Source organism: Peribacillus sp. FSL M8-0224, from assembly GCF_038003055.1.
Classification (GTDB): Bacteria; Bacillota; Bacilli; order Bacillales; family DSM-1321; genus Peribacillus; species Peribacillus frigoritolerans.
Genome location: NZ_JBBOOJ010000001.1, coordinates 4,556,050 through 4,613,720, shown reverse-complemented (window position 1 = coordinate 4,613,720; position 57,671 = coordinate 4,556,050). Strand labels below are relative to the sequence as shown.

The following is a 57,671-nucleotide window of genomic DNA, read 5'->3' as shown; positions in this document are numbered from 1 at the left end:
CAAGATATAGGAAATGATGCAGGGGAAGTTATTCGAAAAATAAGTAGCAATAAGACTCCTGATAACCATGGAGAATCTAATGTTTTAGAAAAGGGAACAAAAATCTTCGAATCTAAAATACAATTTGAGGATGAAAATTATAAGGAATTAGTCATTCAAATAAATAATAAAGAGTATATAAAAGCGTACCCAATGTTAGGAATTTAATACAAGGAAAAAATGTTCTCTTTTTTTTAAAGTGGACATTTTTTCCTTGCTCATCTTTTTACAAATATTTCTAAAGAGCTACATTTAATAGCCTTCTTCCGCTATTGTTGTATCTCATTAAATGCTAATCTATTCACAACTATTCCAATTTGTCCTATCTTCTGAAGTACAGCAAATATTTCTCAGCTGAAGAATGAGAAAGCCCCTCCTGCTGCAAGCCTGTAGATATACAGTCAGGGGGGTGCTGATGTATTGGTGTTTGTTCCACAAGTGAGTTGAAAAGAATAAGGGTCAATCGTTTTAAATAACGCTATCTAATGTTAGAATACATTACATTAGAATATTTTGAATATTGACAAAAATAGGGTCGATATCTATAATAATCAATAATAATATCCATGAATAAACGTTTATTGGGGTTTTGCCTATGGAACGGACAATGACCGTCCGGGATTTATGTGCGTTGCATACTCAGTTAGTGGACAGTGATATTCAAATTCTTGAAAACCTATCAACGAATTTACCGTTGATAGCCGATTTGAATAAAGCGAATGTGTTTATTGATTGTCCGGTGCGTGAAGGGAAGCATGCCATTGTCGTTGCAGAGGCATGCGGACATTCCGTGAAATCGGTTTACGATCATCCGGTTGTCGGGAAATTTGCTTATGAGGCATTCGAACCGGCCGTATTTTATGTATTGCGCACCGGAAAGGACATGTTCGTGAATCGGGCATTGACTCAAGAGGGAGCGATGGTCCAGCAAAGTGTCGTTCCAATCAAGGGGGAATGCAATCGGGTCATCGCCGTTTTGATCATGGAAAAGGTGATTCATGAAGAACCTGTATCTTTCAATCAGTTTGATAGGCAAGATCAACAAAATTCCTTAGTTCCTGAATTTATCGAAGAGTCCATTTTCCTGATTAATAACCAAAACCGACTTGTTTATACGAATCCTGCTGCCATTAATTTAGTATCGGAAATATGTTTGACGGAATGTGTTTTAGGTGAATCGATATTCGATTACTTTCCTGGCTTTGCGGATGTTCTTGCTTCAAAAGAGGACATTTTGATGAAGGAAATGAACATTGGTAAAAAGATTATCCAACTAAAGAAGTTCCATTTGGGCAACAAGAATTCCAATGAAACGTTCATCATCATCCGGGACCTGACTGAACTGCGGGATAAAGAGAGGGAGCTGATCAGCAAGTCAGTAGCGATTCGTGAAATTCATCATAGGGTGAAGAATAATTTGCAGACAGTGGCCAGTTTGCTTCGGCTGCAAATGAGGTTAGGAGCCCCTGAAGAAAGCAAGCCCCATTTATTGGTCAGTTTGAACCGGGTTTTAAGCATATCGTCGGTTTATGAAATCATTTTGGCAAGCAGTCAGGTCGATCATGTGGATTTGCTGGAGCTTATTAGAAAAATAGGCGATATGATCGTTCATACGGAGGGGCAAGCCCGACAATGCCTAAGAATTGAATATAGTGGTGAGCTTCATTCGATTGATTCCGACATTGGCATTTCGGTCGCGCTGGTGGTGAATGAGCTCATTCATAATTGTGTGAAACATGCTTTCAAGGAAGGGACGGAAGGGAACATAACCGTATGCTTGCAAAAGGATGGTCCTGAATTGGAACTTCAAGTAAGAGATGATGGCATCGGATATTCACCTGCAGTGAAACCTTCTTTGGGGCTGGATATCATCCGCATGACGGTGGAAAATGATTTGGATGGGGAATTTTCGATTCAGCGGATTAAAGAAGGTACCCTGGCTTCTGTAAGATTTCCATACAAGAGGTAGGTGGGAGAAGTGGTCAAGAGGATTTTGGTCGTGGAGGATGAATCGATTGTTCTGCTTGATATAACGATCATGCTCAAGGATGCAGGATTCGATGTGGTTGGACATGCCCGTAATGGGGAGAAGGCGATTGAATTGGCACATGCACTGCAGCCGGATCTCGTTTTGATGGATATCAAAATGCCGAAAATGAATGGGCTTAAGGCTAGCGATGTGATATCCAATACCTTTCAGATTCCTGTCCTGCTTTTAACTGCATTCAGCCAGCGTGAATATATCGACGAGGCGAAGCGAGCGAACATCGTCGGATATCTTGTAAAGCCAATTACGGAGGCCAATCTGATTCCGGCAGTGGAGATAGCTTTGCTGCAAGCAGCCAATACAAAGAAGTATCAGGAACGAAATGCTCAATTGGATGAAACGCTCACAAATCGCAAAGTCATTGAAAAGGCAAAAGGAATCATCATGAAAAGGAAGAATGTTACCGAAGAAATCGCTTACAATAAGCTGAGAAGGCTTAGTATGGATAAGCAGCTTTCCATGGAGACGGTGGCACGTCGAATCATTGCAAATGATCAAAAACAAGTAAATAGATGAAGCAATGGCGCTTTGATGGACCAAATTGGTTGTAGGCAGGCATTTCTGCCGAAAAACCTAAGTTTGGGCTATAAGAGGCGTCTTTTTTTATACCCTTTTTTTAAGTCGATAGGCCAAATCAAATCGGAATTCAGGGGGAATATGTATGGAGATGGTAGGTAAATTCGTTATTTATATCATTATGGTGTGTGCCGTTGTCGGTGCTATTGCATCGATTAAAGACAGTGAGCAGGGCTTGGGGAAACAATTCATGGAAGGTTTGCATACCGTTGGCCATATATTTATCCCGGCAGCTGGAATCATGGCCTCGATCCCTTATTTATCTTGGTTCATCAATACAGTATGCGGCCCGGTTTTCGCTGCGATCGGTGCAGATCCAGCCCTCGCCGCAACAACGATTTTGGCGACGGATATGGGGGGGTACCAATTAGCGGCCGAGCTGAAGGAATCCTATGAAGGCTGGATCATGGCGATGATTGTCGGCTTTATGTCCGGGGCAACGATTGTATTCTCGATTCCAATGGGGCTTGCGATGCTGGAGAAGCGTGATCATAAATACATGGCACTTGGTGTCATGTCAGGAATCCTGACGATTCCGATTGGCGCTTTTATCTCAAGCGTGCTGGTGGTGGCGACGAATTCGAAAATCCGCGAAGTGATTTCCACGAATGCGGATTCTACATACGAATTCGCGTTGAGCTATTTGAAAATTGCCCTGAACCTTTCCCCGCTTCTTATTTTTGTGGTCTTGCTCGCGTTAGGTCTTTATTTCCTGCCGGATTTGATGATCAAAGGTTTCATGTGGTTTGGAAAAATATTGGATGCTGCGATTAAACTTGTACTCGTGTTTTCGATCGTGGAAATTTTCACAGGATTGTTTTCCAAAGTATTTGGTGCTTGGGGTTTCCATCCGATCATGGCCGATAAGGCAGACCAATTCCGTGCCCTGGAAACGGCGGGGTATATCGGGATAATGCTGGCAGGTGCATTTCCAATGATTTACCTGATTCAAAAATATGCAGGCAAGCCATTGGAAGCGATGGGCGGGGAAATCGGGTTGAGCAAAGCCGGGAGTGCAGGAATATTAGCCACGGTAGCCAATATATTAGCAATGTTCAAGCTTGTTAAAGAGATGCCGCCGAAGGATAAGGTCATAAACATTTCCTTCGCTGTGTGTGCAGCCTTCCTATTGGGTGATCATTTATCATTCACAGCCAACTTTCAGCCTTCCTTAATATTACCGATCATTGTCGGTAAGCTATCTGCCGGAGCGATTGGAATCGGTCTTGCTTACTGGCTGTCCGTTCCGAAAGCTTTGGAATTAGAAGAAAAGGATCGTGCAGCAGGAGTTATCGGCATAAATGAATATAAAACGAAAAACGAGGAAGAAAACAGCAATGAAATCCAAGTGGTGTAAAACTGGGGTGTGATTTTAATGAATGAACAGGTGGAACGAATCATCAGTGCAGGAATTGATATTGGCACCAGTACGACGAAACTTGTTATCAGCGAGCTTTCGCTTATGAATGTGGCGGGTGGCGGACAGGTGCCAAAAATCGAAATTACCGATAAGGAAATTCTGTATCGAAGTCCCATTTTCAGGACCCCGCTTGTATCCGAGACGGTAATTGACATACCTGCTGTTCAAAGAATGGTGGAAAGTGAATACCAAAAAGCAGGAATCACGATCAAAAGCATACAAACAGGGGCTGTCATAATCACTGGGGAAACGGCAACCAAACAAAATGCAGAAGAAATGGTGTACCGGTTATCTAAAGCGGCGGGGGAATTCCTTGTAGCGGCAGCCGGTCCGGATTTGGAGGGGATCATTGCCGCCAAGGGGTCCGGCGCCTATCAACATTCCATCAAGACAAGAAAGACTGTAGCGAACATAGACATTGGCGGGGGGACCGCAAATATTGCCGTATACCGTTCAGGCATGCTTTGCGGAACCTGCACACTGCATATAGGAGGCCGTTTGGTGGAGTGGGAAGGAGCGAGGGTAAGGGTTGCTCCTTCAATAGGAAAATGGCTGAAATCAAAAGGGCACTCTCCTTTGAATGGTGAAGGGGCAATCATCGCAAATGAAATGGCGAAGGTGCTTTCGAGGTTTTTGGCTGGCTCCTTCACAAAAGAAGATGAACTTCTATTAGTTGGGAAGGAGCCATCTTGGACAGAACGAATAGACGTGTTGATGTTCTCGGGCGGTGTCAGTGATTGCATCTATCATGAAGAACGGGAGGACGGAAGCTTCCGGGATATCGGCATGATGCTTGCCGCCTCTATCAAGGAAAGTGAAGAATTGGCCGCATGGGAGTGGGAACATCCCGTTGAAACGGTTCGGGCGACTGTACTTGGAGCAGGCGCACATACAACTGAAATCAGCGGAGCAACCATCGAAGTGAATGATTCTCATCTGCCAGTCCGTAATATTCCAGTCTATCGGGTCGATTTTCATGGCGTGCTTGATGATGTAGCCGCGAAAATGGCACAAGCTGTTCAGGATGCAATCACAATATACGACGCTTTGCAGGAGGGGCTGAATATTGCCTTTTATTTAACGAATTTACCCTATCAATCATTTCGGGACATTCACCGGCTCGCAGTCGCTTTTACCGAGGCACTGAAGCAAAAACCGAATCGGCAGCAGCCTCTGATCATTGTCATGGATAGTGATTATGGAAAGGCACTTGGTCAAACCATTCTAGCGAATCAACCGGATTTGCCGGTCATCTGTATTGATCAGACAGAAGTGGAACATGGTGATTATTTAGATATAGGAAGGCTGCTGCGGACAGGGGTCGTTCCGGTTGTAGTAAAAACGCTAACCTTCCACAGTTAGGAAAAGGAGGATCATACGATGAAATTATCCACTCAATTTTTTGGGGAAATCCATCAATTCAAATCGTTGAAAGAAGTCCTGGCCAAAGCGAATGAAGAGAAATCAGGAGATAGGCTTGCGGGAATTGCAGCAGATTCCGTTCAAGAACGGATTGCGGCGAAAGCGGTGCTTAGCGAACTGACTTTGGCGGACATCAGGAACTATCCCCTGCTCTCCCCGGAAGAGGATGAGGTGTCGCGGATCATAGACGGTCTAATCAATGGAACCATCTATCAATCTGTGAAGAATTGGAGCGTTGCCGAACTGCGTGAATATATCTTGAGTGACGAAACGACAGGCGAGGACTTAAAGCGATTAAGCAGGGGATTGAATAGTGAAATGATTGCAGCGGCAGCCAAGTTGATGTCGAACCTCGACCTTATCCATGCAGCCAATAAAATCGAAGTGCTCACCAAGAATAATAGTACGATCGGATACAAAGGAACGCTTGCTTCGCGCCTTCAGCCTAACCACCCGACAGACAATGTCGATGGCATGCTGGCCTCTTTAAAAGAAGGCCTCTCCTATGGAATCGGGGATGCACTCATTGGAATCAACCCTGTCGATGATTCGGTCGAAAGCGTAAAGCGGCTGCTTCATGCAACACAGGATGTCATCCAGAAATGGAACATCCCGACCCAAAATTGTGTGCTTGCGCATGTGACCACGCAAATGAAGGCCGTTCAGCAGGGGGCGCCTGCTGATATGATCTTTCAAAGCATAGCCGGAACGGAAACGGCCAATCGCTCTTTTGGAATTAACGTACAATTGCTCGAAGAAGCTAATGAGATCGCAAAGGCCTATGGCACCGGCACAGGCCCGCAGCATCTTTATTTTGAAACGGGGCAAGGCTCCGAGTTATCGGCCGAAGCGCATTTCGGTATCGATCAGGTGACGCTTGAAGCCAGAAACTATGGATTTGCCCGTTATTTTGACCCGTACATTGTCAATACGGTCGTCGGATTCATTGGACCTGAATATCTATATAACAGCAAGCAGGTCATCCGGGCCGGGTTAGAAGATCATTTCATGGGGAAAATGCATGGACTGCCGATGGGGGTTGATATTTGCTATACGAATCATATGAAGGCGGATCAAAATGATATCGAGGACTTGGGTGTACTTTTAACGGCGGCTGGTGTGAATTTCATCATCGCAACTCCGATGGGGGATGACTGCATGTTAAACTATCAGTCTTTGAGTTATCACGATATAGCGACTTTGAGACAAACGATGGATAAGCGGCCTGCCCCATTATATGAAGCTTGGCTGGAGAAGATGGGGATTATGGAGAACGGAAAATTAACGAAGCATGCCGGTGATCCAACTATATTTAACCATTAGGAGTGGATGATATGGGAATGAATAATAAGGAAGATTTGGATGCCATGATAGCGAAAACCCCTGCGCGGATAGGGGTAGGCAGGTCAGGGACCCGGCCGAAAACAGATTCTTGGCTGAAATTCCGTTTTGACCATGCCGCGGCCGTCGATGCTGTATATGGTGAAGTCAGTGATATTCTTTTGAAGCGCTTGGATTTATTCAAGGTGAAAACGAAGGCCGATGATAAGGAAGTCTATTTACGGCGTCCGGATTATGGCAGGAAGCTTTCGGATGAAGCAAAGCGGGTCATAGAAGCCAAATGCATAAAGGCCCCAACGGTTCAAATCATCATTTCCGATGGCTTAAGTGCCAAGGCGATCGAAGAAAATGTCGAGGACGTCTATTTATCTTTCAAACAATCTTTGGCAGTGGCAGGTCTGGATACGGGTATACCTTTTTATATTGAAAAGGGCCGGGTTGCCGTGATGGATGATATCGGTGAAATCCTTGGACCTGAGGTCATTGTCCTGTTGATCGGTGAACGGCCCGGTCTTGTCAGTGCTGAATCATTGAGCGCTTACATTTGCTATAAACCACGTTTGGGCACCATTGAAGCGGAGAGGATGGTCATTTCCAACATCCATAAAGGAGGGATCCCCCCTGTTGAAGCTGGAGCGCATCTAGGCACGGTCATTCAAAAGATCCTCAAATACCAAGCGAGCGGCATGTCCCTCGTGAAGAAGGAACATGCAGAAGAAAAACGTGAAAAACTCGGTTGAACCCCTAGTGTCTAAAAAAGGAAGTTCGGAGGGTCTCATTCCTGACGATCATTAAGACTAGGTCGTTGATTTCCGAAATCGACTGGAATACTTTTAAAATAAAAAAACTGCAGGCACTCGCTTTATTTGCCTGCAGTCTGGGGGGAGCGGATCGCTCCCCTATTTACTTGTCCCTAAATTCCATAAACCAAACGGGTTGTAGAAGGGATTGTCTTCTTCATATCTAAAGTCCTGAAGGCCCGTCAATATAAAGTCGGGTGCATCTTGCCGAATGCTAAAGGTTTCGCCATTCTTAAAGAGAGGCCGTTCACCTACATGGTAATAATTGAATGTGTTAAGCAGGGCAGCCGCCTCTTTCGGACTCATTGTGTTAAGTGTCACGGCATCCGGAAGACCAAAGGCTTTCATTCCGAAAGAACAATAATAGTCTTCCTCTCCTATGATCGTGACAAAATGGGCATATACCGAGAGAATATCCGGGCTATGATGAAGATGCTGCCAATCTTCCTTTGAATGGGCAATTCCAGCCGTTTCTATTTTCACTGCCATTCCGCCTGCCTTGAGGATCGCTGCCCCGGCATCGATCAAATCGATAACAGTTCCGGTATCGGATACATCGGCTATTATATAAACGGTAAAGGTATGGCCATTGATTTCCTCTAATGCATTCTCTGAAAAGGCGTCTTTACTGGCGTAAGAAAAGCTCTCTTTTAAAGTGGGTTCATAATCATGGATCTCCGCCTGAAACGTAATGTTCTTATCACTGTTATGAAAAACATTCCCGGCTAACAGATACCCTTCGCTTTGGGAAGCGACCGTTTGAATCAATTCTGTCCGGTCCTTCCATTTACCGGGTATCCCGATGATGATTTGGTTGTCCTTCATGGATCATCTCTCCTTTCCGATCACTTCATACTATACCACTACTGATGTTTTCCATAGCATTTCATGAAAAATGGCGCAAAGTACCGATAAATGCCAGTGAGGGATGTGCAGGACTTTTTCAAAATTATACAATTGATGTATAATATAATCTAGTAAACGTATAGCCTATCTTCAAAGGAATTCCCCTTGTGGGTTTTCTCATAGGGCCGTATCTTAATTATCTATTCGTATATATCAATGATGAAAGAGAGTGGAATATAATGGGTCGTAAGTGGAATAACATTAAAGAAAAAAAAGCGTCAAAAGATGCTAATACTAGTCGGATTTATGCTAAGTTCGGACGGGAAATATATGTAGTGGCAAAACAAGGCGAACCAGATCCAGAATCCAATCAGGCATTAAGGGTCGTACTTGAGCGTGCGAAAACGTACAATGTTCCAAGAGCGATCATTGACCGTGCGATTGAAAAAGCCAAAGGCGGTTCGGAAGAAAACTATGACGAACTTCGTTATGAAGGATTCGGTCCCAATGGTTCAATGGTCATCGTGGATGCATTGACAAACAACGTGAACCGGACGGCATCCGATGTACGTGCCGCATTCGGGAAAAATGGCGGGAATATGGGTGTCAGCGGATCTGTTGCTTATATGTTCGATGCAACGGCTGTCATCGGGATTGAAGGTAAAACGGCTGATGATGTTCTTGAACTGTTAATGGAAGCGGATGTTGATGTACGTGACATCATTGAAGAAGAAGAAAGTGTCATCGTTTATGCCGAGCCTGAACAATTCCATGCTGTACAACAAGCATTCAAAGATGCAGGAATCAGCGATTTTACAGTGGCAGAGCTGACGATGCTTGCACAAAATGACTTAACCCTTCCGGAAGATGCACAAGCACAATTCGAAAAAATGATTGATGCATTGGAAGATCTGGAAGATGTTCAACAAGTTTACCATAATGTAGATCTTGGTGAATGATGAAATGAGCAGGCCTTTGCTATATGATCAAAGGTCTGCTTATTTCATTTGAAAGGAAAGAGCCTGTTCCGAATCACGAAACAGGCTCTTTCCTTTTGATTATTCACTTATGGTGATTCCGGAAAGTTCACGGTCTTTCTTTACCTTTTCCAATTCGGAAATAGTAACAAGTTGATAACCTTGGTCATGCAGTTGTTTAATGATTTTTCCTGCAGCCAGGGCGCTAGTTTGATAGATATCATGCATTAATATGACTCTGCCATCTTTGGCTTTGCTCATCACTTTGTTTACGATTTTCTTTTCATTGCGTTCTTTCCAATCCTCTGGATCGACATCCCAAAGGGAGACTTTCATATCCTCCATGAATTCCCGAACATTATGGTTAATCGCTCCATATGGGGGACGGACGAGATTTGGCTCAGTACCTGTAGCTTTTTTTACAGCGTCTTGGGTCTTTTCGATTTGATCTTCGATTTTGTTCTTGCTTAAGCGCGTCAGCTGCGGATGATCCCATGAATGGTTGCCGATCTCATTTCCTTCCTGCAGCATTTTTTGCAGAACTTCCGGATAATGCTGTACGCGGCTTCCAAGTACGAAAAACGTCGCGTGACCATCAAATTTTTTCAGGTCTTCCAGAATGGACATGGTATGACTTGGATGCGGCCCGTCATCGAACGTCAAGGCAATGACCTTTTTAGAAGGGTCGATCCATTCATTTTGCACGGGCAGTTTGGCGACGATATGTTTCGGCTGCCATTCCTTTACACGATCCTCATTCAAATCTTGACTTTGATATGAAGCTAGCAAACTATCTTTAAAAAGATCCTTCTTGATGGCTATTGTATGGGTCTTGGTTGAATCATCAGTCTTAACGTAGAAAACGAGCGTATTTTTAAAGACTGAAAAAGAATTGAAGTTGGCTGCCTTCAGTTTGTTTTCCTTTTTAATGAGACTGTTTGAAATGCCTTCTTCTTCCTTCTGCGTTAACTCTTCAAAAACAATATCGGATAAAACGGATAAATAATCAGTATCCGTGGCAAAGATGTCTTCTATAGAGAGCTTTTGCTGAGATGGAATATCATAAGTGAAGATCTGGGTTCCAGACTGCTTCTTTCCTTCCACTTGCTCATATTTATCGAAGGAAATCGTAATGGTCTGTTTGCTGAAATGGAGGATCGTATAGGTGAGGTTAAGCTCGGAAGCTTTTCCGTCGGATGCTTTCCATTTCTTTTCATAATCCTTAATTTCTTTCTTTATGTAGGCTTCTAGCTGCTTGTCGATATTTTCTAAATGCAGAACAGGCCTGCTTGCTGAATACCCGCCTTTCGTATTATCTTTCACATACGTTTGAATATCGGCTTCTGGGTAATTTTTATCAGTTGTATAGGCCGAAACGGTTCTCTTCTTATCAAAAGCAAGGATTTTAATGGCTAACCCCAGCGTTCCTACAGCAGCTGTTAGACATAATAGAAAAATAAAGACTTTTTTATAATTTAATTTCCTCATGATGCACTCCACCTCGATAATCATTCTACTATATAGACGCGCCAAAAGCCTTAAAAGTTTGTAAAAAATTTCATTTTTTTATATTTATATTTTTCCTTGCTTATTTTCAAACTTTTATGGCTGCACCAACGTCTATTCTTTGTACCTAGGATACGTAATTTAAATGTAAGGAGCTCTAACATGTAATGAAAAACCCAGATATGAATCAATTAATCGCGGCCCGGATAACCGAAAGGCAAGAGAATTTGTACAGACTTGCTTTTTACTATGTCAAAAACCAAGAGGATGCCCTGGATATCGTGCAGGAATCAATCAGGAAAGCGCTAGCCTCCAGCAGCAAAATTAAAGACGCTGCTTCTATAGATAGTTGGTTATATAAGATCATCGTCCGAACGGCACTGGATGTTTTGCGCAAGAAGAAGAAATTGACCGTCGCCGATGATGAAACAATAGAATACTTGCGCCGCGGTGAGGAGGATCACTATCCTGACCTGGATTTGCAAAAGGCCCTGGAAGGACTTTCAGTCAAGTACAAAACGGTAGTCGTCCTCCGTTTCTTTGAGGACCTGAAGCTGGACGAAATAGCGGAAGTTCTGGAAGAGAACGTAAGCACGATTAAAACGAGATTATATAAAGCGCTGCAACTATTGCGGATCAACATGACTGAACGGGAGGAAACGAAAAGATGGAAAAAAAATTAAAAGATCTGCGGGAAGAATATCTTAAAATACCGATACCAAAGGAATTGAATGATGTCGTTCAAGCAGCCTTGAATCAAAAGCCAAGGAAGAAGCCGAGGGTTGGCAGGAATATCCTCGTGTCAGCGGCTGCAGCGCTCCTGATCGTGACAGCTTCCGTAAACATCAGTCCGGCAGCGGCGAAAGCCATGAGTGATATACCGATAGTCGAGAAGGTCATCAAAGTGATTACCTTCGTCGAATGGAAAGAAGAAGCGAATAATTCTTCTGCAGTAATCAAAACGCCTGCTATATCCGGTCTCGAGAATAAACAGCTCGAAGATAGCTTGAATGATAAATACTTATCGGAAAGCAAGCAGCTTTATAAGGAATTCACGGACTCCATGTCAAAACTGAAGGAAGGGGAAAAGGGCAATATCTCGGTGGAAAGCGGATATGTGATATTGACGGATAATGAAACGATATTATCCGTACAGCGTTATACGGATACGATTCAGGCGTCCAGTTCTACAGAAAGTCAATTCGATACAGTCGACAAGAAAAACGAAGTGCTGTTAACGCTAAATAGCTTATTTAAAGATGATCGCTATCTTCAGGTGATCAGCGAGAACATCAAGGAACAGATGAAGCGGCAGATGGCTGAAGATCCGGAAAAGATATATTGGGTGGAAGATGATGATTTTACTGCTTTTAAAGGCATCGATGAAAACCAAAACTTTTATATAAACGAAGATGGCAAGCTAGTCATCGCCTTTAACAGCTATGAAGCTGCGCCGGGGTATATGGGGGCCGTCGAGTTCATCATCCCGACGAAGGTGCTGTCAGACCTTCTTGTTGGCGATCAATATATCCATTAAAACGGCCCTATTGTAATTCTTATGACGGGCGGAAGGTTTTTAAAACGGCACAATATCCATTAAAAAAGACGAACAACGTTACTGACTTACAGTAACCTTGGTTCGTCTCTTTTTTGTTCGAATTTCATCTGGTCCAGTTCCAGCCTCATTTTTTCCGTCTCCATAAGGAAGTTTTCATGTTTAAGTTTTTTAAGCTCCAGTTCAACTTGCAGCATCTTATGTTTGGTTTTTGACTGTTTTTCGAAATGGCTTGTCAGTATGGCGATTATAGGGATGGAAAAAATCATCACCACGGTTATGATTCCGAACATTATGGTGCCTCCTCTTTTTTTATATCTATTATACGGTGAATAGAACGGTTGTGGTGGGGTTATTTCAAAATTTTCCATTCACTATACTCATTAATAAGTGCATGGCAACCAAAGTGATATTAAACGTAATACCATGGGGAAAGTTAGGGCAATATATCATTGATGACCGCTTTCTATTAGATTATATGGACTGTTTTTTAGTGCGAAATCCGGACTTTTGCTTGCATGGTGGAAAGTTACTTCTATTTATATTGAAATTAATTATTTAAATATACTAAATATTTGTTTACAATAGTGAAAATTAAAGTTATTATACAATAATAAAAGGAGGGCTAGGTATGGCAACGATAAATAAACAGAAAATTGTGGATAGTGTACCTCAAAAAGGTTTTTTTGGAAACCCTAAAGGATTATTCACCCTTTTCTTTACTGAGTTCTGGGAGCGTTTCTCCTATTATGGCATGAAGGCCATTCTTGTTTACTATATGTATTACGAAGTTTCTAAAGGGGGACTAGGCCTTGATGAAACGACGGCCCTTGCCCTTGTATCCATCTATGGATCTTTAGTATATATGTCAGGTATAATTGGCGGATGGCTCGCCGATAGGATTTTCGGGACTTCAAAAGCCGTATTTTACGGTGGTATCTTGATTATGCTCGGGCATATTGTCCTTGCTGTACCAGGCAGTCTTTCCATGTTCTTTGTTTCCATGGTACTCATTGTTCTGGGTACTGGTTTATTAAAACCGAATGTTTCCAGCATTGTTGGGGAAATTTACGCAGAAAATGATGAACGCCGGGATTCCGGTTTCAGTATATTCTATATGGGTATCAACATGGGTGCATTCCTTTCGCCGTTTGTTGTCGGTACAGTCGGAATGGACTACAGCTTCCATCTTGGATTTGGACTTGCAGCAATTGGTATGTTGATTGGACTCATCGTCTTTGTTACAACAAAGAAAAAGAACCTGGGCTTGGCTGGAACTCTTCCTGCTAACCCATTATCACAGAATGAAAAGAAAAAAGTATTCACTAAATTGGGGATAGCCGCACTTATCATAGCTGCCATCATCGGCATCGCTGCTTCTGCAGGCATCTTAACGATTGAAACCTTCATTAATCTTGTAGGTATCCTAGGAATCGTAATTCCGACCCTTTATTTCATTTTCATGTATCGCAGCCCGAAAACGACTTCTGTTGAACGTTCACGCTTGATTGCCTATATTCCTTTGTTTATAGCAGCTGTCATGTTCTGGGCGATTCAAGAGCAAGGTGCTACAATATTGGCAAGCTATGCAGACAAACGGACACAGTTGAACTTTGCAGGATTGGAAATAAACCCGGCATGGTTCCAATCTTTGAACCCTTTGTTCATCATTACCCTTGCACCAGTATTCGCATGGTTATGGATTAAATTAGGAAAGCGTCAGCCGACCATTCCTCAAAAATTCTCAATAGGTCTACTGTTCGCCGGTTTATCATTCCTGGTTATCCTGCTTCCTGTTTATTTCGGTGGATCAGACGCATTAGTCAATCCACTATGGCTTGTACTAAGCTATTTCCTTGTAGTACTTGGAGAGCTTTGCTTATCGCCAGTAGGACTTTCTGCCACTACTAAATTGGCTCCAGCCGCATTCTCGGCACAAACGATGAGCCTATGGTTCCTGGCAAGTGCAGCAGCACAAGCACTGAACGCACAAATCGTCAGATTCTACACACCTCAAACCGAAATGGCTTATTTTGGAGTGATCGGTGTTGCTTCAATCGTCCTTGGACTGGCTCTGATGGCCTTATCACCAAAGATTCAAGGTTACATGAAAGGCATTCGCTAACGCATTAAAAAAGATGACCTCCGAATTAACGGGGTCATCTTTTTTTCATTTTTCGTGCCCTCGAAAATTCTCGAATGGGTGCTATATCGATTTTTTATTTGAGGTCGTGATTCAAACCTTTAACTTTAGGATCCACAGTGAACACTAAGACAAAAAATAAAATAATCTTGGGAATGGGCTCGATATCGAAGATAGAAAAATACAATATCCTAAAATGAAATATATCGAAAATAGAATACCTAAGTACAATTTATTTTTGAACCCTCCTAATATCTTGCTATGGAACGAGCTGAGTATCCATTCCAATTCCGCTTAACGCAATGGTCTTGCTTAGCTTTTTTTTCAGCTGCAGCGGCATTATTCCATTTAGAAGTTGAAATACCTAGTCCTATTGCGAAACACCCATACCTGTACCTATATATTTATTAAACCAACCAACAGCAAGAGTTAATCCATTAACTTTGAGAAATGAAGACATTTGAGCAGCTGCTTGAACATTTGGTACAATCATACTGAAAAATAAAGAAATACCCAAAAGAATAATTAATGCAGGGTTTACGAACATCTTATACCTTTTTGATTTTTTTGCCATTATCATTACCTCCTCACTATATATCTAGTGATTCCATAATAAACTAATTTTCAACTTGATAGATTCCAAAAGAGAGAAGTGGAATTTCAGAAATGATACGGTTACCATAAAGAACTAAGCTAATATGAAAAAAAGAGCATCCTTTATAGGATTGCTCTTTTTTCCGGTTGTAAGAACCTTTTCCTTTTTTGTTTTTGATAATACGGGTGGAGGGGTCAAACGCCCAACGCATTCGGCTATTTGCCATTTCACCAATGGTTTTCTTATTGGTTTTATTCGTTTTAGTCATTGAATATATTCCTGTTTTCATAGATTATCCGAACTAAATGGACTAGCTTTGCACACCTTTGTTCTTGCTTGCAATAATTGAAGCCGCAATTGCAAAGGGAAGTAAAAAGAAAGCCAATATTCCATATCCAGCTCCTTCAAATCCTCTGATGTTCACAAAACCGATGTAAAACAAAATAATTGAAGTTATAAAGGTTAATATGCCTGGTAAAAGCCTAACAAATAAAGATAAATGTAATTTCCTAAACCACCACGCTAAAAATATTACTAGCATTCCAGGGACGCAAGCAACCAGGAGGGGAACTACCAACATCATTTTGTAACCTCCTCTAATTCATTATGTAAATAATACCATAATAAGTAAAAAGTCGAACGTAAAGGTGAGGTAAACTAAATTCTTAATATTGTTGGATAGGGGTTCTATCTAAATTCTAAAACCAAGTTGATTGGAACAGGTGTACGAGACCCCTGCGGGAAAAGCGCGCCTAAGGGAAACCCCGCAGGCGCATACCGCCGAGGAGGCTTCCCGACCGCCCGCGGAAAGCGAGTGCATGGAGTGGAAATCAACGTTCATTGTACAAGCCCTAATAAAACTGTAGAACAAAAGGGGTTTACCTAAAATTACAAAACAAAGTTGATTGGAGTGAAAGGTGCGAGACTCCCGCGGAAAGCAAGTGCCTGAAGCGGAAATCAACATCCAAATCGTACAAGCGATTAGAAAAGCTGGGGCAAAATGGGGGTCCACCTCTGTCCTTTATTTCACTTAATTTCTTTCTAGGATTCAACATCCGCCTCTTCATGAATAGCCAAAGATGTGTGATATCTTCGGTATAATTCATATGTTAATGAAGCTAATAAAGGAAAGGACCGGATGAGCGCTGCTCTTCCGGTTCTTTGTGTATCAGTTTGCTGCTGGGATCAATCCTTTATGAATGGAGACTTCCTGAATGGCACGGTAGACGGTTTCGACCATGAAATCGAGTTCCTTTTCTGACATGGAAAGGATCGGCATCATCGTGATGACTGGACCGAGTTCCCGGATGATCAGGCCATTTTCCCGTGCTGTATGGATGATTCCGGAAACGACATTCTCTTGGAGGGTGAACGTTTCTTTTGTTTGGCGGTCTTTAACGATTTCCACTCCAATCATGAAGCCGCGCTGGCGGATATCGCCGACTATCGGAAGTTCGTATAGCGATTGCAGTCTTTGTGATAGGTATTTTGATTTTTTCTGGATGTCTTTAATGAGATTGCGGTTTTCCATTAGTTCGATATTCTTCAGGGCCAGGGCACAGGCAAGCTGATTTCCTGTATAGGTGTGACCGTGATAGAAGGTTTTATGTTCTTCCCGTTCCCCCAGGAAGGATTGAAAGATATGCTCGTTCATGATGGTGGCGGCGAGTGGCATATATCCCCCAGTGATTCCTTTACCCATACACATGATATCGGGTACGACGTCTTCCTGTTCGCAGGCAAACATCGTACCGGTGCGACCGAATCCTACGGCCACCTCGTCACAAATTAAGAGGATATTGAACTTTTTGCATAATTGTTCGACCTCTTTCAAAAAGCCATGGGGATGGGTTATGATGCCTGCTGCTCCCTGCACGAGCGGCTCGATGATCAATCCTGCAATTTCGTCTGATTGTTCTTGCAGTAATTTCTCCAGTTCCTTCAAGCAATGGTTTTTCACGGCTTCTGGATCTCCATACTCAGTCATGTGATAGGCATATGGTGAAGGGGCGGAAATCCGTTGAAATAAGAGGGGCTTAAAGATTCTATGGAATAGATCCATACCGCCCACACTCACAGCTCCGACAGTATCGCCGTGGTATGCTTCGTCAAGTGAGACGAATTTGTTTTTATTCTGATGCTTGACGGGGTCGATATTCTGCCAATATTGATAAGCGACTTTAAGGGCGATTTCCACAGCGGCAGATCCTGTGTCAGAGTAGAAGACTTTCGATAAAGGACCAGGAGTGATCTCTGCCAGTTTTTTCGCCAGTAAGATCGATGGTACATTCGCAGATCCCAACAGCGTGGAGTGCGCGACTTTATTCACTTGTTCAATAAGGGCGCCGTTTAATTCCGGCTCGTTATGCCCGTGCACGTTCACCCATAATGAAGCATAGCCATCTAGGTAGCGTTTGCCATCCACATCAATCAGGTAGCTGCCTTCGCCGCGTTCGATGATCAGTGGTTTACTTTCCCGATACGTTTTCATTTGTGTGAACGGATGCCATACATATTCCTTATCCCATTGTTCTAAATCCTGACTGTTCATGCTTCGAACACCTCTTTCAGTTGTTGGGTATATTCTTGATCACCAAGCAAATCAAGGATGCAGATCCTCAAGTCTTTTCTAACATCGGCCAGTGTCGGGATGCAGGCGAGGCCATTCAGCCCAGTCAGCTTTTCAATGGTTTCGATATTATCTTGATGAATCCGTTCTTCTGGCCGGTAATGATTATACAAAATGGTTTTCACGTTTATATCATGGACTTGGGCATAAGAATGGGTCGTCACAACATCATGAATCGCCCCTAAACCGCTTGTGGATACGAAGAGGACAGGCATCCCGCAATCCCTTATGAAATCTGCCGTCATATAGAAACCTTTCGTTCGTTCAATAAGCGGCACAGCCAATCCGCCAGCGCCCTCGACTAATACGATGTCATACATTTCCTCAAGTTCGTGAACCCTTTCCACGACTTTCTTCTCATCGATAAGACTGCCGGTTAATTTAATCGCCAAATGTGGGGAGGTTTCGGGTTCCAGTGTGTAGAACCCTGATTCCTTTACACCGAGTTCCTGCTCAAACCAAGATATATCCGGGTATGTATGATTTTCCTCATTGATTCCAGTTTGAAATGGTTTGAATATCGTGACGCTTTTTCCCAATGTTTGAAGAGACAGATAGAGTGCACTCGTGACGATGGTCTTTCCAATATCCGTGCCAGTTCCGGTTATAAAGTAGGCTTGGCCCATGGATGATTCAGCTCCTTTACGTTTATATATCTTGCAATGCGTGGACGTACTTGCTGAATGATGACAGCACATAGAATGCATAGCATTAAATCACCGGGTACAGGTAACAAGAAGCCGTATAGTATCGTTTGGCTGATGGAAAGCGGCGTTTCCACAATCCACTTCATCGAACCATACAGCCAGATGCAGCCGAAAAGGTAAACGGTCAGCAAAGTGGCGGCATTAGCATAGAATATGGAACGAATTGTGGAGAGGGAAAACCGGTTGATCAGCCATCCATTTACATAGGCTCCCAGTATATATCCGAGCAAATAGCCGAAAGTGGGTTTGAATATATAGCCGAATCCCCCGCCTTCAGCAAACACGGGCACCCCGATAAGTCCGATCAAGACGTAGCATAACTGACTGAGCATTCCAAGCCGGGGCCCCAACAATGCGCCTGCCAAATAGACTGCCAGAATTTGCAGCGTGAATGGTATGTAAGGGATAGGTATCTTAATAAAGGCGCCAATGGCAGTTAACGCGGTAAAAAGGGCCACATAAGAAATCGTCCTTGCTTTCAAGTTTTTAACCCCCTTTTTTGAAAGTGCTGGCAGAATGCCCACTATTAGTTTGCCTGATTCCTATTTTATATGTCAACTTATTTGTTATTTGGTTAACATATAAAATGCCAGTTTTCTTAGGATTTAAAGGACTACTAGGAAAATATTGAAAAAAGGCCATTGAATAATATTTTGTTTGTATGTTATTATTCTAACAATATGTTAACTTAATATATTTTAGGTTAACAAATATTATCACTCCATTGATACTGCTAAATGTTAATTGCCCATTGAGGCTGATGGTGCACATGCGACGCAGCAGGTTGCAGGAAGCAGGTCTATTACTGGATATCTTCCGTTTTATGTGCGGAGAACCGGAACAGGATATGTTCCTTTTCAAGGAATGGCGATTCGGCACACAATAAAAGAAAAGAGGGATAGGTTTGGAAACATTGGTAAGGGATTGGAAGATGTTAGCGGAGAACGTTATCAAAGGATATAAAGTGACGGAGGAAGAGGCATTATCCATCGTCCAAGCCCCAGACGAAGAGGTTTTGGAAATTCTGAATGCAGCCTATCTCATACGTAAACATCATTATGGGAAAAAGGTAAAATTGAATATGATCATCAATACGAAATCAGGATTATGTCCCGAGGATTGCGGCTACTGCTCGCAGTCGATCGTCTCGGAAGCCCCAATCGATAAATATGCTTGGCTGACTAAAGAAAAGATTGTCGAGGGAGCGCAAGAATCCATTCGCCGGAAAGCGGGTACTTATTGCATCGTTGCTTCTGGCCGTCGTCCGACAAACAGGGAAATCGATCATGTCATTGATGCGGTAAAAGAAATCCGCGAAACGACGGATCTTAAAATCTGCTGCTGTTTAGGTTTCCTGAATGAGGAACATGCCGGTAAACTAGCGGAAGCAGGCGTTCATCGCTATAACCACAACTTGAATACATCACAGGAAAACTACAGTAAAATTACATCGACACATACATATGAAGACCGGGTAGATACAGTGGAAGCTGTGAAAGAAGCCGGAATGTCCCCATGCTCTGGAGCCATTTTCGGAATGGGCGAATCTGAGGCGGAAGCGGTGGAAATCGCTCTATCCTTACGCAGCCTTGATGCAGATTCCATTCCTTGTAATTTTCTCAATGCAATTGACGGAACGCCGCTTGAGGGAACTTCCGAGCTGACCCCCACTAAATGCCTGAAATTGATTTCGATGATGAGATTCGTTAATCCAAGTAAGGAAATCCGCCTGGCCGGCGGCAGGGAGGTCAATCTCCGTTCCATGCAGCCCATGGCACTTTATGCAGCCAATTCCATCTTCGTCGGCGACTATTTAACGACAGCTGGTCAAGAACCCACAGCGGACTGGGGAATCATCGAAGACCTGGGATTTGAAATTGAAGAATGTGCCCTTTAATTGAAAAGAAAATTATTGAGACAAACTAAAAAACACCCTTAGGGTGTTTTTTTCAGTTTGTCGATAAAAGGAGGTTCGGAATAATCCCGCTTCGAACCATAATCTTAAACAAGACTAGTTGTTTTTTTACAGTATTCCTTATTGGATTGAATGAGCGAGACTCCTGCCGAATAACTGGCTAGCCAAGACTTCACAGCCGCTTACGGTGAAGAGGCTTGGCAGACAGTCGGTGGAGGGGGAGCGGATTTCCGGAAGTGGGTATGTGTAATGATTTCCACTCCAGGCACTCGCTTTCCGCGGGCGGTCCGGGGAGCCATCCTCGGCGTTCGCCTGCGGGGTCTCCCTTGGCCACGCTTTTCCCGCAGGAGTCTTCCAATCAGCTGGAACTTCTTTTTTTAGAGATATTGTAGGGAAACTGGCTCTTCTTCTCCAATTCGTATACAGTCTGGCGGTTCCATCAATTTTCCGGCAAAAGGAGTTTCGAATTGCTCTCGCCCCGAACCATAATCTTAAATAAGACTAGTTTATCCTTCATGTTTTTTTACAGTACCCCTTAATGGATGGAAGAAATGAGCGACACTCCTGCCGAATAACTGGCTAGCCAAGACTCCACAGCCGCTTACGGTGAAGAGGCTTGGCAGACAGTCGGCGGAAAGGGAGAGGATTTCCGAAAGTGGGTATGTGTAATGATTTCCACTCCAGGCACTCGCTTTCCGCGGGCGGTCCAGGGAGCCTCCTTCGCGTTCGCCTGCGGGGTCTCCCTTGGCCACGCTTTTCCCGCAGGAGTCTCGTACCTTACGTTCCAATCAGCTGGAACTTCTTTTTTTAGAGATATTGTAGGGAAACTGGCTCTTCTTCTCCAATTCGTATACGGTCTGGCGGTTCCATCAATTTTCCGGCAAAAGGAGTTTCGAATTGCTCTCGCCCCGAACCATAATCTTAAACAAGACTCGTTTATCCTTCATGTTTTTTTACAGTACCCCTTAATGGATGGAAGAAATGAGCGACACTCCTGCCGAATAACTGGCTAGCCGAGACCCCACAGCCGTTTACCGGCGAGGAGGCTCGGCAGGCAGTCGGCGGAAAGGGAGCGGATTTCTGGAATCAACTGGAGTGTGATTTCAAGAAAAAACTGTAGGGTCGGACACATCCCGAAGCAAGTTTAAGATAGGGAATCCTTCATGTTTTACAGTAATCCTTAAAGGATGGAAGAAATTTGCGAGACTCCTGCCGAATAACTGGCTAGTCGAGACCCCACAGCCGTTTATCGGCGAGGAGGCTCGGCAGGCAGTCGGCGGAAAGGGCGGATTTCTGGAATCAACTGGAGTGTGATTTCAAGAAAAAACTGTAGGGTCGGACACATCCCGAAGCAAGTTTAAGATAGGGAATCCTTCATGTTTTACAGTAATCCTAAAAGGATGGGAGAAATTTGCGAGACTCCTGCCGAATAACTGGCTAGCCGAGACCCCACAGCCGTTTATCGGCGAGGAGGCTCGGCAGGCAGTCGGCGGAAAGGGAGCGGATTTCTGGAATCAACTGGAACGGTTTTCAAAGAAAAAAACTGCAGACATTGCTGTAATAGAACTAATGTCCTTCACCCTTTACAAAAATAAAAAAATAATGATAAGTGAAAATAATGAAAAAAAAATGCTAAATTGTTAGTGAGGTTTTATAATGAATTACCTGAATACTATAACATTTGCTGCATTGTAGTAAATGATTATGATATAGGGAAAGGATCAGTATTGGTAATATCAATAATGAGAGGATAGTTTTGTGTGATGCATATATGGCTGATTAGTTTTATTATTTTATTATTGCTATTAATATTTTATACTATTATCCCTACAGTGCTAATTCGTGTATGCAGCCTGGGAATAACCAAAAAAATCAATTCGAATAATGGGATTGCGCTAACCTTCGATGATGGCCCAAACCCTGAATATACGATAAAATTACTGGATCTTTTAAAAGAATATGAGATAAAGGCCACATTTTTTGTTGTGGGCAGTAAGGTGAAAAGTAATCCTGGGATTATTAAAAGAATGCATGAAGAGGGACATACGATAGGTATCCATCATTTTCATCATGTTTCAAGTTGGGTCCTATCACCAATTCATCTGCGAAAACAGTTGGAAATGACTGAAAAGGCGATAACGGAATGCACGAATGAAAAGGTGATATTTTATAGACCGCCATGGGGCCATTTCAATATCTTCACCCCACTTTTCAGTAAGAAATATAAAGTGATTATGTGGTCCGGCATCTTCGGGGATTGGAAAGTCGAAAATTGCAAAAGCACTCTGCTTGATCAGCTTCGAAGCACTTCGACAGAAGGTTCCATCCTGTTGCTTCATGACTGTGGCGAAACCGTGGGTGCGGATAAAGAGGCGCCAGGCTATATGATTGAAATGTTAAAAATTTACCTGCAGGAGAGTAAGGAAAAAGGAACACACTTTATTTCTTTAAAAGACTTATAACTAATTCCGGGGGTATTATGGATATAGATACGCTTTTACATTTTATTGATTCATATGGATACCTGATCATTTTTCTTTTTTTATTCTTCGGCATTGTGGGCGTGCCTGCTCCAGAAGAATCACTTCTATTTCTAATTGGGGTGCTGGTTGTCCAAGGTAAGCTCTCTATGGGTTTAGCTATGCTGTGTGCAATTCTCGGCGCCTTTATCGGAATGCTTGCAGCTTATGCATGCGGAAAATATGTGGGGTATCCATTTATAAATAAATATGGAAGATTCATTGGGATTACGGCTGAACGCTGGGAGAAAGCAAAGAGAAACTATACGGATAATGCACGAAAAACGTTAGTATTGGGATTTTATATTCCGGGGATGAGGCAAATAAGTCCATATTTTGCAGGAATCTCTTCTATACCCTTTCGGAAATACTTCCTATTTTCCCTATTAGGCACTATATTATGGACCGTCCCTTTTATAGTGGCCGGTTATTATGTGGGGGATGCTTTTAATGTTAATCCCAAATATGTTCCATATTTAGGTGTTGTATTTTTAGTTATTTTTGTTCTATATGTTACTATCAAATACATTAAAAAGAGAAAACAAAGATCCAAAAGTTGAGTCGGCTCCTTATTATAAAACGTCGGAAATGAAAAATCGATTTAAGGAATGTGTTCAACGATATTGTAAGAGGAAGATATCATGAACTATATATTTTGTATTTTCAGAATGATTTCTTAGGAGATGACACATATGAAGAAGATTTTGTTTTTACCTCTCTTTCGAATGCAGTCGGGACATCATCAAGTTGCAGAGGCATTGATGGATATGTTAAAAAAGCATTCAAATGGGATTACTTATAAAAAAATCGATCTAATCAGTTATACCAATACCTCTCTAGAAAAATTCATTGCAAATAGTTATCTGACATGGATCCGTTATGCTCCGGAAACCTATAATCTTGCCTATAAGAACCTGTTTTATGTTCACTCGCCAAAGGAAAGTGTATGTAAATGGTATCAGCAATTATTCATGAATAAGATGGAACGATTGATAGAGGAAGAAAAGCCTGATTTAATTGTGTGTACACACGGTTTCCCTTCATATCTTTTGAGTCAGTTAAAGATGAAAGGGAAGTGCAGCACACCGGTAATAAACGTGTACACGGACTTTTTTATTAATAATGTGTGGGGAAGCGAAGGGATAGATGCCCATTTTCTTCCTAGTCAAGAAGTGAAAGAAAAGCTGATGAGTAAGCGTCAAATACCAAAACAAACGATGATGGTCACTGGCATTCCCGTGCACGAGGAAATCACAAAAAATGCCCGTGTCCAAAGAAACACAGAACGGCCAAAAATTTTGATATCCGGAGGAAATAGCGGTCTGGGAGGGATTTTGAACTTAGGTGATGAGTTAAAGAATTCAACCGACTTTGATTATTTAGTTCTTTGCGGAAATAACAACAAGCTTTATGAAGAAATCAATACATGGAACTTACCTCATATCAAACCATTGCCCTATATCTCATCAAGGTCTGAAATGAATAAGCTATATGAAGAAGTGGACGCAATCGTTACGAAACCGGGCGGTGTCACGATCAGTGAATCATTGCGAAAAAAGCTTCCGATTTTTGTTCATTCCAGACTTCCGGGGCAGGAGGAAATCAATCTGCAGTATCTAAAACAGCAAGGCCTTGTATTTAAACTTAATCAGAAAACGCCTTTTGAAAAACAATTGCTGAGTATATTGAAGGATCAGAGTAAAATGAAAAAATGGAACACATCCATAGAGTCCTATCATAAGGAAATAGAGTTGGAGAAACCTGAGGGAATAGTGGAGGTCATGAAATTGATCCTTAATCTCAATCAAAATGGTACGCCTTCCTATCTAGCCCGACAGCCCAAACTTCTTTATAGCTAAATGCTTGGTGTTCCCGCTGGTGAACCTAAAAGGAAGAATGAATACGGAAGGCTGCTGAATTAGCAGCCATCCTATAATGAAAGGCCGGAAGGAAGAGTGACTTTGAAAAAAACAAACCTTATGATTTTTTTGATGATGATGCTTGTGATGGCGGGTGCAGGGTGTTCAAGTGATGAAACGGAAATGAAGGCGCAATCCGGAGGAAAAGTGGAATTGACGGTTTCCGCAGCTGTAAGTTTGCAAGATGCCTTGAATGATATAAAGAAGTCTTTTGAAAAAGAGAATGCAAATGTGGAAGTTCATTATAACTTTGGAGCCTCTGGAGCTCTTCAGCAACAGATATCCCAAGGTGCACCTGTTGACCTGTTTTTCTCAGCAGCAGAAGATAAATTTGATAAATTAATAGAGGAAGATCTTATTGAAGAGAAGAATGGAATCGATTTAGTCGGCAATGACCTGGTGCTGGTGGTGCCAAAGGATTCCAAAAAGGAAATCGAATCACTGGAAGACCTCACAAAGGCCGATAAAATTTCGATTGGCACTCCAGAGTCTGTACCGGCAGGGCAATATGCGAAACAAACTTTGGAAAACATGAACCTTTTCAAAGAGATTGAAGATCGATTGGTATATGCCAAGGATGTCCGGCAAGTGCTTACATATGTGGAAACGGGAAATGTGGACGCAGGCCTCGTTTATAAAACGGATGCGCTCAACTCATCAAAAGTTGAAATCATTGCAGCAGCCCAGGGAGATTTACATGATCCGATCATATATCCCGTGGGAATGATCCATAACCTGGATCATTCCAAGGAAGCCAAGCTATTCTATGACTATCTCCAAACGGAAGCCTCCATGAAAATCTTTGAAAAATACGGATTTAAGAATTTGAAATAACCGCCAATCCGGTGGCCTCAGTTTGTACACAAAAGGGGTTCGGAAAATATACCTTTCATCAAATGAAGTTCCCAAGCTAACACCCTCAACTCATCAGGTATGGTTTCTAACTAAATGTTATAACAAAGTTGATTGGAGAGAAAGGTGCGAGACTCCTGCGGGAAAAGCGTGTCTAGGAGACCCCGCAGGCGCAAGCCGAGGAGGCTCCCTGACCGCCCGCGGAAAGCGAGTGCCTGTAGCGGAAATCGACGTTCATTGTACAAGCCATAAAAAAATGTAGGCAAACTCGATTTGTTCGAATTTGTCTACAGTCTCCAACCACCAATCTGGTGGTCTTTTTTTTATTCATCCGCAGTAATATTAGGTATATTTTCCTTTATATTGAAACCTCTTCTCGCTTTACACGTAAGAATAAGGACATGGATGTATTCGTCTTTCAATCGCTGCGTAAAGAGGTTTTTGTGACAAAAGAAGGACAGCAAATTACTGTCCTTTGGTTTGACTGCGAATGGTACCATTCTTTTTGAACACGATGTAAAACAATTTAATAGGCAGGTATCCTATAACCCCGCCGAGAGTATTCAGGATCAAATCATCGGTATCAAAACTTCCTAATTCAAATAAAAGCTGAAGAATCTCATAGGTGAAACTAAGACAGAATGTTGCAATCAAGATCGATTTGAGTTGGGAAAACCTTTTTGACAGTAAGGGAAGCATCAAGCCGAATGGTACAAAGCCGATGATATTCCCCGCTATATTTTCAATCCGGATCGATGGGTTAACATCCGCTAAGAACAGGTAATGGGCAATGGTTTTAAAAGGGATGAAGTCCCCAATAGCGGCCATGGGAAAAACTAATATGACCATTCATTTCGGTTATCGAGAAGGTTTTAAATAAAATGAGCTTTGTAAGGATTAATAGATATAGAACCATAAATAACGATAATACTATTTTCACAAAAATTTTCATGATACAACTCCAATATTAAAGTGGGAAATATTTATCATTTTATCATAAATGGTATATGATGAGTTTAATGTAATAATTTACTATATTTTTTGTTCGAATTACCAAGGAGGGGTAAAACAGTGGAGGAAGCAATAATTGATTTTGTCATTGCGGTCATATTAATTATTGGTTTCGCATACGGTCTCATTAGGCAATTTAGACATTGTGTCAGTATCAGGAAGGGAAATAAGACGGAGTATGTACATTACAAGAGGGAATTGATTGGAAACTATCTGGTTTGCCTATCCTATTCAGGGTTTCTATTTTCTTATATTTTGAATTCATTATTGGCATCCCGTATTATACAGGCTTCATTTATTACAAGTGATAATACTAGTTTTTGCAGTTTCAGTTTTCTTGCCATTCTATTAATCGCCAAATTTGGGATTATTCCTAAGGAAAATGAACAAGTTGGATTACAAGAATACATAGTTGAGAAAGAGGAAATATGAAGAAAATTTCGCTTATCATATTAATCGCATGTATTTCGATCACCTTTCTATTGAATGTTGCCATGCCTGAATTTGCTGGCAAAATGAAACATAATATAAGTTCCATGAATATCCTTTATTCATACAGTGTCACAAAAACATTCTCGGATCAAACCCGTGATACGATCAAAATGGCAACCGTTCCTTCAGGGAAAACAGAGACCAGGGTTGCCGATTTCCGAAGTGATGTTAAGCTTGAAGGCACGCCGCTGAATATTAAAAGTGTAGTGAAAGAGCACTTGAATAAACCTCAAGTGTATACAACTAAGGAAAAGTTAACCGGGCCCGAAAAAGGGTTTTCATACCGGACATATCATCTTACCAAAAATTATGATAAAGGAAGATATACAGTCATCCGAACGAATAAAATAACGGGAAAAGAAAAGGTGTATGCCGGAACTTACTATGAGCCGAGCAGCCAAGATCCTTTCGTAAAATGGTCACGTGATGAAAAATGATGGCTGACTATACGATTTCATGTAAAGTTGAGTGATTATATGGAAAAAACAGTGAAGATCGAGGAATATAACCCTGATTGGGTCGGTGAATATCAACAGGAAAAAGCGAGGATAATGGAGGTTTTAAAGAACGATTCCCTTTGTGTCGAGCATATTGGAAGTACATCCGTCATGGGGTTGGGGGCAAAACCGATTTTGGACATCATGGCTGGCGTCCAACATTTAGCTGAAGTTGACATGTTCATTGAACCGTTGAAATCGATTGGGTATGAATTTGTCCCGCATAAGGAGTTTCCCGAAAGGCGTTTCTTTAGAAAAGGCCAATGGAGAGCGGGGACACACCATTTGCATATCTATAGATTCGGAAGTGAACAGTGGAAGAATCAACTTTCATTCAGGGACTATTTAAGAAGCCATCCTGACGTACGGAAACAATACCAGCAATTAAAAATATCCTTAGCAGAAAAGCATCCTGCAGATATAGTGGGGTACACAAAAGCGAAAGCGCCATTTATCTTAAATGCCATGGAATCAGCAAAAGGCGGTTGACTTCCAAGGTGAAGTTTTGAATTACTTGAAAAATGGTAACGGCAGTGGTTTAAACTGCCGTTTTTGTATGACAATTAGCATGAACTTCGAACGATGAGTTCGGGGGCAAACCGATAAGTAATGTACGGGGCCTGATCCGAATTGGTTATCCGATTCAATAGTAACTCAGCTGTTTTAATTCCCATTTGCTGAATGGGCTGTCCAATTGTCGTGATGGATGGTTCATAAAACTCCGTATAAGCGACATCATCAATGCTGACAATCGCCACTTCCCCAGGAATCGAGATTTTTTGCTTTTTTAAATAGCTAAGGATTTCACGTAATACTAAATCATTTCCTGCCACAATGGCTGTCGGTGGTTTTTCTGCATCGAATATCCGGGCCAGTTTTTCTTGAATTTGGTTTCTGGGTAAAGAATGAATATCATCCTCCCTTACTTCCAATTTATGAGATGCCATCGCTTTTTTAAATCCTTCGATCCTCTCCAACCTTGGTGTGATCGGGATATCAATCGGTAAGGTTAAAAATGCAATGTTTTCGTGTCCTTTTTCAGCCAGCATGGAAACAGCTAAAAAGATTGCAGCATGATTATCTAAAAGAACGGAATCGGAAGTTACTCCATCAACTAATCGATCGACGAATACCATTGGAATGGAATGATCGATCAAGTAATTATAGACTTTAAAATCATTTCCTACCGGAAAGATGATGATTCCATCCACTTGCGTAGAAACGAGCAAATCAAGGTATTCTTTTTCTTTCTCTGGATCATCGGCAGAGTCACATATGAATACTTTCATGCCATGCTGCTGAAGCTGTTCTTCTACGGTACGAATGATTTCAGTGGATAAAGTATGTAAAATATTAGCTACGAGTATGCCAATGACTTTTGTTTTTTTCACTTTTAAATTCCGGGCATTATCATTGGGACGAAAGTCAAGTTCTTGGATGACTTGCTCGATTCTGTCCTTTGTTTCAGCACTCATATAACGAAAACGCTGGTTAATATATTGAGAAACCGTACTTTTAGAAACACCGGCCTTCTCAGCAACATCTGATATGGTAGTTTTCTTTTTTTTCATGATGTTCTCCTAAAGGATATTATTTCTTGAACTAGAAAGGGATACCTTCATCATAACAAAGGAGCATGACGATTCCAACGGCAGTTAGCAAAGAAGCAGGAGGAAAGAGGCATTCCGAAGCGAAGGGGCATGAAACCAACTATTTTGAAAGATCAAAATTTGACTTCCATACAAAAAGCGAAGTAAAACAAATGAAATGTAAGCGTTATCCAAAAAGCAACTGGGGTTATTATCCCGGCTGCTTTTTTGTGATGCATGCACATTGGTGTTAAAATAAGGAAATAGTAAAACGGAATGTAAATGCGAATTCCTATCAAGGAGGCTTTCATGAGAAAGGTCGAGGTCGTACCATATAAGAAAGAATGGTCCAAGCTATTTCATGATGAATGCCAAAAATTACAGGATATTTTCGGGCCTGAAATGATGAATGTATACCATATTGGCAGTACGGCCATTCCGGCCATCCATGCCAAGCCTGTAATAGATATTTTGGCAGTGGTGAAAGATGTGGAATGTGTGGCTGACTTTAATAAAGAGATGGAAGAGATGGGGTATGATGCCAGGGGGGAGAACGGAATCGTCGGACGACGGTTTTTTCGTAAAGGCGGGGATGAGAGGACGCACCATCTTCACATGTTCCAAAAAGGACATGAAGAAATAGCCCGACACCTCGCTTTTCGGGATTATTTACGGGCACACCCTGATGAAGCACAAGAGTATAGTAGGCTGAAGCAGCGCTTGGCAGCGGAATTCCCAGATGATATTAAAGGATATGTAAACGGGAAAAATGATTTTATCAAAAAGGTCGATGAAAAAGCGAAACATTGGGCGAAGCGTGGGGATCATCATGCTAATGAAGTGGATTAAATGCCAAGTGAATGAGGAAAACAAGCGTTCATTTTCAAAAGCGCAAGAGGGATGGGGACAGTTGCGCCATTGTGCTGGCTTCATCGGTCAAATCGGAGGGTGGAATAGAAATGAACCCTGTGAAGCAGGCATTCTCTCCGTTTGGAAAGATCTCCTTTGTTATCGACATTTCATGCAATATCAGCATGATGAAATATTCGCCAAGAGTGACCAGGGAAGTACGTATACAAATATTTCCGTCGATATATTCGAGAGCATATCCAATATAGGAACAACGGACATTACGGGTTTTGTTGATAAGGGAAAATTACTTCGAGTGGCTGAATGTTCTGTTGAAAATGTTAAACGAGCCCGTTTTGAGCAGGTGCTAAAAGAGGCAGGGAACAGGGGGGTGATACCGGGCATGCTGTCAGGCGCATTCGGTAAAAGGCAAAACGGCAGATATCTGGCCGCATCATTATGGGACAATGAAGATTCACATCAACGGTATGCGGATAAGGAATTGCCTGCACTGATAAACGAACCGGGAGTGAAAGATTCAACCCAGCGCATTTCAGTAAGTTTAATTGAATTGCATCCAAAGTGGGCGGTCATTTAGTATTAAACATTATCAATCTATCAATTTGAACAATCAATGGCGTATTGGATTGTTGCAGTCTTAATGGAATGGCTCTAAATGCAGAAGGGTGATAACAAATGAAACTAGATTATGATTCACAATATATCAGGGGCATCTACCTCAATAGAGACCGAATATCTTCGTATGACCATTTCCCTCTTGATCTTCCGGTTATCAGGCACCTTCAGGAAGTTGCTTTTCATCCCAGTGTTACCTATGTCATCGGGGAAAATGGAATGGGGAAGTCCACCTTGCTTGAAGGTATTGCGATTGCGTATGGCTTCAATCCAGAAGGAGGAACGTTGAATTTCAATTTTTCCAATTATGATTCACATTCCAATTTGGACGAATACCTCCGTTTGAAAAAAGGCGTATACAAACCGAAGGATCATTTTTTCTTTAGGGCGGAAACCTTTTATAATTTAGCTACGAATATAGAGGAATTGGACAGGGAGTCATCGTTTGGGTCGAAAATCATCGACTCCTTCGGTGGAAAATCGCTGCACCAGCAATCTCATGGGGAATCGTTTTTTTCTGCTTTTGTAGAACGATTTCAAGGCGATGGATTGTATATCCTCGATGAGCCTGAAGCTGCTTTGTCCCCATTGAGACAAATTTCGATGCTGGCCAGGATAAATGAGCTTGTTCAACAAGGTTCCCAATTCATCATTTCCACCCATTCGCCGATCATCATGGCCTACCCGGATGCTAAAATCCTCCAAATTTCCGATGAGGGAATGAGTGAGGTAACGTTAGAGGAGTCCAATCACTATTTGTTAATGAAACAGTTTTTTGAAGATAAAGATCGGCTGCTTCATCATCTATTTCAATGAGATTTTAGCATCTCCATGAAAGGCAACTAAGGAAAAACCCCGTCTGCACTGCGCATACGGGGTTTTCATTTTTTTGGAATTCCTTGTTGACAGCTTAGGTGTATTACGGGTATAGTACATCTATAAGGTGTATGAACCACTTAGTACATACACGCATATCAGGCTTTTTTAATAAATAGGGGGTGGTTTTAATGAACGTAAATACACGGGAACCGGTATATCTGCAAGTCGTTAGGCATTTTAAAGAACAAATAGCCATTGGTAATTTCGTGGCGGGGCAGGAAATTCCCTCCCGAAGAGAACTGGCGGCTTCACTCAATATAAATCCCAATACCGCTCAAAAAGCGTATAAAGAAATGGAGGAACAGGGCTTGATTCATACAGAACGAAATTTCCCCAGTCAAATCACGACGAATGAAACGATTTTACAGGCTGTAAGGCAGGAATTGATTTTGGCAGCCGTCGATACGTTTGTCGATGCGATTCGTCCGATTAATGTACCGGTTGATGAACTGCTTCGTGTGGTTAAAGAAAAATACTCGGAAGAAATAAGGGAGGAGGAAGAACAATGATAGAAGTAAAAAAAATCTCCAAGAATTATGGACGGAAAAAGATCTTGGATGATGTTTCATTTACAGCCAATAAAGGGGAAGTCACTTGTCTGATCGGGATAAATGGTGTCGGTAAAACGACTACACTCAAAGCGATCATGGGCTTGACGCCATATAAAGGTGAAATCCTGATCGATGATCAAAAGATGACAAAGGACAGTTATGAAAAAATCACCTTCATTCCGGACGCACCGACCATGCTTCCGCAAATGACCATTAAACAGGCCATGGTTTTCATGTCGGATTTCTATACGTCCTGGAATCCGGAAAGAGCTAACCAACTAATGGGGTTTTTCAAGCTTAAAGAGGAGAATCGCATTTCGGAATTGTCAAAAGGGAATACAGCTAAGCTCAACCTGATGCTTGGATTGTCCCTTGACGTCGATTATGTACTGATGGACGAACCATTTTCGGGAATCGATATGTTTAGCCGCGAGCAAATTGCCGATGTCTTTGCGAGCCACCTGATTGAAGATAGAGGAGTCATCATCACGACCCATGAAATCGGTGATATTGAACATTTGATCGATAAGGTCATTTTATTGGATAACGGTACAGTGCTTAAAGAGTTCAATACAGAAGAAATGCGTGAAGAGGAAGGGAAATCGGTAGTCGATGTAATGAGAGAGGTGTATCAATCATGATGCGATATATAAAACTAGTGAAATTTGAAATCAACCGTTTCAGTAAAATCTATCTTAGCTTATTGTTGATCACCTTGGTTTCGCAATTTGCCGGCGTGATCATCGTAACGAAGAGCCTTCTTAATGATGCCAGGGATATCATGAAAGAAGAAAGACTATCTGAAGCCGCTTATATTACCAATTATGGAGGCATTGATTTTAACCATATCGCCAATAGCCTCTTGTTTGTAGGACCGATAGCGCTGAGTGCGGTAGCCCTTATTTTTTACATTTTCCTTATTTGGTATCGTGATTGGTTTGGAAAGAATACGTTCATTTATCGTCTATTGATGTTACCGACATCCAGATTATCGATCTACCTTTCAAAAGCTACGTCCATCTTCCTGATGGTATTAGGGTTGATTGCTTTCCAAATCATCATATTACCTATGGAAAATGCACTATTTAATTCGAATGTGCCGGAAGCGCTCTTGAATGAAATGTCAATTTCTACTATCACGATAGCCAATCCGATTTTGTCATTGATCATCCCAAGCACATTCACGCAATTCCTGATTTCCTATGGCATCGGTCTTATGATCATGTCGATATTATTCACGGCGATCATGTTTGAAAGAAGTTTCCGCATAAAAGGAATCATAATGGGCTTGTTATATTGCGGAATCGCTGCGGTGTTGTTTTTAGCTCCACTTTTCGTAATGGAGTTTGGGAATTTCTATTTCTATCCTAATGAATTATTTGGCCTGCTGCTCGCATTAGGAATCATTTTGACAGGATTATCAGTTTGGCTTGGTGCTTGGTTATTGAAAAATCGCGTTACCGTTTAACAACTTTAAAGGAGAGTGAACAAGGTGAAACGTTATTTATGCAGCATCATTATTGGAATGGTTGTTATCTTAAGCATCGGGACCTATTATGTCAAAGTAGCTTCCTCCGCTTCCAGCCTTCCAAAGTATACGTTCAAGACACTGGAAGGCAGCGATAAAGAGCTTGATCCGGTGATCATAAATGCTTCGCTTCAAAATGGCAGTAATTTTTATGAACCATTAACAATTGAATCCAATACAACGAAATATGCCAGCGAAAGGTCTTACTTGGAGAACTTAACTGGAAGACAAGATCATCTAATTGAAAGATTGGTAAAAGAACATCGTTCATTTATGCGTGGTAAGGATTCCATTAGTTCTTTATATGAAGACGATGATTTTCTTGCTTACGCTAGGGTGAATAGCGAATATACAAAGAGCGGGGATATGGAGGCAAAGTTTGATATCGGTTTACTGGAGAAGAAGGACGAAGAGGAAACTTCATTCCAAATTGAGCTTCCGAATCAAGGGAGAATCATGAATGCTGATGTCAGGGATGTGCAGTTGGTCCATTCAAAACTACAGGTTTTAACGATGAATGATGTGAATTCCAACAATGAGAAGCAAACGAAAGAAGTTCATCTGTATACGATCGATGTAGCCAATAAAAAAGTCTTGAGCGATAAAACCCTTGTATCTGAAACCTTTACTGACCCAGAACAAGTTGATTTTCAGATGCCAATCGATCTTGCTCCCTCACAGCCAAACAACATGGTATTCATTTCGTTAATTAAAGGGGTAAATCATGAGGATGGCTTTGAGGAAAAACTAAAGGAAAGCAAGCTTTTATCTTATAATTATGAAACGGAAAAAGTAGAAACGGTTAAAAAAGGATCACTTAGCCTGGACATGGCTAGATCAGGATATACAGACGGAAAAAACCTTTATACAGTTGAAATGAAATCAGGTAAATATCGCATTAAAACGTTTGACCTCAGCAGTCAAACGTTAACGAATGACACCGAGCTGGATATAGCCGCTAATAAAGAAGAGCAATATACCGCTGCCTTTAAGAACGGGCGTGTGTACTTCCTATTGAACGGAATGAATCAAGTGGGGAAAACAAACAAGCCTGCCAAACTTCTGATTGCAGATATAAAGACTGGAAAGACTTTATATAAAGGTGAAACAATCATAAATAAAAAGAACAGCAAAAGTTTTGAACTTTATATCGATGACCTGGAAATAAAATAAGGACCAACTAAGCTGTTAAATAAAAAGGGATATCCTCCAATAGGATATCCCTTTTTCATTTAAATGGAAGCCAAGTTCGTTCTGGCTGTACGTTCCTTCTTGCCGTGCAAGAAGTAGTAAAGGACGGAGGTCAAGATGACCACAACGCCCAAGATTACATAAAGTGTGCTGTAACCTGTTACCGGAATGATGAATCCCAGAATATAAGGGCCGAAGCCAAGTCCTGCATCAAGCATGATAAAGAAGGTGGATGTTGCCATCCCCATTCGGTGAGGCGGTGTCAGTTTAACGGCAATCGCCTGCGAGCTTGATTGCATATTACCGAATCCGAGGCCAATGAGGAAACCAGCTGCCAGTAAAGTGAAACTATTGGTTGTCATACTTAGAAGCAGCAAGCCTACTCCAAAAATAATGAAAGCCGGATACATAATGAAGTTCGATCCTTTCCGGTCCATCAATGGTCCTGAGAAAGGACGTGATAACAATACGGCTACTGCGTACACTACAAAGAAGAAGCTTGCCGTATTGACCAGATTGATTTCAATGGCATAGAAACTGATGAAAGAAAGGACACTGGAATAACAGAAAGCCAATAACAGAGTGATGATGGAAATGGGCAGTGCCTTAGGTTCAATGAAATTGGAAAGCTTGAATCCTTTGCTTTCCGTAACTTTTGCCGTCACTTTCAATGCCGGGACATACAGGAAGAATGCTGTAATAAGGGAGATCACACCTAAAGCCAGGCAGAAACTGAAAATGACTTGAAAGCTTGTATTTTGAGCCATGAACAGACCGATGAAAGGACCGATAGCCGTCGCAAGTGTTGCGCTCATGCTGTAATAGCCGATGCCTTCACCCTTTCGTGTCGGCGGAATGATCTGCGCGACGATCGTGCCTGTCGCAGTACTTGCCATCCCCATTGCCATCCCATGGATCAGGCGGTTAACAAGCAGGAAGCCGATTCCGAGGTCCACAAAATAAAGAAGTGTTGTCAAAGTGAAAAAGGTCAAACCTATGAATAATGTTTTCTTGCGGCCGATTGAATCAATGAAACGGCCGATGAACAGACGTCCGATCAACGTCCCGATAATAAAAATTCCCGATATGAGTCCGGCTTCGCTTGTAGAAGCATCCAATTCATTAACAGCATAGATGGCAAGTGTCACCATCAGTAAATAAAAGATTAATGTTATGAAAAAATTGATGGACGAAACGATGACAAAGTCCTTCGTCCACAGTCTGGTTCTGGATTGATCCATGTTATTATCTCCTTACTTTATAATGTTATTTCTAATTTCGCCCATGATGCGTATGGCAGCGAGTTGTTCCTCTTCCGTGATCCCTTTCAAGATTTCCTGTTCATATTGATCGATTGTCACGCGGACTTCGCTGTAGACCTTTTTGCCAAGCTCCGTAAGCCGCATCCTTTTCTCGCGTTTATCTTTGCTTGGCACATGCTCGACATACCCCAGCTCTTCCAAGCGGGCAATGGTCCTCGTAATCGTGGGTTTCTCCACGCTTTGGTAATTGGCAAGCTCTACAAGCGTCGCCGAACCATAATTGTTCAAGTAATACAAAATGGACCATTGCGCCCTGTGTAAATCATGCTTGTTCAGCTGGATATTAAGATTATTTTCAAACGGCCGGTACAGCAGCAATAATTGCTGAAAGAATTTTTGGAAAGTCTTTATCAGAAACACCTCTTATCAATATATAGTTATCGTGAGTAATTGTTACCCTGAGTAACTATAATACCAAAATAAATCCATTCTGTCCACTCGGATTTGTATTGTTTAGTTAAATCAGGTTTTTAGTTAAAATGAATGGGAATATAGGAATAGGAGATGATGTGAAGCATGAATAAATCTATGATCGCGTTAATTGCCGCAGCAACAATGCTAACTGCTTGCAATAATGACAAAGCGGATGAAAACGGGGAGAAATCTGTCCAAACAACCGATGAAAATCAAGCCCAAACTGAAAGTGAACAACAAAAACAACCCTCGAAAACAGAAACTCAAACAAGTCCAAAACATGAGAAGTGGTCTTCTTTGCCCGAATATGACAAAATCATCGAGCAAATCGGCAACGAAGACTATACTTTCAATAAGGAAACGGATAACGATGGTAAGCGAGTATTCCTTATTGAATTGAACGGTGAAAAACAATATAAAACCGTTTTCGTCAAAAATACCAATCGCCTGAAAATTATCAAAATAAATGGCGGCGGAGAGATTTATAACGGAATCATAAAATAAGTGGACCTGCGCTTAAACGTTGGTTTTGATAAAGGGGGCGGGGAAATGGCTGCATTACCTCTCGTAGGGGGAGTGGCCGGTCCGGCAACAGGTTGGCGAGATCGCCAGAAAGTTAAAGGGTACCATCCTTTATGCCGACAAGCATCCTTTTGCCGGCGGGAAGGATCATTATGCGTTATATTTCGAAGATCCCGATCGGATGAAGGTCGAACTCGTGGCCCCTTAGCGATAGTTGGCATAGCTATAATGGCGGTTATGTCCATCTTTCCCTTTCTCAGGTTCGGGTTCTGGGTCAAGTGAAAAGGCCTCGATCAATATAAATGCACCGAAAACTTGGGTCCAGCTGCCTAGTAAAAGAATATGTTCTCCCAACCGTACTTTTTCATTTAAAATGAAAATATTTCCCACGGATTCCAAAAATGAACCGGCTGAAATGAGGCCATTTCCCTTGATCTCAAAAGAGCGTGAAATGGTCTCCTCAGTCAGCGATGCCCCGAATGCTTCAATAGCTGCGCCCAGGCCTTGGATTCCACTGCCGATTGCATCGGCTCTAATGCCCTCCTCCACTGAACCACTCAACTGCATACCTATTCCAACTGCATCTGCGATATTGCCAATGGCCTCAAGCCAAGAACCGAATATGAAATAGGTTTCCGTACGTTCATTTTCCGAATTCAGCATTTTCGAACGGCCGATTGCTTGCAGCGAATTTCCAACGGCTTCAATGCCATTCCCTTTGAGGACGAGATCTTTTCCGAGGTCAGTGCTCGTTAAAGTTTGCCGGGTTTGCCCGATTGCACCTACAAGTGTACCGATGCCGAGTAACCATGCTCCTGAAATAAGGAGGTCATCTCCATGAGTGATCATATCTCAAACGCTCCTTAAAAGTGGTTAGATTATATTATTCAGGAAACAGTGTTTGTTTACATATTGCTTTATCACTTAGGGCTCCTGTTGAAAATCACCCATTTATTGGTATAATGACAGCTGGAGGAGATGATATTGACTTTTAACCATTTTTTGCAAATGATTATCGCTGCACTTTTCTTTATGGTTTTTACGTTTTGTACCTGGTATGAAGGAAGCGAAATTGTGGATAAACCTTGGGAATGGAAGTATTCCACGCTTTTCACACACGTAAATGATGAACAGGCGATAGATGCAGTTGATATATCGAATTTCGATCATTTCGTGTATGCCGCAAAATTCAAACCGTTATTTCCACTTCTTATGGTCCTAGCCGCATCGTACATCATCATACTTTCGGGATATATCCTGTTCAAAAGAAGGATTAAAAAAATGGCCCTATTCTTGTTGGGATTTGGTGTCCTTTTTCTGTTTTCAAGTGGTTTTGTATCCCATTCCCCGACTGTTGGAGGAAATATCTTTCAAGCATTTTTTCTGATAGGCGGAATGATAGCGATAATGGCTGCAGCTCTATACTATTACCGGATTCCAAGAGGATTCAATACTTTCTTGAAGTAAGCAAGCTGCCGATGAGGCAGCTTATTTTGTGCAAAATGTTGACACAAAATAACGAAAAATAATAGTCATTTTCGCGAAATTCTTAGATTGAACTTCACTGTAATGTAGTTTATAGTTAAGTCGAAATTTAGTAGACCAGTTGCTATATTACCGGCGATGAAACCCTATCGATTGGATAATCCAGTGATTGAAGAATAAAGCGAAAAGGTGATAATATGTCAGGCAAAATCAAAATTGAACAGCCAAAAATCCCCCAAGACCTAACACAAGCGAACTTTCAGGAAATATATTATCAAGATGAGCCTTATCTTGAGTCCCGTATCATAACCAACTGCACGATCGATAGAGAAAAAATGGACAAAATCGTATTATCACAGGTTGTATTTAAAAATGTGACATTCAGTGATGTATCATTCAGGAATATCGAGCTGACGGATGTCATCTTTGATCATTGCGATTTAACGAATGCCGATTTCATGGGCGGCTCGATTCATCGTGTGGAATTCAAAGAGTCCAAACTTTTAGGCATTAACCTGTCTGACGCAAGCTTAGGGAATGTCTTCTTTGAGAATTGCAACCTGAATTTAAGTGCCTTTGGTTATTCCAGTTTAAAGCAAGTGAGGTTCGATCATTGCTCATTGGAAAGTGCTGACTATTATGAGTGTAAATTCATTAAAGTGAAGTTCGAAACATGCAGATTAAATGAAGTGAACTTTTCCCGGACACCGCTCAAGGGAATTGATATTAGCAGTTCTACATTTCAAAGGATTACCGTATCCCCGGAAGATTTAAAAGGCTGCGAAGTTTCCCCGGACCAAGCGATAGTCTTTGCAGCCATGCTTGGACTGAAAATTAAAGAGTGAACCTTTCAATAAGGCTGAAACGAGGGACCACCGAATTTGGCGGTCCTTTTTGAGTTATTTGTAGTGAAAATAGGCACAGTGAATAGAATTATATAGATTTTTGAAAAGTACGGAATCTTTGCACAAATGCAGTATTGCTTTACAATATTTGTTAAGTGGAAGGGAGATTGGATGTTGAATATCAATAAGGTCACTTTGTATAGTCATGCCTGGAATGAAATGCGGAATTTCTATGTTGATGTGTTAGGATTTGAGCTCCTATCGCAAACGGTTGATGGTTTTGAAATTAAGGCAGGTGAAAGTGTACTTGAAATCGAAAAAAAACATCACAAAGAAAAGCCTTTTTACCATTTTGCCATGAACATTCCGACCAATTTATTTGCTTCGGCAAAAGCATGGGCGAAATCAAAAGTGGAATTGACCAGGGAAGAGGATGATGACGAAGTTTATTTCATTTCGAGGATTTCTTCTTTCGTAAACGAGAGATTTGGACATAAAGAAAAGGCGGCATCGCGCAAAGCATAACCGGGCAAGAGTTACTTTTAGGATAAACCGTTTGTACTGTGAAGGAATTAATTATATATTAATCCTTGAGTACATTAATTCATGGATTAAAGTATGATGAAAAGAAAAGCCCGGAGGAGACAATATGAAAAATATCAATACAGAACATGAATATCGTGAACAAATCAACCAAGAGGGACTGACGGTCGGGATTTTTACGACTACATGGTGCCCGGACTGCAAACGTTTAGACATGTTCATCGATGAGATCACTCAAGAACATAAAGACAAACAGTGGTTTACAATCGATCGTGACGAGTTCCCTGAGATTTCCGAAGAGCAAACGGTAATGGGAATTCCATCACTTTTAGTATTTAAAAATGGGGAAAAGGTTGCGCACCTGCACAGTGCAAATGCTAAAACTCCAGAAGCGGTCAATGAATTTTTAAAAGACCTATAAAAGAAAAGGTGAACCCCCTGGTGCTGTAATGAGGGGTTCATCTTTTTTTTTTTAGAAATTTTTTCTAGAAATGACTTGATTTCTAAGGTGAAACGGGTTTTAATTATAGATACCCAATATCCATTATGGATATATGATATCCACATAAATGCTAAAAGAGGTGAAATGATTTGCAATTAACAAAAGGGGTCGAGCAAGCTATATGCATCATCGTTATACTCTCTACCCAGGATAAAAATGTCCCGCTTTCGTCAAATGAGATCAGCAGGCGATTAGAGGTGTCTCCTTCTTATTTGAAAAAAATCATAAGGAAATTGGTCGTAAAGCAGATAATCACTTCCGTTCCTGGTAATAACGGCGGCCTTACTCTTGCCAAAAGTGTAGATAAGATTAAAAACCTTGAAATTATTGAGGCGATGGAAGGTCCCATTTCGATGTTTCCGGATACAGGACTTATAGAAAAAGCGTTTAAAGATGGAGAGTATGCAGAGAAGGGAATGGACGTCCTCCGTCGGATGTTTTCTCGGGCGGATCAACTTTTAATAGAGTTCTTTTCCAGCCAAACAGTGGCGGATTTGCTTAAAGAAAGCTTTGGCACCACGGACATACCGACTCTTAATTGGAATACCGCGTCATTGAGTGATGTACTGCGTGAAAAGAAAGGTGAAAAGAAGTGAATATGCTTAAACAAGAATGGAAGCTTTTCCTTACAAATCGAAAACTGGTCGGTGTCGCAATCGTTTTACTGTTCGTCCCGATTATTTATGGGGGGTTATTCCTTAGTTCCGCTTGGAATCCATACGGAAATACAGGCAAATTGCCTGTTGCGGTCGTGAATAAGGATGTAAAGGCGGAATATGAGGGGAAAACCTTAACAGTCGGTAATGAGCTAGTCGAGCAATTAAAGGACAATGATGATTTAGAATGGCATTTCGTAACGGAAAAAGCGGCGAAAAAAGGGTTCGATGATGGTACATATTATATGGTCGTCACCATTCCGGAGGACTTTTCAAAAAATGCTTCTACCGTCATGGATGATGAGCCTAAAAAAATGAATCTGACGTATGATGTGAATCCTGGACGCAGTTTCGTTTCTGAAACGGTCGGGAAACAGGCAACGAATAATTTGAAAACGGAAATTGCCGAAAGTGTCACAAAAGAATATGCGGAAGCGATCTTCTCCCAACTGGATGAAATCGGAGAAGGATTCGGCGATGCGGCAGATGGTGCATCAAAGCTGGATGACGGCGCAAAAAAACTGCATGATGGAAACAAAGAAGTGACGGAAAATCTGAATAAGTTAGCTTCGAGTACATTAACTTTTAAAGATGGAGCGAATAAACTCCAAATTGGCGTTGGCGAGTTTATGGAAGGAGCCAACAAGCTTGAAAGTGGCGCGTCGGAATTGAATAAGGGTATTTCACAATATACTTCCGGTGTCGGTCAGTTGCAAAAGGGTGCGAACGAACTCGCATCAGGCACAGGGGAATTAACTAATAATAGTGAAGCACTTATACAAGGTTCTTCCCAGCTTTCCACTGGGCTGGCCAAAGTGGTTCCAGGAGCGCAAACTTTAAATACTGGATTGGCACAAGCGCAAACAGGCAGTGCGAATTTGAATGATGGGTTGAATCAATTATCACAAAATGCAAGCCAGCTGACGGATCAATCGACAGGAATTCCAAAATTGGCAGCAGGTCAGCAGAGTTTAAATGAGGGAATCAATAAACTGGCAGGAGGAAGCCAGGCGCTAAATGACGGCCTGAAAAAAATGGATGGCCAATTGCCCGCAGAAGAACAGCTGAATCAGCTTAAGCAAGGACTGACAAGCATTCAAAGCGGTGTAAATCAATTGCAAGAAGCGGTTCCAGCAGGAAGCAGCGCGTCCGGTACCGTATCCGGCATTACCGAAGACCTCAATAACAGTCAAGCGGCGTTAACGGAACTTCAATCAACGATTGCGAATAATGGTCAGAGCACGATCAATGCCGTTCAAAACACGGAAGCCTTCAAAAGCATGACCAGTGAACAGCAATCAGAAGTAATCGGAGCCATTCAAAATGAACTTCAAAGCCAGGCGGAGGCACAAAAACGAATCGCATCGGCTCTTGCTGCAAGTGTTTCAGACTTATCAACACAATTAACGGATAAGGTAATGCCTGTATTGAATGGATTAGGCCAGCTTCCGGAACAAGTGGCCAATTTAAATAATGCGGTGAATAAAGTCAATCCTAACGCCGTTTCAGCGTTAAGCGGATATACGGCAATAAGGAACGCACTGGAAGAACAATTGATTCCTGGTGCGACCCAATTAAATGGCGGCTTGAATGAAGCTGTAGAAGGCAGCAATCAATTAACGGCGGCAACGCAAAGTTTAAATGAACGGACACCAGAATTAGTGAAGGGGATCAACCAGTTAGCACAAGGCGGTTCCTCGTTAAATAATGGCCTTTCAAAACTAACTGAGGGATCTGGTCAGTTGGTTGATGGAGTTTCACAACTGCAAGCAGGTTCATCCTCCTTTGGGAATGGTCTTGAGAAGTACGCATTCGGTGTTAGCCAAGTTGGCGAAGGGGCAAGCAAATTGGCTAATGGGGCCAATCAACTGGATGCCAACTCAGCGGCCTTGAACGAGGGCTCATCAGCACTTGTTAAAGGCACTGAACAATTGGCAGGCAATCTGCCTACTTTGAGCAATGGAGTCATCCAGCTTGCTGATGGCGCGGGTAAGATCAATGAAGGTTCATCAGCACTTGCTGAAGGTTCAGGTAAATTGGGTGAGGGAATCTCCTCACTTCAAGATGGATCGGTCGAGCTTTCGGAAAAACTCAGTGATGGTGCAGAAGAAATTAGTGAAAATAAAACAACCGATGATAATTACAGCATGATTGCTGAACCGACACAGGTCAAAGAACAAAAAAGCAGTGACGTGCCGAATTATGGTCATGCACTGGCTCCTTATGTATTGTCTCTTGGGTTATTTGTTGGAGCCATTGCCTTCAATATGGGATTCCCGACAGGCTTGCCTTCTACCAGGCCTACATCAGGAGTGGCATGGTGGTTCAGTAAATTTACGGTCCTATTCATCCAAGCGACACTTTCTGCATTAGTGTTGGATGCGATCATGATTTGGGGAATGGATTTACAGGTCGAGAATATGGGGCAATTCATTGGGGTTTCCATCCTGACTTCCCTTACGTTCATGTTCATCGTTACCTTCTTGACCGTAGGATTTGGAAATCCAGGTCGTTTATTGGCGATGATATTCCTTGTATTACAGCTAGGTGCAAGCGGAGGAATGTTCCCTGTGGAACTGACCAATAACTTCTTCAGTCATGTTCACCCGTTCATTCCGATGACATACTCTGTCATGGGCTTCCGCCAGGCGATGAGTACGAGCCTTGGGGCGGATGCATTGACAGCAAGTATAGTGTTCCTTACTGGATGCATCATTGTCTTTAATCTGCTGCTATTGCTAACGATGGTCATCAAGAAGCGAAAAGCACATAATATTGAGATGAATGCATAAACAAAAACCCCCGGTGCAATGCGCCGGGGGTTTTCTCATTATGATGGTTCATTCGTGTCCTTTTCTTTTTCGATGACTTTCAATCCATTTTCCCCTGAATTTTCAATCACATGTTTAAGGATGGATAATTTGTTATCCCAGAATTGATCGTAAAAAGAAAGCCACTGTTTCAATTCCGCTAAAGGTTCCGGCTGAAGCCGAAAGCGTTTCTCTCTTCCTACCTTCCGGCCACTGACCAATTCAGCTTCAGAAAGGATATGAAGATGCTTGGCAATCGCCGTACGGCTCATGGAAAAGTGAGAAGTGATTTCTGAAATGGGTAAATCCCCTTCAGCAAGCAATTGCAGGACCTTTCGGCGGGTTGGGTCGGCGATAGCCTGGAATACATCATGTTTTTCTGAAGCAGACACTTAGCCCTCAACAGCCTTTTTAAGACCTTGATTAACGATTTGTTCCCAGCCATGATTCATTCTATCGCGAATCACTGAGCTTTTTTCGTTCGGTTTCGTAAGAATCGTATCAGGCTCTTTCCAGCCGCCATGAATAAGGGTGAACTCCGTTTTGCCATCCACTTCTTTTAAAAGGAAGGAAATGAACCAACCGTCCGTATCCCAACTGAATGAAAGGCGATGAGGAGCATCTAACTCCGTTACCTTACAAGGAGATGGGCCGAAGGGTGATTGCACATGGAACTCATGTCCCACTTTCGGTTGAAAATCATTTGGCATGAACCATGAAGCTATGCCCTCTGCAGTGGAAACTGTATCCCAAACTTTTTGGATAGGTGCTTCAAGAATAACCGTTTTCTTGATATCCTGTAATGTATTTTCCATACTGATTCTCCTTTGTAAGTGAAAATGTGAAACCAATTGGTTTCGCTTTGTCGATTATATAAAACCTTTTGGTTTCATGTCAATAATTTGTTTCAAGCGATTCCTTTTTATTCATTGCAGGGGGATTAATTTCCCAACTCTTCGATTTGTTTTGCCAATCCCGTTATATTATCGATTGATTTCATTATCTCTGAATCTTCCAATGCCTTAGGATCAATTTGGCCCTTTTCAATATTATTCAGATATAATTCAATTCCATCTGAAAGCTGTTGATTTGAACTGACGATCTTCTCATGGATGCCTTCAGCGATTTTGGGTGGTTCAGTTGCATTGAATTCTTGAATCTCCGTTTTCATCAATTCCAGTTCTTTTTCAAGATTTGCCCTTGTTTCGGCATTCGTGATGGCGTCCTGTGACATGGTGGGAACCTCATTGGCAAAATCCTGAACGGTATTTACATACTCCGTCGCATCATCTGCATACTCCAATGATGAATTGACTTCTTCTAATGCTGAACATCCGCTTAATGTAAGGATGGACAGCAGAGCAATGGTCATTATTTTTTTCATATGTGCCTCCTATGTGATTTTTTTATAGTAAGGATCAGATGGGCAGAAATCTTTTTTTATAAATCGCTGCAATGGAATTCAATATGAAGCTGGGAATCTTCTTCGGAAAAAATGACTTCGAATAGAAAAGGTGAAAAGCACTTTTCAAGTCGTGCCACTGATTGCAGGATTTCACTTGCTTAAACCTTGCAACATCAATGATCTTCACCTTTTTATCAGAAGTGATGAAGATGTTTCGCAAGTGGATATCCGAAGGATTCAATCCCTCTTTCCTTGCCAATTGCAGCGCATGGTCTATCTCCGCAATGTTTTCTTCCGTTATCGGGATCCCCAATGTTAAACATTCAAAAAGAGTGTTGCCTTCAATGTGATCTATAACCAGGTAATTTACCCCCGCATCATATAGGGTTGGATAGTATTCGATGGATTGGACGGTTTTGTATATTTCAGCTTCAACTTTAGCTGTGTGAGTATGATCCGGGAAAAACACTTTTAGTGCCTTATTGGTGGAATGTATTCGGAAAACATATGCGCTTCGGCCTTTTCCGATCAGTGATAAAGATGGGTCGGCATCGAGCAATACATGCTTTTTATCATCGGAAATCTTAACGCTTTTAGCTAATTCATTATAGTTCTGCATACTTTTCACCTCTATTGTGCAATTTTTCGAATCAAAAAAGACGGTATAACCGATTATTGGTTATACCGTCTTAAATTAAAAGACCTCACCAAATAATCGGCAAGGTCTTGCAAACAACTAAAATCAGTTGCCAATAAAGCCGAGGATTCAATCCTGTACTGACGACTTTATTGTATAGCTACTCCCCTTAACAGAAGGATTCTTATAAGTTATATACAGTAATTATATAGGTTATTGCCTCGATCCGTCAAATATAAGGATCGCGTGCCTACCCTTTATATATATTCGATTTAGGCAAAAAGATGCTCGTCTCATTAGCATTAATTTGAGTGGTAAGTAATTATATCAATATACTTAATGGTCATCATTTGCCTGTCGCATAAGCTTCATTGCAAATGTTTCTATATAATTACTTAAATGTCTATTATTTTACTATTATGTTACAATCACTTTTATCTCCCTATAGATCTAAAGGAATATGTTATATTTTAGACGAATGAGCATATTTACCTATAATATCATACTAATTTTAACCGATATTTAAATAAATGTTAAAAATATAATTCTTTAGTAGGGAGAATGAGATGAAGAAATTAATTATACCAACTTTCTGTTTTGCAGTGTTGTCTACAGTTGCTTTCGAAGAAAAAATATCTGCAGCTCCACTACATGCCGAACAGGCCAATATTGAAGACGTCATGTTTGTGCAGGTGAATTCCGGATCACTCAATATGAGAAAAACCGGGGCGGAAGGTTCCAGCGTAGTCGCAAAGCTCGCAAATGGCACACAGGTGACGGTGTATTCGGAATCCAAAGGCTGGGCGAAGATCAAAGCCAATGGAAAAGAAGGATATGTCAGTACCAAGTATTTATCGGCAACGAAGCCAGGGACTTTAACGAAAACGGCAGTGACCATTAAAACGACAACGAAATATGTGAATGTGAGCACAGGTTTACTTAATATGCGAAAAATCGGGAGTGATAGTGCCAGCATAGTCGCAAAGCTGACAAGGGGCACACAGGTGACGGTGTATTCGGAATCCAAAGGCTGGGCTAAGGTCAAGGCCAATGGAAAAGAAGGATATGTCAGCACGAAGTATCTATCGGCAACGAAGCCTGGAACAGTGACCAAAGCTGCGGCAACCGTTAAAACGACAACGAAATATGTGAATGTGAGCACAGGTTTACTTAATATGCGAAAAATCGGGAGTGATAGTGCCAGCATAGTCGCAAAGCTGACAAGAGGCACACAGGTAACGGTCTATTCGGAATCCAAAGGCTGGGCGAAAATCAAAGCCAATGGAAAGGATGGATATGTCAGCACGAAGTATCTATCGGCCACGAAGCCTGGAACAGTGACCAAAGCTGCGGCAACGGGTAAAACGACAACGAAATATGTGAATGTGAGCACGGGATCACTCAATATGCGAAAAAGCGGAAAAGCTACCGCAAGCATAGTTGCCATCCTTTCAAAAGGGACGAAAGTGACGGTGTACTCGGAATCAAATGGCTGGGCGAAAATCAAAGCCAATGGAAAGGATGGATATGTCAACACCAAATATCTGTCTGCTTCTAAGCCGGGATCGGGATCAACGGCAGCCACGCCTGTAAAAACGACGACGAAATATGTAAACGTGAGCACGGGATCACTCAATATGCGAAAAAGTGGAAAAGCTACCGCAAGCATAGTCGCCATCCTTTCAAAAGGAACGAAAGTGACGGTGTATTCGGAATCCAATGGCTGGGCGAAAGTCAAAGCCAATGGAAAGGACGGATATGTCAGCACGAAATATCTATCTGCTACAAAGCCAGGAACGGGATCAACGGCAGTCACGCCTGAAAAAACGACGACGAAATATGTAAACGTGAGCTCTGGAACGCTCAATATGAGAAAAAGCGGATCGGAAAGCGCGAGCATAGTCGCAAAGCTGTCAAAAGGAACGAAAGTGACGGTGTATTCGGAATCCAAAGGCTGGGCGAAGATCAAAGCCAATGGAAAAGACGGCCATGTCAGTACCAAATATCTATCGACATCAAAACCAGGAACGGGATCAGTCACGCCTGAAAAAACGACGACGAAATATGTAAACGTAAGCTCTGGAACGCTCAATATGAGAAAAAGCGGGTCGGAAAGCGCGAGCATAGTCGCAAAACTGTCAAAAGGAACGGAAGTGACGGTCTATTCGGAATCCAAAGGCTGGGCGAAAATCAAGGCAAATGGGAAGGATGGGTATGTCAGTACTGACTATCTATCGACGATAAAGCCTGGAACGGACTCCAAACCATCCATACCTGAAAAAACGACAACCAAATATGTAAATGTCAGCTCGGGTTCACTTAATATGCGGAATAAGCCGTCGGATAGTGCTTCCGTCATTGTGAAACTGGCAAGGGGTGTAGAGGTGGAAGTCATCTCGGAATCAAATGGCTGGTCAAAAATTAAAGCGTATGGCGGAGAAGGTTATGTCAGTACGAAATATCTATCAGCAACGAAGCCAGGTTCTGTACCGGGACTGAATCCAGATGGAGAAGCAAACACATTAGTTAAATATGTAAACGTAAGTGATGGCTCGAGTCTGAATATGCGGTCTGCAGCATCGGCTTCCGCTTCAATTATAGCCAAGCTTGTAAATAATACGGCCGTAACGGTGTATTCAGAGTCTAATGGCTGGTCAAGAGTCACGGCCAATGGAAAAACCGGATATGTCAGTACGCAATATTTAACGGCCAAAGCACCGGAAGGTCCGGGAAGCTCGAATGGATCGATAATCAGGATCGATAAAGAGTATAATCTTACGATGGAAAAGATGGTTGAAATTCAAATGGCCGTAAACGGTCAGACGGATAAGAAGTATAAAACCTACATACGTGAAGATGGATTAACTTTAATCAATTCAACAAAAGGTACCGTTAAAGGAACCGGATGGCGTGTCAGGAGCGGAGCTGGATCGAATTATTGGGCAGTCGGTCCTGTAAGCAATAATCAATCATTGACTATTAAATCAAAAGTAAGGGGCTCTGACGGATATTATTGGTATGAGGTGGACTATAACAAGACATGGGTAAATGCCAGTCCGGAAGATATAGAATATAATCTTAACCCAAATAATTTCGTGAATGATCCAGTCCATTCATTCCAATTCGTCAAGCTCTCCCAAGTCACCAACATGAACGTTTCTGAAGTGAATAATAGAATCCTTTCAGGTAAAGGGATACTACAAGGCAAAGCGGCAACCTTCACTGCGGCAGGGGAAAAATACGGGGTCAATGAAATCTACCTGATTTCACATGCTTTGCTGGAGACCGGGAATGGCACCTCACCATTAGCGACTGGCGTAAAGGTGAACGGGAAAACGGTCTATAATATGTATGGAGTCGGGGCGTTTGACGGAACGGCGCTAAGCAGCGGCGCTCAATACGCCTATAATGCGGGCTGGTTCACCCCGGAAGCGGCCATCATAGGCGGTGCTGAATTCATCGCCAAAGGATATATCTCTGCTGGACAGGACACGCTTTATAAAATGAGGTGGAATCCTACAGCTGCAGAGAAATATGGATATGCATCACACCAGTATGCAACTGATATTGGCTGGGCAACAAAACAAGTGAAACAGATTTATAATTTATATAGTTTATTAGATTCATATAAATTGACGATTGAGGTTCCTAAGTATAAATAAGGAAACGGAAAAAAACACATGAGTCCGGCTCATGTGTTTTTTTGCTACTCAGTTTTATCCTTTTCCAGAATCCCCTTGACGACATCCTCGATCGTCACCACTCCCAACGCCTTTTCCAAGGCAAGTTCAGCAACGGAAAAGATGGGTTCTATTGTATCTTGTATATTTCTTCCAACAGTGCATGCTGGATTAGGATTTTCATGAATTCCAAATAATTCTTTATCGGAGACAACGTTGACAGCGTGATAAACATCGAGCAAAGTGATATCCGACAATTCCTTGGCCAATGTCGCTCCGGCGATACCCGGCCGAACATTCACTAAACCTGCATTCTTCAGCATGCCAGTGATTTTTCTGATTAAGGCTGGGTTGGTGTTTACACTTTTGGCAATAAAATCGGAAGTGTTAACGCCTTCTTTGTTTATTTCTAAAAGAGATAATATATGGATTCCTACGGAAAAGCGGGTACTGATGGACATCTCTTTTTTCTCTCCTTTAAAATCTCTATTCCTATATAGTATAAATTATTTAACATGTAATTCAAGTGGTTACAAGTTATAATGACCTGCAAGAATAATATTTATCCATTAACCGTTTCCTTGTCAAGTCACGCCGTTGCTGCAAAGGCAAAAATAAAAGGTATGTGTAATTGACAAACAAGCATGGTGAAACTTATATTATAACGTGTAAATGAATCAGTTACAGGTGAAAGGTGCAGGAAAGGGGGAACTGAAATCGGCCGCCATGGCTGGATAAGAAATATCGACACAACTACAAGTGATGGAGGTATATGATGGCTAATAAAAAAAAGGGTAATCAAAAACAATCTTCAGCATTCACGTTTTGGATCATCGGGTTAATCGCTGTAATCATTATTGGCTTTATATTTTTAGCAAATGGGAAAAAAGACGAAGATACAGCCGTTAATGAAATCGATTATAAATCACAACCTTATTTGGGAGAAAAATCGGCTCCTGTCCAAATAGTGGAATTTGGGGATTATAAATGTCCAGTCTGTAAGACATTCGAGGAGCAATTCTTCCCTTCTATACAAAGTGAATTGATTGATACAGGAAAAGCGCAATTTTATTTCATGAATTATTCGTTCATTAACGTCGATTCAACCAGATCCGCTAAATTTGCGGAAAGTGTTTATCAGGAATTAGGCAATGAGACTTTTTGGGAATTTCATGAGCTTTTGTTCGATAAGCAGCCAGCTGACCTGAAATATGAAAAGCAAGATGTCTTTACGGACAAATTCTTAGAAGAAACATTGAAAGAAATCGCAAATGACAAAGAAGTTAAAAAAGTCGTTACCTCTTTTAAAGCCAAAAAGTCCGAGGACCAATGGAACAAGGATATGGAGTTGGCCGACGAATTAGGTGTTACTGGAACACCTTCCTTATTCGTCAATGGCAAGAAGTTTGAAGGAAATACAATCGATGATTTAGTGAAAATGGTTGATGATGCAGCGAAGGAGAAATAGTGATGAACAAGCCACTATTACTTTCTTGGATCCTGTCCATCATCGCCACTGCCGGAAGTCTCTACTTTAGTGAGATTCTCCATTATGTACCCTGCACCTTTTGTTGGTACCAAAGGATCCTGATGTACCCGCTCGTCATCTTATTGGGCCGGGCCTTTTATGAACAGGACCTGAAAATCTATCGATACATCCTCCCATTATCAATTTTGGGCATGGCGGTGTCAGGGTATCACTATAGTCTGCAAAAAATTCCAGCACTACAGCATTTCGAAATGTGCCAAAGCGGGGTTCCCTGCTCAGGTGAGTATATAAATTGGCTAGGATTCATCACGATCCCGTTTTTGTCCTTCATCGCCTTTACGCTCATCACAATCTGCATGGCACTGCTAATGAAAAAGAAAATCAGCATGTAATCAAGCGCACCATTCTAAAAGGAATGGTGCGTTTTTATATATATCGGATGAAAAATCAGGATATACCATCAAAAATCGGACTATATCGACGAAAATCAGCAATATATCAGCGGAAAATCAGGATATATCATCAAAAATCGGATTATATCGACGAAAATCAGCAATATATCATCGAAAATCAGGATATATCTCCGAAAATTGCAATATATCGACGAAACTGCGGATATATCAACGAAAATCGGATTATATCGGCGAAAAACAGGATATATCATCGAGAATCAGGATATATCTCCGAAAATAGCAATATATGATCGAAAATCGGATTATATCGACGAAAATCAGCAATATATGACGAAGCTGCGGATATATCATCAAAAATCGGACTATATCGACGAAAATCAGCAATATATCAGCGGAAAATCAGGATATATCTTCGAAAATTGCAATATATCGACGAAGCTGCGGATATATCATCGAAAATTGCAATATATCGACGAAACTGCGGATTATATCGGCGAAAAACAGGATATATCATCGAAAATCAGGATATATCTTCGGAAATTAGCAATATATGATCGAAATCTGATTTATATCGACGAAAATCAGTAATATATGATCGAAAATCGGATTATATCGACGAAACACCTCTAAATAATAAAGTTGACAAAACGTTAACTTGTAACTTATATTGTTACATGTAAGTAATTTAGTTACAACTAATATTTCAAAACAATATATAGGAGGAATGTAAAATGAAAATCGGTATTATTGGTGCGAGCGGAAAAGCTGGAAGTCTGATTTTAAAGGAAGCATTGACTAGGGGACATGAAGTTACGGCCATTGTCAGGGATGAAGCTAAAGTCCAAATTCAAGGAGCTTCCGTACTGGAAAAAGACGTATTCGATTTGAAAGCAGAAGATATTAAAGAATTCGATGTTGTAGTGAATGCGTTTGGCGCTGCTCCGGGGAAAGAACATCTGCATGTGGATGCAGGAAAAATCTTGATTGAAGCAATGAAAGGGGCTCCACAAACGAAACTTATCGTTGTTGGCGGAGCTGGAAGTCTTTTTGTTGACGAAGCAAAAACGATCCGTGTCCTGGATACGCCTGATTTTCCTAAAGAATATTTTGCAACAGCGTATAATCAATCCAAGAACCTTGGAGATCTGCAAAACGCCACTGACATCCAATGGACGTTCATCAGTCCTTCCGCCTTCTTTGATCCGGAAGGAAATAGAACAGGTGGGTATAAACTGGGTAAAGACAACCTTCTTGTAAACTCAAAGGGCGAAAGCTATGTAAGTTATGCCGATTTTGCCCTTGCAGTACTTGATGAAATTGAAAATCCGCAGCACATCAACCAGCGCTTTACCGTTGTTGCCGAAGCTGAATAATTTAGTGACGTCTCTCCTCTGGGGTGACGTTTTTTTTTACGATAGAAACTTCTGAATCGGCGCAGGCTCGCCAAGGAAGACCGTTGATGTATATTTCATCGCTGATGAGGATCAAAGAGCCGACGGTGGGCACCGATAGGGAAGAAGCCGAGTAATAGAAATTGAAGCAGGTGAGATGATCAATAATTGATAAGTCTTTAGATCTATGAGCTGTATGTAAGAAAATAAGGCCTTTTCCTTAAGAATCGGGGAAAGGCCTTAAATATTTTGGTTGCGCTTACAAATGAAGGAATTTTTTCTGTTAATATATTTACAAAAAACGAGTCTATGTTACTATAAAAAGGATGATTCAGAAAAATTTGGAGAGTTTTGTTGATTTATCCTAATATGAAGGAGTTACAATGAATGAAAAAAGTTAAAAAGGCGATTATACCTGCAGCGGGATTGGGAACCAGATTCTTGCCCGCAACGAAGGCTATGCCTAAAGAAATGCTGCCAATAGTCGATAAACCAACTATACAATATATTATAGAAGAAGCCGTGAAAGCGGGAATTGAAGATATAATCATTGTCACAGGAAAGAATAAACGAGCGATAGAAGATCATTTTGATAATGCGTACGAACTAGAGAATAACTTGATTGAAAAAGGGAAATTCGATTTATTGGAGAAGGTGAGATACCCATCCAATTTGGCTAATATCCATTACATTAGGCAAAAAGAACCGAGAGGCCTCGGACATGCTGTTTGGTGTGCACGTAACTTTATTGGTGATGAGCCATTTGCCGTCCTTTTAGGCGATGATATCGTGGAAAGCGATGTGCCCTCCCTGCGTCAATTGATCAACGAATATGATGCGACAGGTTCGTCCATCATTGGTGTGCAGCCGGTGAATGAGAGTGAAACACATAGATATGGCATCATCGACCCGCTTACGCAAGAGGGCAGGAGATACGAAGTGAACCGTTTCGTCGAAAAACCAAAACAAGGAACGGCACCATCCAACTTAGCCATAATGGGAAGATACATACTGACTCCGGAAATATTCGACTTCCTGGCCAAGCAGGAAACAGGGGCTGGCGGTGAAATCCAGTTAACGGATGCCATCCAAAAACTGAATGAAATCCAAAGTGTCTTCGCTTATGATTTTGAAGGGAAACGCTATGATGTCGGAGTTGTCGATGGCTTTGTGAAAACGACAATTGAATTTGCCCTGCAACGTCCCGATTTAAGAGACGACATTTTAAAAGTAATGGAAAATATCCTCGAAATGCACAAGGCAGTGGATAAGTGATCTTTTAAATGAATAGAGTAATTAGTTTAGAAAAAATCTCCAACTATTGATCATTCATAGTTGTTATTTTTGGTTACTGAAATGCAAACATAATTTTGAATGGTGAATATAAATCCATAAAAGGGGATGCCTATTTAGTGAATAAGAAGGTAATAAAAAGAAAAGTCGATTTCCTTAAACAGCCTATCGTTAATTTCCTATTAAAGGAAAATCATCAGCGTGTAAATAGATATGCAAAGTATTATGAGAAATTAAGCATTCAAAAAAACACCATTCTATATGAGAGCCGTGATGGAAACAGTATGACCGACAGTCCATACGCGATGTTTAAATATATGCTGGAAAATCAGGACTACCAAGATTTTATGCACATTTGGTCAATCCAGGATTTCAGTGTCCTCTCAGGTGTAATGGCGAAGTATAAGGATATGCCGAATGTTCAATTTGTTCAACGTAATTCAAAGGAATATTTAAAGTGGTTGGCAACAAGTGAGTATTTAATCAATAATTCCACATTCCAGTCTTTCTTCATCCCTAAAAGCGATCAGATTTACATCAATACCTGGCATGGAACGCCCCTTAAGAATATGGGCTTTGATATACCCGGTAACCCTTCGGTCTCTCAAAACGTTGTCAGGAACTTCTTGAGTGCAGATTTCATTTTGAGCCCTAATGCCCATACTACCAACATATTTACACATAGCTATAAGTTAAATGGATTGTATAAAGGTGAAATAATAGAAGAAGGATATCCGAGAATCGATTTGACGCTGAATACGAATCCGGGGGAGTATAAGGATTATTTAAGGACCCTGGGGTTGAAAATCAGTGATGCTAAGGAAAATATTTTATATGCCCCGACTTGGAAGGGGACGAACCTTGCCAAGGTGGATAATGATCTTCTTCAAATCATTGCAGATATTCATTATTTACAAAGTCAAATCGGTGAACAATATAACCTATTAATTAAGGTACATCCATTTCTATATAAAGAAGCGGCCAAGCATTCGGAAATCAAGGATCGGCTAATACCAGACCATGTGGATACAAATGAATTGCTTGCTGCAGTCGATTTGCTTATCACGGATTATTCCAGCATTTTCTTTGATTACCTTGTTACGGATAAGCCCATTCTATTTTACACTTGGGATACGGACGTTTATGCAGAGCAAAGGGGACAATATCTCCAAAATGACGAACTTCCGGGACCCATGCTTTTTAACTCAAAAGAATTGGCGCTAGCCATTAAAGATATTAAAGATGTGGAATTGAGATATTCCGATAAATATAAAAAAATGCAGGAAAAGTTCACGAACCATGAGGATGGAAAAGTAACAGAGAGAATAGTCAAAAATATATTCAATAAGTCTACGAAACAACTAAACACAATTACAGGGCTGGATTCGGCAAAGGAAAAAATATTAATTTATCCGGGCGGTTTGAGGGATAACGGGATTACATCTTCTTTCCTTAACTTAATGAATAATATTGATTATGATAAATATGATGTCAGCTGTTTCACGGCGACTCCTCACTCATACGAGGTTTTGAAAAATATGGGCAAGGTTAATAAGAATGTGCGTTTTCTATTCAAACCTGGCTTGCCTGTTTATAACATATTGGAAGTCTATAAAGATAAATTCATCCATAACAGAGGGGAAAGAGGTTTCTTAGGGAAGAAGCTTTACCCGGAAAATGCCTATATTAGAGAGCATGCACGTTTATTCGGCAAAACAAAGTTTGATTTTGTTATCGATTTTAGTGGTTATAGCCATTATTGGGCTAAATATCTGCTGGCGGCGGATGCAAAAAAGAAAGTTTGTTATATGCATAATGATTTGCTTTCTGATAGTGAACGCATCATTAACGGAAAGAGACCTCACCGGATTAATCTAAGAGGGATTTTTTCGGTATACAATCGATTTGATAAACTGGTAAGCGTGTCTGAGGGAACGATGGAATTAAACCGAAAGAATCTATTGGAGTATGCAGACTTCGATAAATTTGATTATGTAATGAATTCCATCAACCCAGATAAAATCCTTCAAATCGAGTCAAATGAGCCTGAAGGTAGTGAAAATGATGAAAAGGCGATGATCACAGAAAACTTCAAAGCGAGGGCGATTTTAAGGGATGTCAAGGATAATCCTGTTTGGAATACCCTTCCGGGAATTTCGAATGCCGCTCAATTTCCATTGGAAGAACGATTTGAAGGTGCTGAAATCGTGATTTCGAGGAAAACCTATGCTGATCAAAAGACTTTTTATAAATTCAGTCATGACAATCAAATAATAGGCTGGATTAGTGAAGAAGCTGTGGAGCTTCTGCCAGACAGCATTATTTATGAAAAAGAAGTGGATAAAATTGCAAGGTTAGTAAGACCTCGATCGAACTATATTTGGTCCTTGCCGTATAAAGTTGAAGGAACATACAAAGTTTCCGGCAGTCATGATTTTAAAGGGATCATTGTAAAAGTCGATAGGGAAGCAAAAACCCAGCATTCGATTTATAGCAGAATATCAGTAAAAGACAAGATCATAGGCTGGATAGATAATTCTGCTTTATCCGTGCTTGAACATTGTACAATCAATGAAGACATGAGCTATAATGACAAGCTGCAAATCATGATGAAAAGAAAATATATCATATCGAGAAACTATAAAAACAATAAAAAGTTCATCGATAAGATCGAGAATAGAACGCTGAAGGAAATAAACACCGGTAATCAGAAGTACGGTAAAATAACCAACCCGGAAGATCATACAATCTGGACGAAGGCATATCCGAACTACAAGGCTAAAAGAGTGAGCAAGGCAATCGATTTTGAAGGGCAAATCGTCAGAATCATCAAGTATAATAGAACCAACAAAGGCGGCTATTACCTTTTCGAAATCGATAATAAGAAAATAGGCTGGTTAAATACGGGGGCATTCGAAATCATAGAAGAGCCAATCCTGTTAAAAGAACGGGAAGTGCGCGGCACTGCCGAAATTAACTTAGGCGATTATCATATATGGGATAAGCCTTATGGGCTGCAAGATGCCATGGTCTTGGAAAATGGGCCAACCTTTAATGGCCGGATCGTTGAATTCGATAAAGAAGCGGTTACTCAACTTGGTACGTATGCCCATATATCATTGGACGGGATATCTATAGGCTGGATCGATAAACAGGCGTTAATCGTACAAGAGGTCCATGGGTTGGAAGTGAATGATCAGTTCGTTCCATATCCTGATAAAAATGATTTTAAC

Annotated in this window: 59 protein-coding genes and 2 pseudogenes (2 of these 61 only partly in view); 41 read left to right on the top strand and 20 right to left on the bottom strand. The window is 41.5% G+C overall.

Translation table 11 applies throughout. The annotated features are described in order from the left end of the window. The 7 genes and pseudogenes from MKX49_RS22360 to eutC form a co-directional block, all read left to right on the top strand. Positions 1-207 carry the 3' portion of a hypothetical protein gene (locus MKX49_RS22360; RefSeq protein ID WP_323598594.1) on the top strand. Its footprint begins 81 nt before the window's first position, so only the last 207 of its 288 coding nucleotides appear in the window; its start codon lies off the left edge, out of view; the stop codon is at positions 205-207. Positions 208-634: 427 nt separating this feature from the next. Further along, entirely contained in the window at positions 635-2,008 is a 1,374-nt protein-coding gene (locus tag MKX49_RS22355; RefSeq protein WP_340877845.1) for a sensor histidine kinase, read from the top strand. 9 nt (positions 2,009-2,017) lie between these two features. Further along, entirely contained in the window at positions 2,018-2,602 is a 585-nt protein-coding gene (locus tag MKX49_RS22350) for an ANTAR domain-containing response regulator (RefSeq protein ID WP_048686321.1), read from the top strand. A 145-nt stretch (positions 2,603-2,747) separates the two neighbouring features. Next, positions 2,748-4,019 carry an ethanolamine utilization protein EutH gene (gene eutH, locus MKX49_RS22345; protein WP_340877843.1) on the top strand — a complete coding sequence of 424 codons (1,272 nt, stop codon included), beginning with the start codon at positions 2,748-2,750 and terminating at the stop codon, positions 4,017-4,019. Positions 4,020-4,037: 18 nt separating this feature from the next. Beyond that, positions 4,038-5,444 (top strand): ethanolamine ammonia-lyase reactivating factor EutA, encoded by a 1,407-nt coding sequence (locus MKX49_RS22340; RefSeq protein ID WP_340877842.1) that lies wholly within the window; start codon positions 4,038-4,040, stop codon positions 5,442-5,444. A gap of 18 nt (positions 5,445-5,462) precedes the next feature. Further along, entirely contained in the window at positions 5,463-6,827 is a 1,365-nt protein-coding gene (locus MKX49_RS22335; RefSeq protein ID WP_340877841.1) for an ethanolamine ammonia-lyase subunit EutB, read from the top strand. A 23-nt stretch (positions 6,828-6,850) separates the two neighbouring features. Beyond that, positions 6,851-7,585 (top strand): annotated as a pseudogene (gene eutC / locus MKX49_RS22330) (ethanolamine ammonia-lyase subunit EutC); the annotation flags it as partial. A gap of 159 nt (positions 7,586-7,744) precedes the next feature. Here eutC and MKX49_RS22325 read toward each other — a convergent pair. Next, a complete protein-coding gene (locus MKX49_RS22325; RefSeq protein WP_340877839.1) occupies positions 7,745-8,470 on the bottom strand; it encodes a DUF4261 domain-containing protein in 726 nt (241 codons plus the stop codon). A gap of 260 nt (positions 8,471-8,730) precedes the next feature. Between MKX49_RS22325 and MKX49_RS22320 the strand changes: the two genes are divergently transcribed. Continuing rightward, on the top strand, positions 8,731-9,450 hold the full coding sequence (locus MKX49_RS22320) for a YebC/PmpR family DNA-binding transcriptional regulator (RefSeq protein ID WP_053536610.1): 720 nt from the start codon (positions 8,731-8,733) through the stop codon (positions 9,448-9,450). Positions 9,451-9,549: 99 nt separating this feature from the next. Here the strand turns inward: MKX49_RS22320 and MKX49_RS22315 are convergent, their stop codons facing one another. Beyond that, entirely contained in the window at positions 9,550-10,956 is a 1,407-nt protein-coding gene (locus tag MKX49_RS22315) for a polysaccharide deacetylase family protein (RefSeq protein WP_340877838.1), read from the bottom strand. 185 nt (positions 10,957-11,141) lie between these two features. Between MKX49_RS22315 and MKX49_RS22310 the strand changes: the two genes are divergently transcribed. Further along, a complete protein-coding gene (locus MKX49_RS22310) occupies positions 11,142-11,657 on the top strand; it encodes a sigma-70 family RNA polymerase sigma factor (protein ID WP_133352702.1) in 516 nt (171 codons plus the stop codon). Next, positions 11,642-12,511: an anti-sigma-V factor rsiV gene (locus MKX49_RS22305; RefSeq protein WP_340877837.1), complete on the top strand. Its 870-nt coding sequence runs from the start codon at positions 11,642-11,644 to the stop codon at positions 12,509-12,511. The genes MKX49_RS22310 and MKX49_RS22305 overlap by 16 nt, the downstream gene beginning before the upstream one ends. 86 nt (positions 12,512-12,597) lie before the next feature. On the opposite strand, the gene MKX49_RS22300 is transcribed toward MKX49_RS22305, so the two are convergent. Then, on the bottom strand, positions 12,598-12,822 hold the full coding sequence (locus MKX49_RS22300; RefSeq protein WP_340877836.1) for a hypothetical protein: 225 nt from the start codon (positions 12,820-12,822) through the stop codon (positions 12,598-12,600). Positions 12,823-13,160: 338 nt separating this feature from the next. Between MKX49_RS22300 and MKX49_RS22295 the strand changes: the two genes are divergently transcribed. After that, positions 13,161-14,654, top strand: a complete 1,494-nt coding sequence (locus MKX49_RS22295) for a peptide MFS transporter (RefSeq protein ID WP_340877834.1) — start codon at positions 13,161-13,163, stop codon at positions 14,652-14,654. 388 nt (positions 14,655-15,042) lie between these two features. Here the strand turns inward: MKX49_RS22295 and MKX49_RS22290 are convergent, their stop codons facing one another. From MKX49_RS22290 to MKX49_RS22265, 6 genes are all read right to left on the bottom strand, one after another. Beyond that, on the bottom strand, positions 15,043-15,246 hold the full coding sequence (locus tag MKX49_RS22290) for a hypothetical protein (protein WP_340877833.1): 204 nt from the start codon (positions 15,244-15,246) through the stop codon (positions 15,043-15,045). A 43-nt stretch (positions 15,247-15,289) separates the two neighbouring features. Continuing rightward, positions 15,290-15,535 (bottom strand): alternative ribosome rescue factor ArfA, encoded by a 246-nt coding sequence (arfA, locus tag MKX49_RS22285; RefSeq protein WP_340877832.1) that lies wholly within the window; start codon positions 15,533-15,535, stop codon positions 15,290-15,292. Between the two features lie 42 nt (positions 15,536-15,577). Then, positions 15,578-15,850 carry a YesK family protein gene (locus tag MKX49_RS22280; protein ID WP_340877830.1) on the bottom strand — a complete coding sequence of 91 codons (273 nt, stop codon included), beginning with the start codon at positions 15,848-15,850 and terminating at the stop codon, positions 15,578-15,580. A 585-nt stretch (positions 15,851-16,435) separates the two neighbouring features. Continuing rightward, on the bottom strand, positions 16,436-17,818 hold the full coding sequence (gene bioA / locus MKX49_RS22275) for an adenosylmethionine--8-amino-7-oxononanoate transaminase (RefSeq protein WP_340877829.1): 1,383 nt from the start codon (positions 17,816-17,818) through the stop codon (positions 16,436-16,438). Continuing rightward, on the bottom strand, positions 17,815-18,522 hold the full coding sequence (bioD, locus tag MKX49_RS22270) for a dethiobiotin synthase (RefSeq protein ID WP_340877828.1): 708 nt from the start codon (positions 18,520-18,522) through the stop codon (positions 17,815-17,817). Before bioD ends, bioA begins: the two co-directional genes overlap by 4 nt. After that, on the bottom strand, positions 18,501-19,085 hold the full coding sequence (locus MKX49_RS22265; RefSeq protein ID WP_340877827.1) for a biotin transporter BioY: 585 nt from the start codon (positions 19,083-19,085) through the stop codon (positions 18,501-18,503). The genes bioD and MKX49_RS22265 overlap by 22 nt, the downstream gene beginning before the upstream one ends. Positions 19,086-19,534: 449 nt before the next feature. Here MKX49_RS22265 and bioB point away from each other — a divergent pair, with 449 nt between their 5' ends. After that, the gene (bioB, locus tag MKX49_RS22260; RefSeq protein ID WP_048686316.1) at positions 19,535-20,500 is read left to right on the top strand and encodes a biotin synthase BioB; all 966 of its coding nucleotides are present in this window, start codon (positions 19,535-19,537) and stop codon (positions 20,498-20,500) included. Positions 20,501-21,024: 524 nt separating this feature from the next. On the opposite strand, the gene MKX49_RS22255 is transcribed toward bioB, so the two are convergent. Beyond that, entirely contained in the window at positions 21,025-21,306 is a 282-nt protein-coding gene (locus tag MKX49_RS22255; RefSeq protein WP_340877826.1) for a hypothetical protein, read from the bottom strand. Positions 21,307-22,281: 975 nt separating this feature from the next. On the opposite strand from MKX49_RS22255, the gene MKX49_RS22250 reads away from it, so the two are divergent. From MKX49_RS22250 to modA, 4 genes are all read left to right on the top strand, one after another. Next, entirely contained in the window at positions 22,282-22,980 is a 699-nt protein-coding gene (locus MKX49_RS22250; protein ID WP_340878603.1) for a polysaccharide deacetylase family protein, read from the top strand. Between the two features lie 17 nt (positions 22,981-22,997). After that, positions 22,998-23,597, top strand: a complete 600-nt coding sequence (locus tag MKX49_RS22245; RefSeq protein ID WP_053536595.1) for a DedA family protein — start codon at positions 22,998-23,000, stop codon at positions 23,595-23,597. Positions 23,598-23,729: 132 nt separating this feature from the next. Then, the gene (locus tag MKX49_RS22240) at positions 23,730-24,896 is read left to right on the top strand and encodes an MGDG synthase family glycosyltransferase (RefSeq protein ID WP_340877825.1); all 1,167 of its coding nucleotides are present in this window, start codon (positions 23,730-23,732) and stop codon (positions 24,894-24,896) included. A gap of 102 nt (positions 24,897-24,998) precedes the next feature. Further along, entirely contained in the window at positions 24,999-25,790 is a 792-nt protein-coding gene (gene modA, locus MKX49_RS22235; protein WP_340877824.1) for a molybdate ABC transporter substrate-binding protein, read from the top strand. Between the two features lie 483 nt (positions 25,791-26,273). On the opposite strand, the gene MKX49_RS22230 is transcribed toward modA, so the two are convergent. Further along, entirely contained in the window at positions 26,274-26,657 is a 384-nt protein-coding gene (locus tag MKX49_RS22230) for a VanZ family protein (RefSeq protein ID WP_340877823.1), read from the bottom strand. Positions 26,658-26,879: 222 nt separating this feature from the next. Here MKX49_RS22230 and MKX49_RS22225 point away from each other — a divergent pair, with 222 nt between their 5' ends. From MKX49_RS22225 to MKX49_RS22215, 3 genes are read left to right on the top strand one after another with little or no spacing between them, the layout of a single operon-like run. Continuing rightward, positions 26,880-27,251: a hypothetical protein gene (locus MKX49_RS22225; protein ID WP_340877822.1), complete on the top strand. Its 372-nt coding sequence runs from the start codon at positions 26,880-26,882 to the stop codon at positions 27,249-27,251. Beyond that, positions 27,248-27,748, top strand: a complete 501-nt coding sequence (locus MKX49_RS22220; protein WP_340877821.1) for a hypothetical protein — start codon at positions 27,248-27,250, stop codon at positions 27,746-27,748. Before MKX49_RS22225 ends, MKX49_RS22220 begins: the two co-directional genes overlap by 4 nt. Before the next feature lie 39 nt (positions 27,749-27,787). Then, positions 27,788-28,297 carry a GrpB family protein gene (locus MKX49_RS22215; protein WP_340877820.1) on the top strand — a complete coding sequence of 170 codons (510 nt, stop codon included), beginning with the start codon at positions 27,788-27,790 and terminating at the stop codon, positions 28,295-28,297. Positions 28,298-28,371: 74 nt separating this feature from the next. Here MKX49_RS22215 and MKX49_RS22210 read toward each other — a convergent pair whose 3' ends face one another. Beyond that, positions 28,372-29,379: a LacI family DNA-binding transcriptional regulator gene (locus MKX49_RS22210; RefSeq protein WP_133352933.1), complete on the bottom strand. Its 1,008-nt coding sequence runs from the start codon at positions 29,377-29,379 to the stop codon at positions 28,372-28,374. Between the two features lie 327 nt (positions 29,380-29,706). Between MKX49_RS22210 and MKX49_RS22205 the strand changes: the two genes are divergently transcribed. The 7 genes from MKX49_RS22205 (at position 29,707) to MKX49_RS22175 (ending at position 35,013) form a co-directional block, all read left to right on the top strand. Then, positions 29,707-30,246 (top strand): GrpB family protein, encoded by a 540-nt coding sequence (locus MKX49_RS22205; protein WP_340877818.1) that lies wholly within the window; start codon positions 29,707-29,709, stop codon positions 30,244-30,246. After that, positions 30,233-30,844, top strand: a complete 612-nt coding sequence (locus MKX49_RS22200; RefSeq protein ID WP_340877817.1) for a YdbC family protein — start codon at positions 30,233-30,235, stop codon at positions 30,842-30,844. The genes MKX49_RS22205 and MKX49_RS22200 overlap by 14 nt, the downstream gene beginning before the upstream one ends. Positions 30,845-30,942: 98 nt before the next feature. After that, positions 30,943-31,698: an AAA family ATPase gene (locus tag MKX49_RS22195; protein ID WP_336865135.1), complete on the top strand. Its 756-nt coding sequence runs from the start codon at positions 30,943-30,945 to the stop codon at positions 31,696-31,698. A 191-nt stretch (positions 31,699-31,889) separates the two neighbouring features. Beyond that, on the top strand, positions 31,890-32,270 hold the full coding sequence (locus tag MKX49_RS22190) for a GntR family transcriptional regulator (protein ID WP_048686641.1): 381 nt from the start codon (positions 31,890-31,892) through the stop codon (positions 32,268-32,270). Next, positions 32,267-32,953, top strand: a complete 687-nt coding sequence (locus tag MKX49_RS22185) for an ABC transporter ATP-binding protein (RefSeq protein WP_034310708.1) — start codon at positions 32,267-32,269, stop codon at positions 32,951-32,953. Before MKX49_RS22190 ends, MKX49_RS22185 begins: the two co-directional genes overlap by 4 nt. Further along, positions 32,950-33,780 carry a hypothetical protein gene (locus MKX49_RS22180; RefSeq protein ID WP_340877812.1) on the top strand — a complete coding sequence of 277 codons (831 nt, stop codon included), beginning with the start codon at positions 32,950-32,952 and terminating at the stop codon, positions 33,778-33,780. The genes MKX49_RS22185 and MKX49_RS22180 overlap by 4 nt, the downstream gene beginning before the upstream one ends. Before the next feature lie 24 nt (positions 33,781-33,804). After that, complete coding sequence (locus MKX49_RS22175) at positions 33,805-35,013, top strand: hypothetical protein (RefSeq protein ID WP_340877811.1); 1,209 nt, start codon at positions 33,805-33,807, stop codon at positions 35,011-35,013. A 59-nt stretch (positions 35,014-35,072) separates the two neighbouring features. Here the strand turns inward: MKX49_RS22175 and MKX49_RS22170 are convergent, their stop codons facing one another. Next, positions 35,073-36,272, bottom strand: coding sequence for an MFS transporter (locus MKX49_RS22170; protein ID WP_340877810.1), 1,200 nt, complete (start codon positions 36,270-36,272; stop codon positions 35,073-35,075). A 12-nt stretch (positions 36,273-36,284) separates the two neighbouring features. Then, positions 36,285-36,704, bottom strand: a complete 420-nt coding sequence (locus MKX49_RS22165) for a MarR family winged helix-turn-helix transcriptional regulator (RefSeq protein WP_048686687.1) — start codon at positions 36,702-36,704, stop codon at positions 36,285-36,287. Between the two features lie 165 nt (positions 36,705-36,869). On the opposite strand from MKX49_RS22165, the gene MKX49_RS22160 reads away from it, so the two are divergent. Together MKX49_RS22160 and MKX49_RS28485 are read left to right on the top strand one after the other, a co-directional pair. After that, positions 36,870-37,271 (top strand): hypothetical protein, encoded by a 402-nt coding sequence (locus MKX49_RS22160; RefSeq protein ID WP_340877809.1) that lies wholly within the window; start codon positions 36,870-36,872, stop codon positions 37,269-37,271. Between the two features lie 82 nt (positions 37,272-37,353). Continuing rightward, positions 37,354-37,497 (top strand): annotated as a pseudogene (locus MKX49_RS28485) (VOC family protein); the annotation flags it as partial. On the opposite strand, the gene MKX49_RS22155 reads toward MKX49_RS28485, so the two are convergent. Beyond that, a complete protein-coding gene (locus tag MKX49_RS22155; RefSeq protein ID WP_340877808.1) occupies positions 37,494-38,138 on the bottom strand; it encodes a DUF6944 family repetitive protein in 645 nt (214 codons plus the stop codon). The pseudogene MKX49_RS28485 and the gene MKX49_RS22155 overlap by 4 nt on opposite strands. A gap of 135 nt (positions 38,139-38,273) precedes the next feature. Here MKX49_RS22155 and MKX49_RS22150 point away from each other — a divergent pair, with 135 nt between their 5' ends. The 6 genes from MKX49_RS22150 (at position 38,274) to MKX49_RS22125 (ending at position 44,112) form a co-directional block, all read left to right on the top strand. Next, positions 38,274-38,756 (top strand): DUF4306 domain-containing protein, encoded by a 483-nt coding sequence (locus MKX49_RS22150; protein ID WP_323598563.1) that lies wholly within the window; start codon positions 38,274-38,276, stop codon positions 38,754-38,756. A 215-nt stretch (positions 38,757-38,971) separates the two neighbouring features. After that, entirely contained in the window at positions 38,972-39,619 is a 648-nt protein-coding gene (locus tag MKX49_RS22145; RefSeq protein WP_323598562.1) for a pentapeptide repeat-containing protein, read from the top strand. A 174-nt stretch (positions 39,620-39,793) separates the two neighbouring features. Beyond that, positions 39,794-40,144, top strand: coding sequence for a VOC family protein (locus MKX49_RS22140; RefSeq protein ID WP_340877807.1), 351 nt, complete (start codon positions 39,794-39,796; stop codon positions 40,142-40,144). Between the two features lie 124 nt (positions 40,145-40,268). Further along, positions 40,269-40,583, top strand: coding sequence for a thioredoxin family protein (locus MKX49_RS22135; protein WP_340877804.1), 315 nt, complete (start codon positions 40,269-40,271; stop codon positions 40,581-40,583). A 170-nt stretch (positions 40,584-40,753) separates the two neighbouring features. Then, the gene (locus MKX49_RS22130) at positions 40,754-41,260 is read left to right on the top strand and encodes an RrF2 family transcriptional regulator (protein ID WP_034310735.1); all 507 of its coding nucleotides are present in this window, start codon (positions 40,754-40,756) and stop codon (positions 41,258-41,260) included. A 2-nt stretch (positions 41,261-41,262) separates the two neighbouring features. After that, the gene (locus MKX49_RS22125; protein WP_340878602.1) at positions 41,263-44,112 is read left to right on the top strand and encodes a YhgE/Pip domain-containing protein; all 2,850 of its coding nucleotides are present in this window, start codon (positions 41,263-41,265) and stop codon (positions 44,110-44,112) included. Between the two features lie 38 nt (positions 44,113-44,150). Here the strand turns inward: MKX49_RS22125 and MKX49_RS22120 are convergent, their stop codons facing one another. The 4 genes from MKX49_RS22120 to MKX49_RS22105 form a co-directional block, all read right to left on the bottom strand. Next, complete coding sequence (locus MKX49_RS22120) at positions 44,151-44,522, bottom strand: ArsR/SmtB family transcription factor (protein ID WP_048686677.1); 372 nt, start codon at positions 44,520-44,522, stop codon at positions 44,151-44,153. Next, positions 44,523-44,951 (bottom strand): SRPBCC family protein, encoded by a 429-nt coding sequence (locus MKX49_RS22115; RefSeq protein WP_095391274.1) that lies wholly within the window; start codon positions 44,949-44,951, stop codon positions 44,523-44,525. Between the two features lie 119 nt (positions 44,952-45,070). Beyond that, entirely contained in the window at positions 45,071-45,514 is a 444-nt protein-coding gene (locus tag MKX49_RS22110; protein WP_340877802.1) for a DUF6376 family protein, read from the bottom strand. Positions 45,515-45,548: 34 nt separating this feature from the next. Beyond that, on the bottom strand, positions 45,549-46,154 hold the full coding sequence (locus MKX49_RS22105; protein ID WP_340877800.1) for a protein kinase family protein: 606 nt from the start codon (positions 46,152-46,154) through the stop codon (positions 45,549-45,551). Positions 46,155-46,738: 584 nt separating this feature from the next. On the opposite strand from MKX49_RS22105, the gene MKX49_RS22100 reads away from it, so the two are divergent. Next, positions 46,739-49,834 carry an SH3 domain-containing protein gene (locus MKX49_RS22100; RefSeq protein WP_340877799.1) on the top strand — a complete coding sequence of 1,032 codons (3,096 nt, stop codon included), beginning with the start codon at positions 46,739-46,741 and terminating at the stop codon, positions 49,832-49,834. A 44-nt stretch (positions 49,835-49,878) separates the two neighbouring features. Here MKX49_RS22100 and MKX49_RS22095 read toward each other — a convergent pair whose 3' ends face one another. Further along, a complete protein-coding gene (locus MKX49_RS22095; RefSeq protein ID WP_048690112.1) occupies positions 49,879-50,313 on the bottom strand; it encodes an Rrf2 family transcriptional regulator in 435 nt (144 codons plus the stop codon). A 314-nt stretch (positions 50,314-50,627) separates the two neighbouring features. Here MKX49_RS22095 and MKX49_RS22090 point away from each other — a divergent pair, with 314 nt between their 5' ends. From MKX49_RS22090 to MKX49_RS22065, 6 genes are all read left to right on the top strand, one after another. Next, on the top strand, positions 50,628-51,320 hold the full coding sequence (locus MKX49_RS22090; protein WP_048690110.1) for a DsbA family protein: 693 nt from the start codon (positions 50,628-50,630) through the stop codon (positions 51,318-51,320). A gap of 2 nt (positions 51,321-51,322) precedes the next feature. Next, complete coding sequence (locus tag MKX49_RS22085) at positions 51,323-51,733, top strand: disulfide oxidoreductase (RefSeq protein ID WP_048690108.1); 411 nt, start codon at positions 51,323-51,325, stop codon at positions 51,731-51,733. 198 nt (positions 51,734-51,931) lie between these two features. After that, the gene (locus MKX49_RS22080; protein ID WP_340877798.1) at positions 51,932-52,342 is read left to right on the top strand and encodes a hypothetical protein; all 411 of its coding nucleotides are present in this window, start codon (positions 51,932-51,934) and stop codon (positions 52,340-52,342) included. Positions 52,343-52,485: 143 nt separating this feature from the next. Next, on the top strand, positions 52,486-53,127 hold the full coding sequence (locus MKX49_RS22075; RefSeq protein WP_318292510.1) for an NAD(P)-dependent oxidoreductase: 642 nt from the start codon (positions 52,486-52,488) through the stop codon (positions 53,125-53,127). Positions 53,128-53,532: 405 nt separating this feature from the next. Then, the gene (gene galU, locus MKX49_RS22070; protein WP_048690103.1) at positions 53,533-54,420 is read left to right on the top strand and encodes a UTP--glucose-1-phosphate uridylyltransferase GalU; all 888 of its coding nucleotides are present in this window, start codon (positions 53,533-53,535) and stop codon (positions 54,418-54,420) included. A 137-nt stretch (positions 54,421-54,557) separates the two neighbouring features. Further along, positions 54,558-57,671: the 5' portion of a CDP-glycerol glycerophosphotransferase family protein gene (locus MKX49_RS22065; RefSeq protein WP_340877796.1), read on the top strand. It continues 489 nt past the right edge of the window; 3,114 of the gene's 3,603 nt are visible here — the first part of the coding sequence; it begins with the start codon at positions 54,558-54,560; its stop codon lies off the right edge, out of view.

Coding starts and splice junctions, on each gene's coding strand:
- MKX49_RS22355 (WP_340877845.1), top strand. CDS start 635: ATGGAACGGACAATGACCGTCCGGGATTTATGTGCGTTGCATACTCAG.
- eutH (WP_340877843.1), top strand. CDS start 2,748: ATGGAGATGGTAGGTAAATTCGTTATTTATATCATTATGGTGTGTGCC.
- MKX49_RS22340 (WP_340877842.1), top strand. CDS start 4,038: ATGAATGAACAGGTGGAACGAATCATCAGTGCAGGAATTGATATTGGC.
- MKX49_RS22335 (WP_340877841.1), top strand. CDS start 5,463: ATGAAATTATCCACTCAATTTTTTGGGGAAATCCATCAATTCAAATCG.
- MKX49_RS22325 (WP_340877839.1), bottom strand. CDS start 8,470: ATGAAGGACAACCAAATCATCATCGGGATACCCGGTAAATGGAAGGAC.
- MKX49_RS22320 (WP_053536610.1), top strand. CDS start 8,731: ATGGGTCGTAAGTGGAATAACATTAAAGAAAAAAAAGCGTCAAAAGAT.
- MKX49_RS22315 (WP_340877838.1), bottom strand. CDS start 10,956: ATGAGGAAATTAAATTATAAAAAAGTCTTTATTTTTCTATTATGTCTA.
- MKX49_RS22310 (WP_133352702.1), top strand. CDS start 11,142: ATGAAAAACCCAGATATGAATCAATTAATCGCGGCCCGGATAACCGAA.
- MKX49_RS22305 (WP_340877837.1), top strand. CDS start 11,642: ATGGAAAAAAAATTAAAAGATCTGCGGGAAGAATATCTTAAAATACCG.
- MKX49_RS22300 (WP_340877836.1), bottom strand. CDS start 12,822: ATGTTCGGAATCATAACCGTGGTGATGATTTTTTCCATCCCTATAATC.
- MKX49_RS22295 (WP_340877834.1), top strand. CDS start 13,161: ATGGCAACGATAAATAAACAGAAAATTGTGGATAGTGTACCTCAAAAA.
- MKX49_RS22290 (WP_340877833.1), bottom strand. CDS start 15,246: ATGGCAAAAAAATCAAAAAGGTATAAGATGTTCGTAAACCCTGCATTA.
- arfA (WP_340877832.1), bottom strand. CDS start 15,535: ATGACTAAAACGAATAAAACCAATAAGAAAACCATTGGTGAAATGGCA.
- MKX49_RS22280 (WP_340877830.1), bottom strand. CDS start 15,850: ATGATGTTGGTAGTTCCCCTCCTGGTTGCTTGCGTCCCTGGAATGCTA.
- bioA (WP_340877829.1), bottom strand. CDS start 17,818: ATGAACAGTCAGGATTTAGAACAATGGGATAAGGAATATGTATGGCAT.
- bioD (WP_340877828.1), bottom strand. CDS start 18,522: ATGGGCCAAGCCTACTTTATAACCGGAACTGGCACGGATATTGGAAAG.
- bioB (WP_048686316.1), top strand. CDS start 19,535: ATGTTAGCGGAGAACGTTATCAAAGGATATAAAGTGACGGAGGAAGAG.
- MKX49_RS22250 (WP_340878603.1), top strand. CDS start 22,282: ATGCATATATGGCTGATTAGTTTTATTATTTTATTATTGCTATTAATA.
- MKX49_RS22245 (WP_053536595.1), top strand. CDS start 22,998: ATGGATATAGATACGCTTTTACATTTTATTGATTCATATGGATACCTG.
- MKX49_RS22240 (WP_340877825.1), top strand. CDS start 23,730: ATGAAGAAGATTTTGTTTTTACCTCTCTTTCGAATGCAGTCGGGACAT.
- MKX49_RS22230 (WP_340877823.1), bottom strand. CDS start 26,657: ATGGTCATATTAGTTTTTCCCATGGCCGCTATTGGGGACTTCATCCCT.
- MKX49_RS22220 (WP_340877821.1), top strand. CDS start 27,248: ATGAAGAAAATTTCGCTTATCATATTAATCGCATGTATTTCGATCACC.
- MKX49_RS22215 (WP_340877820.1), top strand. CDS start 27,788: ATGGAAAAAACAGTGAAGATCGAGGAATATAACCCTGATTGGGTCGGT.
- MKX49_RS22210 (WP_133352933.1), bottom strand. CDS start 29,379: ATGAAAAAAAAGAAAACTACCATATCAGATGTTGCTGAGAAGGCCGGT.
- MKX49_RS22205 (WP_340877818.1), top strand. CDS start 29,707: ATGAGAAAGGTCGAGGTCGTACCATATAAGAAAGAATGGTCCAAGCTA.
- MKX49_RS22200 (WP_340877817.1), top strand. CDS start 30,233: ATGAAGTGGATTAAATGCCAAGTGAATGAGGAAAACAAGCGTTCATTT.
- MKX49_RS22195 (WP_336865135.1), top strand. CDS start 30,943: ATGAAACTAGATTATGATTCACAATATATCAGGGGCATCTACCTCAAT.
- MKX49_RS22190 (WP_048686641.1), top strand. CDS start 31,890: ATGAACGTAAATACACGGGAACCGGTATATCTGCAAGTCGTTAGGCAT.
- MKX49_RS22185 (WP_034310708.1), top strand. CDS start 32,267: ATGATAGAAGTAAAAAAAATCTCCAAGAATTATGGACGGAAAAAGATC.
- MKX49_RS22180 (WP_340877812.1), top strand. CDS start 32,950: ATGATGCGATATATAAAACTAGTGAAATTTGAAATCAACCGTTTCAGT.
- MKX49_RS22170 (WP_340877810.1), bottom strand. CDS start 36,272: ATGGATCAATCCAGAACCAGACTGTGGACGAAGGACTTTGTCATCGTT.
- MKX49_RS22160 (WP_340877809.1), top strand. CDS start 36,870: ATGAATAAATCTATGATCGCGTTAATTGCCGCAGCAACAATGCTAACT.
- MKX49_RS22155 (WP_340877808.1), bottom strand. CDS start 38,138: ATGATCACTCATGGAGATGACCTCCTTATTTCAGGAGCATGGTTACTC.
- MKX49_RS22145 (WP_323598562.1), top strand. CDS start 38,972: ATGTCAGGCAAAATCAAAATTGAACAGCCAAAAATCCCCCAAGACCTA.
- MKX49_RS22135 (WP_340877804.1), top strand. CDS start 40,269: ATGAAAAATATCAATACAGAACATGAATATCGTGAACAAATCAACCAA.
- MKX49_RS22125 (WP_340878602.1), top strand. CDS start 41,263: ATGCTTAAACAAGAATGGAAGCTTTTCCTTACAAATCGAAAACTGGTC.
- MKX49_RS22110 (WP_340877802.1), bottom strand. CDS start 45,514: ATGAAAAAAATAATGACCATTGCTCTGCTGTCCATCCTTACATTAAGC.
- MKX49_RS22105 (WP_340877800.1), bottom strand. CDS start 46,154: ATGCAGAACTATAATGAATTAGCTAAAAGCGTTAAGATTTCCGATGAT.
- MKX49_RS22100 (WP_340877799.1), top strand. CDS start 46,739: ATGAAGAAATTAATTATACCAACTTTCTGTTTTGCAGTGTTGTCTACA.
- MKX49_RS22095 (WP_048690112.1), bottom strand. CDS start 50,313: ATGTCCATCAGTACCCGCTTTTCCGTAGGAATCCATATATTATCTCTT.
- MKX49_RS22090 (WP_048690110.1), top strand. CDS start 50,628: ATGGCTAATAAAAAAAAGGGTAATCAAAAACAATCTTCAGCATTCACG.
- MKX49_RS22085 (WP_048690108.1), top strand. CDS start 51,323: ATGAACAAGCCACTATTACTTTCTTGGATCCTGTCCATCATCGCCACT.
- MKX49_RS22075 (WP_318292510.1), top strand. CDS start 52,486: ATGAAAATCGGTATTATTGGTGCGAGCGGAAAAGCTGGAAGTCTGATT.
- galU (WP_048690103.1), top strand. CDS start 53,533: ATGAAAAAAGTTAAAAAGGCGATTATACCTGCAGCGGGATTGGGAACC.